Genomic DNA, 55,954 nt, shown 5'->3' with positions numbered 1-55,954 from the left:
GGCCGATGATCGTGGTGATCACTCCGGTCGGGATGGCCACGTCGAGGCCGTCGATGACGGTCCTGTTGCCGTATCCGACCGTGACACCCTTGGCCGCCAGCCGTGAGACGCCGTCGACCGCCGCCCCGATCCCGGTGATGTCCTGAGCGACCACGAGGCCCCCCTTGAAGTGAGGCTTGCCCAAGCTTTGCATCATCTACCTCAGGTTCGCCCGTACCAGCAGATACACGAGGAAGGGTCCGCCGATCGCGGCGGTCACCACACCGACCGGAAGAGAGATCGGCAGGGCCGTGCGCGCGACCAGGTCGGCGCCGATCAGCAGCAGCGCGCCGACCACACCGGACGCCACCATCGGCGGTGTCGGGGACCGCACCAGACGCATCGCCACCTGAGGCGCCACCAGCGCGACGAAGGGGACCGGGCCCGCCGCGCTCACCGCCACACCGGCCAGCAGCACCGCGCACAGCAGCAGCACCGCCCGCACCCTCGAGTACCGGACACCCAGACCCGCGGCGACGTCGTCGCCGAAGTGCAGCGGTTTGAACTGGAAGGAGGCACTCGACACGACGACCAGGAGGGCGAGCATGCACCAGAGCGCCACCCGCACCTCGTCCCAGGAACGGCCGTCCAGCGAGCCGACCAGCCAGGTCTGCGCCCTGGCCACGTCCCGGATGTCGGCCTTGACCAGCAGCCAGGTCGTGATCGACTCCATCACGGCGCTCACCGAGATGCCGATGAGGATCAGCCGGAAGCCGTCGATGCCGCGCCGCCACGCCAGGAAGTACACCAGCAGCCCGGTGCCGAGACCGCCCGCGAGCGCCGCCGCGGACAGGCCCACGGCGTCGACGATCGCCGCGGCGGCCCCGCCCGACACCGTCACCAGGAACACCGCGACCGCGCTCGCACCCGTGGTGATCCCCAGAATGTCGGGGCTGGCCAGCGGATTGCGCGCGATGGACTGCGTGATCGCCCCGGACACGCCGAGCGCGATCCCCACGACGAGCCCGGCCAGGGCGCGGGGCATCCGCAGATCCATGATCACGAACTCGTCGACCGGTTCGCCCCGCCCGAGGATCGTGGCGACCACCTGGGGCAGGCCGATGGGGAAGTCCCCGACGCCGATGGACAGACAGAACAGCAGGAAGGTCACCGCCGCCAGCAGCAGCGTGACGCACACCATCCAGGGCCGCCAGACGAACGACACCCGTCCGAGCCTCATGCCGGGCGGCACCGCCGGCTTCACATCCGTGCCGTTCATGCCTTCTTGAACTTTCCGCGCCAGACCAGCGCCGCGAAGAACGGGGCGCCGAGGAGAGCGACGAGCACCCCCGCGTCCAGCTCGCCCGGCCGCACCACCAGACGCCCCACGATGTCGCAGACCAGCAGGATCACGGCGCCGAGGAGACCCGCGCAGGGCACCAGCCAGCGATAGTCCGGCCCGGTGAGACAGCGGGCCACATGGGCCACCATCAGTCCGAGGAACGCGATGGGACCGCAGGCCGCCGTGGCCGCGCCCGCCAGCAGGGTGATCGCGGCGATGCCGATCGTCCGGCTCAGCGCGATGTTCACCCCCAGTGCCCGGGCCACGTCGTCGCCCAGGTTGAGCAGGTTGATGGCGGGCAGGGTGATCGCCGCCAGCACCAGCCCGGCCGCGACGAACGCGGTCACCGGCCAGATGACGTCGAATCCGGTACCGGCCACGGAGCCCGCGTTCCAGAACCGCAGCGCGTTCAGCGCCGTCTGGTCCGACAGCGCCACGGCGGTGGTCATCGCCGCCAGGAACACCGTGACGCCCTGTCCGGCGAGGGCGAGCGTCAGCGGGTTGCCGGCTCCCCGGCCGATACTGGCCAGCCCGAACACCACGACACCGGCGGCCCCCGCCCCGAGGAACGCGAACCAGACGTACTGGAACGGGTTGCTGAACCCGAACACGGCGATCACCGTCACCACGGCGAACGAGGCGCCGGCGTTCACCCCCAACAGGCCCGTGTCGGCGATGGGGTTGCGGGTGTAGCCCTGGATCAGCGCCCCGCCGACCCCCAGGGCGATGCCCGCCACGACCGCTAGTACCGTCCGGGGCACGCGTACGGTCTGCACGATGAGCCGGATCTCGGTGCGCCGCTGGTCCGGGTCCGGCGGTGCGAACAGCCCGTGCCACACCTCGGCGGGACTGAGCGCACGCGCACCGACCGTCAGGGACACCGCGGCCACGGCCACGAGGACCACCACCAGGGCGCCCAGACCCACAACCCGCCGTCTGCGGGCCTGAGTTGTGCCCCTGGTCGCGGGGCGCTCGACTGCAGTCGCGCTCATGTGGACGTACGGTATCCCTAGCTTCAGCGAGCGGTGCTGACGACGCCGTCGGAGGCCGGCTCGCGGCTTCGGTCGAGGACGGAGTCCAGGATCTCGCCGACTCTGATCGCGGTGTTGGACAGCAGGGCCGAGGTGATGCCGTGCGTGTGCTCGGTGCCGCCCTGGAGGTAGATGCCGCAACGCAGTCCGGGGTCGGTGGCGAGGCGGTAGTCGCGTCCGACGCGCACGCGACCCTCGTCGTCGCGCAGGCAGCGGTCCGCGACCTCGCCGAGCAGCCCCAGCGGGTCGACCGGGCTGTAGCCGGTGGCGAAGACCACGACGTCGGCGTCCAGGGTGGTCGACTCGCCGGTGACCAGGGAGGTGACGGTGGCCCGCGCCGCGTCGGGCGTCTCGACGACGTCGGTCAGCCGGGAGACGTTGAGGAACCTCAGCCGCTCGGTGCCCAGGACCTTCTCCTGGTACATCTGCCGGTACAGGTCGTCGATCAGGTCGATGTCCACCACGGAGTAGTTGGTGTTGCCGTGGTAGTCCATCAGCCTGCGTTTGACGTCCTCCGGCGCGGCGAAGAACTCGTCGACCGCCGCCGGGTCGAAGATCCGGTTGGCGAAGCTGCTGTCGTCGGCGGGGCTGTAGCCGTAGCGGGAGAAGACGGCGCAGACCTCCGCGCGGGGGAAGCGCCGGTGCAGGTAGGCGACGTTCTCGGCGGCGCTCTGCCCGGCGCCCACGACGATGAACCGGGAGGGCGAGGTGCCGTCCAACTCGTCGATCCTGGCGAGCAGTTCGGAGTTGTGCCAGACCCGGTCGGTGCGGCGCACGCCCTCCGGCATCAGGGGCCGCAGTCCGGTGCCGATGACGAGGTTGCGGGCCCGGTGAAGGGCGAGCCCCTCCGCCGAACGCACCGTCACATCCAGGTACTCCACGACCCCGTCGCGGACGACCGGGGTGACGGCGACGACCTCGTGGCCGTAGGAGACCGTGTCGTCGACCTTGGCCGCGGCCCACTCGAAGTAGTCGTGGAACTCCACCCGCAGCGGGAAGAGGTTCTTGTGGTTGATGAAGTCGATCAGCCGCCCCTTGCTCTGCAGGTAGCACAGGAAGCTGAACTCACTGGCCGGGTTCCGAAGCGTCACCAGGTCCTTCAGGAAGGACACCTGCATGGTCGCGTCGTCGATCAGCATGCCGCGGTGCCAACCGAACTGCGGCTGCTGCTCGAAGAAGTGGGCGGTGATCGCCTCGTGCCGGCCGGCGCGGGCGTTGTGCTCCCTGAGTGCGATCGCCATGGCCACATTGGACGGCCCGAAGCCGACGCCTATGAGGTCGTGGATCAGTGGTGCGTCGCCAGGAAGAGCCTGTGCCATGTCACTCCCATCGTGCGGGTCGGCCGCCCTTCGGGGCAGCCGTGTGTCAAGCGTTGGGAAGTACGGGATGAGGGCACACCGAAGGAGCGGCAGCCCGAACTTAGGTAAGGCTAAGCTGATCCCGCGGAACTGTCGATAGGGCAAATCGGGCACGCTCGGAACGCGGCACCCTCAACAGCCCCTTGAACAGGGGTCGTTGCACACTTAGGTAAGCCTTGCTTTACTGACGCCGGACAGTCCCTGCCCTGAGGAGGAACCGTATGCGGGTCGTCATGTTCGGCTATCAGACCTGGGGGCACCGCACCCTTCGCGCCCTCCTCGATTCCGAGCACGACGTGGTGCTGGTGGTGACGCACCCCAAGAGCGAGCACGCGTACGAGAAGATCTGGAGCGACTCCGTCGCCGACCTCGCCGAGGAGCACGGCGTCCCGGTGCTGATCCGCAACCGCCCCGACGACGAGGAGCTGTTCGAGCGCCTCAAGGAGGCCGACCCGGACATCATCGTGGCCAACAACTGGCGTACCTGGATTCCCCCGCGCATCTTCGGTCTCCCCCGCCACGGCACCCTGAACGTGCACGACTCGCTGCTGCCGAAGTACGCCGGCTTCTCCCCGCTGATCTGGGCGCTGATCAACGGCGAGCCAGAAGTGGGCGTCACCGCCCACATGATGAACGACGAGCTCGACGCCGGCGACATCGTGCGCCAGGACGCGGTGCCGGTCGGGCCGACGGACACCGCCACCGACCTCTTCCACAAGACGGTCGATCTGATCGCCCCGGTCACCATCGGCGCACTCGACCTCATCGCCTCCGGGCAGACGGAGTTCACCCGACAGGACCGCTCTCGGGCGAGCTTCTTCCACAAGCGGTCCATCGAGGACAGCCGCATCGACTGGACCTGGCCCGCCGCGGACCTCGAACGCCTGATCCGCGCCCAGTCCGAGCCGTACCCGAGCGCGTTCACCTTCCACAGGGGCAAGCGGCTGGAGGTCCTCGCCGCGGTCGTCTCCGAAGGCCGCTACGGCGGCACCCCCGGCCGGATCTTCTACCGCGAGGGCGACGGCGTGGTGATCGTCGCCGGCGCCGACGCCCGAACCGGCCGCAACCACGGCCTGGCCGTCACCCGGGTCCGCACCGAGGACGGCCGCGAACTGCCCGCGGCCGAGTACTTCACGGCCATGGGCGGCTACCTGACCACCCATCCCTGACCCTGACCACCCTCCCCCCTGACCCTGACCACCCACCCCTGGCCCTGAAGCGCACTCGAACACCTGAAGCACACTCCATCAGGCAGACTCCCCCGCATGGAGACTGCAGAATTCCTTCGCATACTCGACCGGGAAGGGCGGCTGCTGGCGGATGCCGCAGAGCGGGCGGGGGTCGACGCCAAGGTGCCGACCTGTCCCGACTGGCAGGTCCGTGACCTGCTGCGGCACACGGGCCTGGTGCACCGCTGGGCCACCTCGTTCGTCGCCGAGCGCCGTACCGCGTACCGCCCCGCCGGCGCCCTGCCCGACCTCGACGGCGACCCGCTGCTCGACTGGTTCCGGGAGGGTCACCGCGCCCTGGTCGACACCCTTCGTGCCGCGCCGCCCGACATCGAGTGCTTCTCCTTCCTGCCCGCTCCCGCCCCGCTGGCGTTCTGGGCGCGGCGGCAGGCGCACGAGACGGCCGTGCACCGCGTCGACGCGGAGTCGGCCCTCGGTGAACTCAGCGACACCGAAGCCGAGTTCGGGGCGGACGGCATCGACGAACTGCTGGCCGGATTCCACGCCCGGCCCAAGAGCCGCGTCCGTACGGAAGCGACGCGCGTGCTGCGAGTGCGGGCGACGGACGTCGACGGCGCCGTGTGGACCGTACGGCTGTCGGCCGAGCCGCCCGTGACGGAGCGGAGCGAGGAGGGGGCCGCGGACTGTGAAGTGAGCGGCCCGGCCGCGCAGTTGTACCTGTCGCTGTGGAACCGGCTGCCGTTCCCGGCGGTCAGCGGTGACGCGTCCCTGGCCGAGCTGTGGCGGGAGCGGTCCGCGATCGTCATGGGGTGAGGCTCAGTCGGCGGGTGTCGCCAGCATCCGCCCCAACACCGCGCGCTGCACCGGCAGTACCTCGCCGTGCAGCGCGCGCCCCTTCCCGGTGAGCGCCACCCGCACGCCCCGCCGGTCCTCCGCGCACATCCGCCGCTCGACGAGGCCGTCCTTCTCCAGCCGGGCGACCAGACGGGACAGGGCGCTCTGGCTCAGATGGATGTGCTCGGCGATCTCCTGGACGCGGTAGCCGGCACAGTCACCGCCGCCCTCGGCGAGCACGTCCAGCACCTCGAAGTCGCTGCCGCAGAGGCCGTGTTGATGCAGGGCACGGTCGAGCTCGCACTGGGTGCGCGCATGCAGCGCCAGCATGTCCCGCCACTGCCGCACGAGCGCCTGCTGATCGCCCCTCGTCGCCGCCATGCCGGGCACCGTAGCAGAGACCGGCATTCATTGCACGCGAATTAAATGCGCTTGCATTCGATGCATGCGCATGGAAGTCTCCTCGGCATGACCTCTCCGCTCCCCTCCCCCGTGCCCTCCTCCACGGCGGTCCAGTGGACCCCGCGGCTGTGGGGCACCCTGCTGGTGCTGTGCGCCGCGATGTTCCTCGACGCACTGGACGTGTCGATGGTCGGCGTCGCCCTGCCTTCCATCGGCGCCGACCTCGGTCTGTCCACCTCGGCCCTGCAGTGGATCGTCAGCGGCTACATCCTCGGCTACGGCGGTCTGCTCCTGCTCGGCGGCCGCACCGCCGACCTGCTGGGCCGGCGCCAGGTCTTCCTGGTCGCCCTGGGCGTGTTCGCGCTCGCCTCGCTGCTCGGCGGTCTGGTCGACTCCGGTCCGCTGCTGATCGCAAGCCGCTTCATCAAGGGCCTGAGCGCGGCCTTCACCGCCCCGGCCGGCCTGTCGATCATCACCACGACGTTCCCGGAGGGCCCCCTGCGCAACCGCGCCCTCTCCATCTACACCACCTGCGCCGCCACCGGCTTCTCCATGGGCCTGGTGCTCTCCGGCCTGCTCACCGAGGCCAGCTGGCGCCTCACCATGCTGCTGCCCGCGCCCATCGCGCTGATCGCCCTGCTGGCCGGCCTGAAGCTGCTCCCGCACAGCGAGCGCGAGCGGAACCACAAGGGCTACGACATCCCCGGCGCCGTCCTCGGCACCGCGTCGATGCTGCTGCTGGTCTTCACCGTGGTCCAGGCACCGGAGGCCGGCTGGACGTCCGCCCGGACCCTGCTGTCCTTCCTCGCGGTCGCCGCCCTGCTGACCGTGTTCGTCCTGGTCGAGCGGCGCTCGCCGGGCCCGCTGATCCGGCTCGGCGTGCTGCGCTCGGGCAGCCAGATCCGCGCACAGCTCGGCGCCATGGCCTTCTTCGGCAGTTACGTCGGCTTCCAGTTCCTGGCCACGCTGTACATGCAGTCGCTGCTGAACTGGTCCGCCCTGCACACCGCGCTGGCCTTCCTGCCGGCGGGCGCGCTCGTCGCGGTGTCCTCCACCAAGGTCGGCGCGATCGTCGACCGCTTCGGCACGCCCCGTCTGCTCGTGGTCGGCTTCGCGCTCATGGTCGCCGGGTACGCGCTGTTCCTGCGGGTGGACCTCGACCCGGTGTACGCGGCGGTGATCCTGCCGTCGATGCTGCTGATCGGCGCGGCCTGCGCGCTGGTCTTCCCCTCGCTCAACATCCAGGCCACCAACGGGGTCGACGACCACGAGCAGGGCATGGTCTCCGGGCTGCTCAACACCTCGGTGCAGGTGGGCGGCGCGATCTTCCTCGCCGTGGTGACGGCGGTGGTGACCGCCCAGGCCCCCGCCGACCCGACGCCACAGGCCGTCCTGGACAGTTACCGCCCCGGCCTGACGGTGGTCACCTTCATCGCCACCGCCGGCCTGCTGATCTCCCTGACCGGCCTGCGCACCCGGCGCGCACAGCGGTCCGTCGTGGTCGCCCAGTCCGCGGTGAAGGAGACGCACACGGACCGGGTGCCGGTCCGCGACTGACGCTCCGCCGGTGGTGCCGCGCATGCCGTGTTGCGTCTGCGGGCGCCACCGTGGCTGGTCGCGCAGTTCCCCGCGCCCCCGCTGCCCGGCGGCCGTTTGCCCGTCGGGCACTCGCCTGTGACACTGCGTCATATGACTGCATACGGGGGACGCCGCACCCAGGCCGAGCGGGACGCGATCACCGTCGAGATCGGCTACGCGCTGTGCAGCGCGGCCTTCGCGGCGGCCGTGGTCTTCGGCGCGGTCGCGGGGCCGGCGCTGCTGTTCGCCCTCCCGGGCACCGTCGAGTGGCTGCTGCCGCGGGCGGGCGGTGTCCTCGCGGCCGCCCTGTTCCTGGCCCGCGTGATCGCCGTACTGGTGCGCTTCCGGCCGGGCGCTCAACCCAGTCGGCCCGACCGCACCGGCCCCGACTCGTAGGCCGACACCACCAGTTGGGCCCGGTCCCGCACCCCCGGCTTCACCATGGTGCGGCTGAGCTGGGTCTTGGCCGTGAGCGGGCCGACGACCAGAAGCCGGGCGATCTCACCGCCAAGTCCTCCGACGCGGAGATCCTCGCGGGCGCGCCGGACCACCGTCCGGAACCGACGCGTCGGCTCACTCCGTCTCGTCGGCCGCCGCCGCCCGCCGGTCCAGCACGGTCAGCGCACGCTGGGCCAGCGGGTGGGTGCGGACCAGCTCCCCGAGGGAGGTGGCGCCCCGGGTGATGTCCGTGAACGCCCGCCAGGCCGGACGGAAGCCGGTCAGGACGGCGTGGAAGATCCCGGGGCGCTGCTCGAAGAGGGCCAGCATCCGCCTGCCCACGGCCATCTCCACGCCGAGCCCCGCCTTGATCGCGAACGCGTAGTTCAGGGCCTGGCGCCGGGTGTCCACCGCGTCGTGCGCCTCCGCGATGCGCACCGCCCACTCGCCGGCGAGGCGGCCCGAGCGCAGCGCGAAGGAGATGCCCTCACGGGTCCAGGGCTCCAACAGGCCGGCCGCGTCACCGCAGACCAGCACGCGACCCCGGGAGAGCGGTGAGTCGTCGGCGCGGCAGCGGGTCAAGTGCCCGGAGGAGATGCTCGGTTCGAAGCCGGCCAGGCCGAGCCGGCCGATGAAGTCCTCCAAGTACCGCTTGGTCGCGGCTCCTTCACCGCGCGCCGAGATCACCCCGACGGTGAGGGTGTCGCCCTTGGGGAAGACCCAGCCGTAACTGCCGGGCATCGGGCCCCAGTCGATGAGCACCCGCCCCTTCCAGTCCTCGGCGACGGTCTCCGGCACCGGAATCTCCGCCTCCAGGCCGAGGTCCACCTGGTCCAGCTTGACGCCGACGTGTGCTCCTATGCGGCTGGCGCTGCCGTCGGCGCCGACGACCGCGCGGGCCAGCACCGTCTCACCGCCCTGGAGGACCACCGCGACCGTACGCCGGTCCGGCACCGCCGACCCGTGCTGCTCGACCCGCGTGACGGTGACGCCCGTACGCAGCTCGGCGCCCGCCTTCTGCGCGTGCTCGACCAGCTGCTGGTCGAACTCGGGCCGGTTGATCAGCCCGAACAGCATCTGCCGGGAGCGGCGGGTGCGGGTGAAGCGCCCGTTGTTCGAGAAGGTCACCGCGTGCACCCGGTCACGGAAGGGCAGTTCGAAGCCGGGTGGCAGGGAGTCACGGGAGGGGCCGATGATCCCGCCGCCGCAGGTCTTGTAGCGCGGCAGCTCCGCCTTCTCCAGCAACAGCACGCTCCGCCCCGCGACCGCCGCCGCGTACGCGGCGGAGGCCCCCGCGGGTCCCGCGCCCACCACGACGACGTCCCACACCTGCCGCACGTCGTCCGCCGAAGAGTTCTCGCTGCTCACGATGGTCTACTGCTCCCGATCCAGCCGCCTGCCGCTTCCGTCCCCCGCATCCTACGGCGGAGATCGCCGAGGTCCGCGGTGGGAGGACGACCGTGAGATGCCCCGCGCTCCACCGGGCGCGTACGCTCGCACGGTCGCCGCACACCTGTGCGCACACGAAGGACAACGTCGCACCCACAAGGAGCGTGCCCATGCCGTCGAATCCGATCGCCGAGAGCGTCGCCTCGCTGATGCCCCGGGCGAAGGCGGAGCTCACCGAACTGGTGGCCTTCAAGTCGGTGGCGGACTTCGACCAGTTCCCGAAGAGCGAGAGCGAGGCGGCCGCGCGGTGGATCACCGACGCGCTGACCGCCGAGGGCTTCCAGGACGTGACCCTGCTCGACACGCCGGACGGCACTCAGTCGGTGTACGGCTACCTGCCCGGCCCGGCGGGCGCCCGCACCGTCCTGCTCTACGCGCACTACGACGTGCAGCCCCCGCTGGACGAGTCCGCGTGGGCCACCCCGCCGTTCGAGCTGACCGAGCGCGCCGGCCGCTGGTACGGGCGCGGCACCGCCGACTGCAAGGGCGGCCTGATCATGCATCTGCTCGCGCTGCGCGCCCTCAAGGCGAACGGCGGGGTCCCGGTGCATGTCAAGGTGATCGTGGAGGGCTCGGAGGAGCAGGGCACGGGCGGTCTGGAGCGGTACGCCGAAGAACACCCGGAGCTGCTGACCGCCGACACCCTCGTGATCGGCGACGCGGGCAACTTCCGCGTGGGCCTGCCGACGGTGACGGCGACGCTGCGCGGCATGACCCTGGTCCGCGTCCAGGTCGACACGCTGGCGGGCAATCTGCACTCGGGCCAGTTCGGCGGGGCCGCGCCCGACGCGCTGGCCGCGCTGATCCGCGTACTGGACTCACTGCGCGCCGAGGACGGCTCGACGACGGTCGACGGCCTGGCCCCCGACACGTCCTGGGACGGGCTGCAGTACGACGAGGAGCAGTTCCGCGAGGACGCCAAGGTGCTCGACGGCGTCGACCTGATCGGCTCCGGCACGGTCGCCGACCGCATCTGGGCACGCCCGGCCGTGACGGTCCTCGGCATCGACTGCCCGCCGGTCGTGGGCGCCACCCCGTCCGTGCAGGCGAGCGCCCGCGCGCTGGTCAGCCTGCGGGTGCCGCCGGGCGTGGACGCGGCGGAGGCCACCAAGCTGCTGCAGGCCCACATCGAGGCCCACACCCCGTGGCACGCGCGCGTGCGCGTCGACCAGGTCGGCCAGGGCCAGGCGTTCAGCGCCGACACCACCAGCCCCGCGTACGCCGCCATGGCCGACGCCATGGCGGTCGCCTACCCCGGCCAGGAGATGCAGTACGCCGGCCAGGGCGGCTCCATCCCCCTGTGCAACACCCTGGCCGCGCTCTACCCCCGGGCGGAGATCCTCCTGATCGGCCTCAGCGAGCCGGAGGCCCAGATCCACGCGGCCAACGAAAGCGTCTCCCCCGAGGAACTGGAGCGCCTGTCGGTGGCGGAGGCCCTGTTCCTGCGCAATTACGCGGGGAGCTGACCCGGCGACGGAAGCGCGTCCGGTGCCGGCACGGGGCGGCTCAGCCCAGCGGTACGCCCGCCTCCAGGTACAGGGCCGTGCCGCGTTCGCGGGCTCGTAGGGCCCAGCGCAGGCGTTCGTAGCGGACCGGGGGGAGGAGGTCGGCTGCTTCCTCCTCGGTGACGAAGCGCCAGGCGCGCAGTTCGGGGCCGGGCAGGACGAGGCCCTCGACGGTGGCGGAGTCGAGGCGGCCGCCGTCGAAGAGAAGGCGCAGGCCGCCGTAGCCCGGCGGTCTGGGGGGTTCCCAGTCGGCGACGAGCAGGCGGGGGACGTCGTCCAGCCGGATGCCGGTCTCCTCCTCGACCTCCCGCATCCCCGCCCGCGCGGGCGCCTCCCCCGGCTCGACGACACCGCCGGGGAACTCCCAGCCGGGCTTGTAGGTGGGGTCGACGAGCAGCACTCTGCCCTGCTCGTCGAAGAGCAGCACCCCGGCCGCCAGCGTCTCCGCCGTGGGCTCGGGCGTCTGCACGATCTCGCAGGCGGGCGCCGCGCCGGTGCGCACGGCCTCCGCGATGCGCACGGCCGTCTCGTACGGGGTGAGCGCGCTGGTGTCGACGGGGTGCGCGTCGGCGGTGAGCCAGGCGGCGAGCGCGGCCTGGTAGGGCTCGATGTGGTCGTAGGACCACTGCCGGATCCGTATCTCGCCGTCGGGCAGGTCCGGCGGCACCTCACGCCCGGCTATCCGGGCGCGCAGTATCGTTTCCGCCGGGGCCAGGAGCACATGCCGCACCGGTATCCGGCGGGCCGCGAGACCGCCGAAGATCTCGTCGCGGTACTCCTGGCGCAGCAGGGTCATCGGGACGACGAGGGTGCCGCCCACCTCGGCGAGGAGCGCGGCCGCCGTGTCGATCACGAGGCGGCGCCAGATCGGCAGGTCCTGGAAGTCGCCGACCTCGGCGAGGTGTTTGGGCGGCAGCAGATGCGTGAGCCCCGCGCCGATGACCTCGGGGTCGAAGAGCGTGCTGTTCGGGATCAGGTCGATCAGTTCCCGTGCGGTGGTGGTCTTCCCCGCACCGAACGCGCCGTTGATCCAGACGACGGTCACTTTTCCCCCTCTTCTGTTGGCCCCCTGAGGCTTGCCCGCTCCACCCTGCCACGGAAACCAGTTCCAGTTGAGGACGCGCGCGTAAACACCGAGGCGCCGGGGACCCTTCCGGGGATCCGCCGGCGCCTCGCCCTTCGTCCGTCCGCCTCAGTCGGTCTGCGCCTGCCCGCCCTCGTCCATGGTCAGACTCTCGCCGGCGAGGGTCTGGTTGACGGTGTTGAGGGTGTCGTCCACGTTCAGATCGCCGAGCGCCGTCTCATGTCCCAGCCCGTGGCTGGGGGTGACGGCCGCGACGACGAACCCGGTGGCGAGGGAGGCGATGGCGAGCATGCTGCGCTTCTTCATGACGACATCAACTGCGCACCGCGGCAGAGGTCACGGTGACCCGCTCCGCCGCGGACGGCCCGCGCCCGCGAACAGGACCTACGACACCACCGCCTGAACGTTCCTGCGCGCCAGCGCCACAGCCGCCGCCCCCACCAGCCCCGCGTCCGTCCCCATCTGCGCCGGCACCACGGTCAGCCCCCGCACGAACGACAGCGTCGCGTAGTCCCCCAACGCCCGCCGCAGCGGAGCGAACAGCACATCGCCCGCCTTGCCCACGCCGCCACCGATCACAGCGACGTCGATCTCGACCAGGCTGGCCGTCGCCGCGATCCCCGCGGCCAGTGCCTGCGCGGCCCGCTCGAAGGAGGCCACCGCCACCGGATCCCCGGCCCGCGCCGCGGCGGCCACGGCGGCCGCGGACGTGTCCCCGTCGGCCCCCGGCCGCCAACCACCCTCCACCGCCCGCCGGGCGATGTTGGGCCCGCTGGCGATGCGCTCCAGACAGCCGCGCCCCCCACAGGGGCATGCGTCGCCGTCGAGGTCGACGCTGATGTGGCCGATGTGGCCGGCGTTGCCGGTGGGCCCGGGGTGCAGCCGGCCGTTCAGCACCAGCCCGCCGCCGACCCCGGTCGACACCACCATGCACAGCGCGTTGTCGTGCCCGCGCGCGGCGCCCTGCCAGTGCTCGGCCGCCGTGACGGCGACGCCGTCGCCGATCAGCTCCACGGGCAGGTCCCCGGTGGCCGCCCGCACTCGCTGGACCAGCGGATAGTCCCGCCAGCCGGGGACGTTCACGGGGCTGACCGTGCCCGCGGAGGCGTCCACTGGGCCGGCGCTGCCGATGCCGAGGCTGTGCGCGCGGCTCCACAGCGGGGACGCGGTCAGCTCGCCGAGCACCGCCTCGACGGCGCGCATCACGGTCTCACCGTCCTCCCGCGCGGGGGTCGGGCGCTGCGCGCGGACCAGGATCGTGCCGTCGCCGTCCACCAGCGCTCCGGCGATCTTGGTGCCGCCGATGTCGAGCGCGGCCACGAGGTCGGTGTGCATCAGTCTGGGATCTCCCCGTCAACGTCAACCAGGAAAAAGGGCTGGCCGGTCCAGCGGTGGGGGACGTGGGCCGGAGATTGCGGTGGACAGTGTCCCCCGCATCTGACAACGTTGTCCAGGGCCTATGCTCGACACCACATCCTCATACAAACCAAGGGACTCACGCATCCCCGTGGCCGGCCGGAGCCACGAGTCCCCGTGGACGACAGGACAGGACACCGCATCGTGCCCGAGACGCCCCGCCGCGCAGACCGTGTCACCGACCGTGTCTCCGCGAGCCGTTACGGCAACCGTCCCACCATGAAGGACGTGGCCGCCCGTGCCGGAGTCGGCCTGAAGACCGTCTCCCGCGTGGTCAACGGCGAGCCCGGGGTCACGCCCGAGACGGAGCGGCGCGTCCAGGAGGCCATCGACGCGCTGGGCTTCCGCCGCAACGACAGCGCGCGGGTGCTGCGCAAGGGCCGTACGGCGAGCATAGGGCTGGTCCTGGAGGACCTCGCCGACCCGTTCTACGGTCCGCTCAGCCGCGCGGTCGAGGAGGTGGCCCGCGCCCATGGCGCGCTGCTCATCAACGGCTCCAGCGCGGAGGACCCGGACCGCGAGCAGGAGTTGGCGCTGGCGTTGTGCGCCCGCCGGGTGGACGGGCTGGTGGTGATCCCGGCCGGCGACGACCACCGCTATCTCGAGCCGGAGATCAGGGCGGGCGTCGCGACCGTCTTCGTGGACCGCCCGGCCGGGAAGATCGACGCCGACTGTGTCCTGTCGGACAACTACGGCGGTGCCCGGGAGGGCGTCGCCCATCTGATCGCGCACGGGCACCGGCGGATCGGCTTCATCGGTGACATGCCCCGCATCCACACCGCCGCCGAGCGGCTGCGCGGCTACCGGGCCGCCCTGGAGGACGCGGGCATAGCCGTCGAGGACTCCTGGACGTCCCTCGGCGCTACCGACCCCGCGCGGGTGCGGCGGGCGGCCGAGGAGATGCTGTCCGGGCCCGCTCCGGTCACCGCCATCTTCGCGGGCAACAACCGGGTGACGGTCACCGTGATCCGGGTGCTCGCCGAACAGGCCCGCCGGGTCGCGCTCGTCGGCTTCGACGACCTCGAACTCGCCGACCTGCTGCAGCCGGGCGTCACCGTCGTCGCCCAGGACGCGGCGACGCTCGGCCGCACCGCCGCCGAGCGGCTGTTCCAGCAGCTGGAGGGCGCACTGGTGGTGCCGGAGCGGATCGAGCTGCCGACCCGTCTGATCACCCGCGGCTCGGGCGAACTGCCGCCGGCCGACTGAGAAGCCCCGAGGAGCACCCTGGAATCCGGACCCGCCCTGGCGTCCCTCGGCTGGCCCTGGCGCCCCGTGACCATCCCCTGACCTGCCCCGGCGCCTGGCCGGCGGCGTCCGGTCTTCTCGCGGATCGAGCTGCCGACCCGTCTGATCACCCACGGCTCGGGCGAACTGCCGCCGGACGACTGAGAAGCCCCGAGGAGCACCCTGGAATCCGGACCCGCCCTGGCGTCCCTCGGCTGGCCTGGCGCCCCGTGACCATCCGTTGACCTGTCCCGGCGCCTGGCCGGCGGCGTCCGGTCTTCTCGCGGATCGAGCTGCCGACCCGTCTGATCACCCACGGCTCGGGCGAACTGCCGCCGGCCGACTGAGAAGCCCCGAGGAGCACCCTGGAATCCGGACCCGCCCTGGCGCCCCGTGACCATCCGCTGACCTGTCCCGGCGCCGGGCCGGCGGCGTCCGGTCTTCTCTTCGGGGACCGGATGCTGCCGCTGGACCGCCTCACCCATCCCGGCCGGGTCCGGTCCTCGCCGTCGGCTCCAACGCCTGCCCCGGCAACTGGGCTCGCCCGTCCCGATGGTGACGTGCCTGGTCATCGGCCTCGACATCGGCGTCTCCGCGTCACCGGACCACTCCCCACCTCCTCCCGGGAGCCATTCCTGATCTGACCGGACGCCGAACAGCTGCGGTCGTCGACGCGAGCGAGGGCGTGCCACGTCCGGTCGGCCGCGCCGCAGGTGCGGAACGAGCTGGAGGACGGCCGGTCGCTTGCCGGGGCGTATGTGTACGTCAACCGCCACGGCGTCCTGCACAACGGCTCCTCGGGGACCCCGGAGCAGCAGATCGGCGGCCCCAGGGCTGGGGGTGACAGCGGAAGCCGCCGTCGGCGGCCGTGACGCGTCCGCTACGTCGCCGAGGCGGTCAGATCGCCGCGCCGGGGCGCCGCGAAGCCCTCCAGGGCGGCCCGGGTCAGGCCGGTCGCCTCGGTGACCTCGGTCGTGTCGAGGGCGCCGCAGTCCAGGCCACGCAGCAGGTAGCCGCTGAGCGCCTTGGCGGTGGCGGGCTCGTCCATGACGTCCCCGCCGGCCCGGTTGGCGTAGCGGGCGAGGCGGGTGGCGGCGGCCGTGAAGCCCTCGCGGTAGAAGGCGAAGACGGCGGCGTAGCGGGTGGGGATGTGCCCGGGGTGCATGTCCCAGCCCTGGTAGTAGGCGCGGGCGAGGGCACGCCGGGTGAGGCCGTAGTGCAGCCGCCAGGCGTCGTGCACCTTCTCCGTCGTACCGACCGGGAGGACGTTCGTGGAGCCGTCCGAGACGCGGACGCCGGTGCCCGCGGCGGCGACCTGCATGACCGCCTTGGCGTGGTCGGCGGCCGGATGGTCGCTTGCCTGGTGGGCGGCGGAGACACCGAGGCAGGCGCTGTAGTCGAAGGTGCCGTAGTGCAGGCCGGTCGCCCGGCCCTCGGCGGCCTGGATCATGCGGGCGACGGTGGCGGTGCCGTCGGCGGCGAGGATGGCCTGGCTGGTCTCGATCTGGATCTCGAAGCCGATCCGGCCCGGCGTGAGTCCGCGTGCCTTCTCGAAGGCGTCCAGCAGCCTGACCATGGCGGTGACCTGCTCGGGGTAGGTCACCTTGGGCAGGGTGAGGACCAGCCCGTCCGGCAGGCCGCCGGCCTCCATCAGACCGGTGAGGAAGATGTCGAGGGTGCGGATGCCCCGGTCGCGGACGGCCGCCTCCATGCACTTCATGCGGATGCCCATGTAGGGCGCGGCCGTGCCGTTGGCGTACGCCTCGGCGATCAGCCGGGCCGCGCGGGCGGCGGTCTCGTCCTCCTCGGCGTCCGGGCGCGGCCCGTAGCCGTCCTCGAAGTCGACCCGCAGGTCCTCGATCGGTTCGCGCTCCAGCTTGGCTCGCACGCGCGCGTACACGGGCTCGGCGAGGTCGTCGGGCAGGCCGAGGACGGCGGCGAGGGAGGCGGCGTCCGGGGCGTGCTCGTCGAGGGCGGCGAGTGCCTGGTCGCCCCAGTCGCGGATGGTGTCGGCGGTGAAGGTGTCGCCGGGGACGTAGACGGTGTGGACGGGCTGGCGGGTGCCGGGGTCGCCCGGGTAGCGGCGCTCCAGTTCGGCGTCGACCGGGGCGAGGGAGGCGCTGATCTCTTCACTGACGGCGCCCGCGAGGCTCGTCGCCACCGTCTCCTGATGGCCCTGGCTCATCCCACACCCTCCAGTTTTCCGCTCTACGGAATCAACAATCCGTAGAATGAAGCTAACGGTCGATCTTCCCGCAGGTCAACACCTGGTCCACGGGCTGGTCCCTTCACAGCACTGCGGCCCTCTTTCGCACAGTGGTTCGCTCCCCTCATCCTGACTCGCATGGGGAGGGGGCACACATGACGGGCAGCGGGAGAGTGACGCGCCGCACGGGACTGCGCGGTGCGCTGGCGGCCACCGTCGCCGTCCCCCTGCTCACGACGTTCCGGCCGTCCGACGGGCCGCTCGCACGCCGCACCCCTCAGGAGCCGCCGGACGCCCCACCCCTGGAGGTCATGTCCTTCAACGTCCGCTACGCCGGCACCCAGGAACCCAACAGCTGGGCCGTGCGCCGCCCGGTGATGCGCGCGCTGCTGCGCCGCGCCGCGCCGCACGTCATCGGCACCCAGGAGGGCCAGTACCCGCAACTGAACGACGTGGAGGCCGACCTCGGGCCTCACTACGACTGGATCGGCACCGGCCGCCACGTCGGCGGCGGCGAGATCATGGCGGTCTTCTACGACACCCGGCGGCTCACCCCGGTGGACCACGCGCACTTCTGGCTCTCCGACACCCCCGAGGTACCCGGCTCCAGGAGCTGGGGCGCGGCCCTGCCCCGGACGGTCACCTGGGTCCGCTTCCGTGACCGGCTCGACGGCGGGCGTCAGTTCTGCGTCCTCAACACGCACCTGGACCACGCGTCCGCCGCCGCACGCGCGCGTGCCGCCGACCTGATCGCACGCCGCGTCCCGCGCATCGCCCGCTCCCAGCCCCTGCTGGTGACCGGCGACTTCAACGCCGCGGCGCACACGAGCGAGGTCCACGGCGCACTCCTCGGCGCCGGTCTCGTCGACACCTGGGACACCGCCGAGCGGCGCGGCCCGTCGTACGGCACCTTCCACGGGTACCGGCCGCTGAGGCCGGACGGCGAGCGCATCGACTGGATCCTGGCGACCCCGGACGTGACCGCGTTACGTACGTCGGTGGACACCTACGCGCACGGCGGACAGTGGCCCAGCGACCATCTGCCGGTGCGGGCCACCCTGCGCCTGGGATGAGTGAGGCCCCCGTGACCGGAGCGGTCACGGGGGCCTCATACAGCCGGACGGCGGTGATCAGCCCTTGCGGGCCTTGATCTCCTCGGTGAGCTGCGGGACGACGTCGAACAGGTCGCCGACGACGCCGTAGTCGACCAGGTCGAAGATCGGGGCCTCGGGGTCCTTGTTGACGGCCACGATCGTCTTGGAGGTCTGCATGCCGGCGCGGTGCTGGATGGCACCGGAGATGCCGTTGGCGATGTAGAGCTGCGGCGAGACCGACTTGCCGGTCTGGCCGACCTGGTTGGTGTGCGGGTACCAGCCGGCGTCGACGGCGGCACGCGAGGCGCCGACGGCCGCGCCGAGGGAGTCGGCGAGCGCCTCGATGATCGCGAAGTTCTCCGCGCCGTTGACGCCACGGCCGCCGGAGACCACGATCGCGGCCTCGGTCAGCTCCGGGCGGCCCGTCGACTCACGCGGCGTACGGCCGGTGACCTTGGTGCCGGTGGCCTTCTCGGAGAAGGTCACGGCCAGGGCCTCGACCGCGCCGGCGGCCGGGGCGGCCTCGACGGCCGCGCTGTTCGGCTTGACCGTGATGACCGCGGTGCCCTTGGTGACGCGGGACTTGGTGGTGAAGGACGCGGCGAACACCGACTGGGTGGCCACCGGGCCCTCGTCGCCGGCCTCCAGGTCGACGGCGTCGGTGATGATGCCGGAGCCGATGCGCAGCGCCAGACGGGCGGCGATCTCCTTGCCCTCGGCGGAGGAGGAGACCAGCACGGCGGCCGGGGAAACGGCCTCGACGGCGGCCTGCAGCGCGTCCACCTTCGGTACGACCAGGTAGTCGGCGTACTCGGCGGCGTCGTGGGTGAGGACCTTCACCGCGCCGTGCTCGGCGAGCGTGGCGGCGGTGTCCGCGGCGCCGTTGCCGAGCGCCACGGCGACCGGCTCGCCGAGGCGGCGGGCGAGGGTCAGCAGCTCCAGGGTGGGCTTGCGGACGGCACCGTCCACGTGGTCGACGTAGACGAGGACTTCAGCCATGGGACTTCTTCTCTCCTGCTTGCGAAGTGTGCGGGGCGGTCAGCGGTTGCGGGCCTCAGATGAACTTCTGGCTCGCGAGGAACTCAGCCAGCTGCTTGCCGCCCTCGCCCTCGTCCTTGACGATCGTGCCGGCCGTGCGGGCCGGGCGCTCGGCCGCGGAGTCGACCTTGGTCCAGGCGCCCTCCAGGCCGACCTCCTCCGCCTCGATGTCGAGGTCGGACAGGTCCCAGGACTGAACCGGCTTCTTCTTGGCGGCCATGATGCCCTTGAAGGAGGGGTAACGTGCCTCGCCGGACTGGTCGGTGACCGAGACGACGGCCGGCAGGGAAGCCTCCAGCTGCTCCGAGGCGGCGTCGCCGTCACGGCGGCCCTTGACCGTGCCGTCCTCGACGGAGACCTCGGACAGCAGGGTGACCTGCGGGACGCCCAGACGCTCGGCGAGCAGGGCCGGGACGATACCGCCGGTGCCGTCGGTGGAGGCCATGCCGGAGATCACCAGGTCGTAGCCGGCCTTCTCGATCGCCTTGGCCAGGACCAGGGAGGTGCCGATGGCGTCGGTGCCGTGCAGGTCGTCGTCCTCGACGTGGATCGCCTTGTCGGCGCCCATGGACAGCGCCTTGCGCAGGGCGTCCTTGGCGTCCTCGGGGCCGACCGTCAGGACGGTGACCTCGACGTCGTCGTCGGAGTTCTCGGAGATCTGCAGCGCCTGCTCGACCGCGTACTCGTCCAGCTCGGAGAGCAGACCGTCCACGTCGTCCCGGTCGACGGTCAGGTCATCGGCGAAGTGCCGGTCGCCAGTGGCGTCGGGCACGTACTTCACAGTGACAACGATCCTCAAGCTCACGCCGGCTCTCCTACTGCATCGTCAGTTCTCGGCTGCCTACTTACAGGCAGCATAGGCGCCTGAAGCGGCCGTTCCCGGTCCGGGGCGACCCACGCTCCGACCGAAATATTACTCGTCAGTACACCCAGTTCGTTCCCGCTAAGCAAGCGCTTTGAACTGTGACCTTTGCAACGCAGCGTAACCGGAACCGGACGGCTTCGCAGGCCGGGGCTCCAGTGATCAATCACGCAGCGCGGTGAAGCGGCCCTGGTGGTAGAGCAGGGGCCGGCCGGCACCCGTGGGGTCTCCGAGGACCACCTCGGCCAGCACGATCCGGTGGTCGCCCGCGGGCACCCGGGTGACGACCCGGCACACCAGCCAGGCCAGCACGTCGTCGAGGACGGGGACCCCCTCGGGCCCCTCACGCCAGGAGGTCGGCGCGGCGAAGCGGTCGGCACCGCTGCGGGCGAAGGTGGCGGCCAGGTCCCGCTGGTGCTCGCCGAGTATGTGGACGCCCACATGCTCGGCCCGGGAGAGGGCGGGCCAGCTGGAGGCGCCGGTGCCGATGCCGAAGGAGAGCATCGGCGGGTCGGCGGAGACGGAGGTCAGGGAGGTGGCGGTGAAGCCGACCGGGCCGGCGGCGCCGGGCGCGGTGATCACGGCGACCCCCGCCGCGTGCCGCCGGAAGACGGAGCGCAGCAGATCGGGGGAGGCGAGCCGGGTGGTGCCGAGGAGGTCGGGCAGGGCCGTCATGCAGTTGTCCTTCTGCGGGGAGTGGCGTGGGTGTCCGGGGGCGCTCAACGGCCCGGACAGCGCGCGCTCGCGTTACGGGCGAGGTCGACGTGGACCCGTCCGTGGAGAAGGAGTTCCTGAGGCATACGGTCAGGCTGACGAGGGGTGACGTGTCCAGTCAAGTACGTCCCGCGATGTGGGAGCCGGCTCACTGTGCCGTCGTACGGCGTCACAGGGCCTCGCCGAGCGCCGCGATGACGTCGGCCTTGCGGGGCTGCCCGGCGGCCCGGCGGACGACCCGGCCGCCGGCGTCGAGGACCAGCACGGTCGGTGTCCTGACGATGTCGAGCTCGCGTACGAGGTCGAGGTGGGCCTCGGCGTCGATCTCGATGTGGGTGATGCCGGGGACCAGGCCGGCCACCTCGTCCAGGACGCGTCGGGTGGCCCGGCAGGGCGCGCAGAAGGCGCTGGAGAACTGCACGAGCGTCGCCCGCTCGCCGAGTTCGCCGCCCAGCCGGTCGGCCCCGAGCCGCCTGTCCTCGTCGCGCCCGCGCACCCGCGTCCTCCCGCTCCGTCGCCGTCCGGCCGCCGCCCTGGGCCGGTGCTCCCACCAGCAGCGTACGAGGTGGTCGGCGACCGACGTGACGAGGATCTCGCCGCCCAGGGGCACCAGGACTGGCTGTCCGGCCGTTGATGGGGCACCATCTGGCGAAAGCCGTAAACCTACGGCTGCGTAACTTTCCCGCCGGGAGACCTCTCTTCCAGGCAGAGAGCAAGGAAGGGTCCGCCCCGCCCATGGCAGAGCTTGTCTACCGTCCCGCCGTCGGTCTCGCGAAGACGCTGTTCAAGGTCTGGGACCTCAAGATCGACTGCAAGGGGTCGGAGAACATTCCGCGCACGGGCGGTGCGGTGCTGGTCAGCAACCACATCAGCTACCTCGACTTCATCTTCAACGGCCTCGCGGCGCTGCCGCAGAAGCGCCTCGTCCGCTTCATGGCGAAGGAGTCGGTCTTCCGGCACCGGATCTCCGGGCCGCTGATGCGCGGGATGAAGCACATCCCCGTGGACCGCGACCGGGGCGACGCCGCCTACGCGCACGCGCTTGACTCGCTGCGCTCCGGCGAGGTGATCGGGGTCTTCCCGGAGGCCACGATCTCCCAGTCCTTCTGCCTGAAGAGCTTCAAGTCGGGTGCCGCACGCCTCGCCCAGGAGGCGGGCGTTCCGCTGATCCCGATGGCCGTGTGGGGCACCCAGCGGCTGTGGACCAAGGGCCACCCCCGCAACTTCAGGCGCAGCCACACCCCGATCACCATCCGGGTCGGCGAGGCGATCGAGGCGTCCAAGGACAAGTACGCGGGCGCCATCACCCGCCAGCTGCGCGAGCGGGTCCAGGAACTCCTGGAGGCCGCCCAGCGCGCCTACCCGGTACGCCCCAAGGGCCCCGAGGACACCTGGTGGATGCCGGCCCACCTCGGCGGCACGGCCCCGACCCCGGAACAGGTCCGCGAGGCCGAAACCCGCCGCACCAGCGCCGAGGACCAGGCGGGCTGACCCGGGCGGCACCCGGTTGTCACCGGGTCGCCGCAGCGGCGGGCAGCTCGGTCGGGAGGGTCTGCCAGAGGTGGGGGCGGTCGTGGGCGGCCCGGAGGGCGTTCAGGACGTCCGGGTGGGGGGCGGCGTACAGCTCCGGGTGGTCCAGCTCTCCCGCGGCGGGGTCCGGCAGGAAGGCCAGTCGTTCTCCCTCCAGGGAGAACTGGGCGTTCACTCCGGGTTTGTTGCCGCGGGGGTCCTGGCGGTGCCAGGCGCCGTGGAAGCGGACGGCGACGAGGCCGTGCACCACGTCGAGCTTCTGGTAGCAGAGCGCCGTCGGAATGTCCTCGGCCCGTAGCAGGGCGGCCAGTGCGTGGGCCTTGGCGTAGCAGATCCCGGTGCCCTGGGCGAGGACGTCGGAGGCCCGCCAGGTGACGCGGAGGTCGCCCGAGTCCTGGGAGTGCGGGATCGTGTCGCGGACGAACGCGAAAGCGGCCCGCGCATAGTCATACGAGTCCGCCGACTCCTCGGCGAGATGTGCGGCCGTCTCCCGGACCACTGGGTGGTCGTGGTCGATCACCTCGTCGGCGGCCAAGTACGCGGACAGATCAGGGTCGTTCTGGATCAGCTCCATGCCCGCAGAGCATAGGAAAGCGATCACCCGAGCGTCAATGACTTTTCAGGCGATCGCATACCTATGCATCAGCGGGGACTACCGCGCCATCTCCTCCTTCAGCGCCGCCACGAAGGCGTCCACGTCCTCCTCGGTCGTGTCGAACGCGCACATCCAGCGCACGACCCCCGCCGCCTCGTCCCAGAAGTAGAAGCGGAAGCGCTTCTGCAGCCGCTCGCTCACGTCGTGCGGCAGCTGGGCGAAGACACCGTTGGCCTGCACCGGGTAGAGGATCTCCACCCCGTGCACCGCGCGGACACCCTCGGCCAGGCGCTGGGCCATCTCGTTGGCGTGCCGGGCGTTGCGCAGCCAGAGATCCTTGGCGAGCAGCGCCTCCAACTGCACCGAGACGAAGCGCATCTTGGACGCGAGCTGCATGGACATCTTGCGCAGGTGCTTCATCCGGCGCACGGCGTCCTGGTTGATGACGACCACGGCCTCCCCGAGCAGGGCGCCGTTCTTGGTGCCGCCCAGCGAGAGGATGTCGACGCCGACCGCGTTGGTGAAGGTCCGCATGGGGACGTTCAGCGAGGCGGCCGCGTTGGCTATCCGGGAGCCGTCCAGGTGCACCTTCATGCCGTGCGCGTGGGCGTGCTCGCAGATCGCGCGGATCTCGTCGGGCGTGTAGAGGGTGCCCAGCTCGGTGCTCTGGGTGATCGAGACGACCTGCGGCATCGCGCGGTGCTCGTCCTCCCACCCCCATGCCTGCCGGTCGATCAGCTCGGGGGTGAGCTTGCCGTCCGGCGTGGGCACGGTGAGCAGCTTCAGGCCGCCCATGCGCTCGGGCGCCCCGCCCTCGTCCACGTTGATGTGGGCACTCTCGGCGCAGATCACCGCACCCCAGCGGTCGGTGACCGCCTGGAGCGCGACGACGTTGGCGCCGGTGCCGTTGAACACCGGGAACGCCTGGGCCGTGGGGCCGAAGTGGCTGCGGATGATCCGCTGCAGGTTCTCGGTGTAGTCGTCCTCGCCGTACGCCACCTGGTGGCCGCCGTTGGCCAGGGCCAGGGCGGCCATCACCTCCGGGTGCACTCCGGCGTAGTTGTCGCTGGCGAAACCGCGGACCTGCGGGTCGTGGTGGCGACGTGCGTCGGTCTTGGGAGGGTTCACGGCTTCTCGGTGAGCCACAGGCGCTGTCCGTTCACTTCAGCGGCGGGCTTGTCCCAGACGCCCACGACGGCCTCGGCGAGGTCCTTGACGTCCGTGAAGCCCGCGAACTTCGCGTTGGGGCGCTCGGCGCGCATCGCGTCGTGCACCAACGCCTTCACCACCAGGATCGCAGCCGCCGACGACGGACCTTGTGCGCCCCCTGCCTTGCGGAAGGCGTCGGCCAGCGCCAGCGTCCACGCCTCGGATGCGGCCTTGGCGGCGGCGTACGACGCGTTGCCCGCCGTCGGCTTCGAGGCGCCGGCGGCGCTGATCAGGACGTACCGGCCGCGCTCGCTGCGCTGGAGCGCCTCGAAGAAGGCCAGCGAGGTGTGCTGGACGGTGCGGATGAGCAGCAGCTCCAGGAAGTCCCAGTCGTCGAGGCTGGTCTTGACGAAGGTCTCGCTGCCGCGCCAGCCGCCGACGAGGTGGACCAGGCCGTCGACGTGCCCGAACTCCTTCTCGGTGCGGGCGGCCCAGTCGCGGGTGGAGTCCAGGTCGAGGAGGTCGACCGTCTCGCCGGTGACCGCCGCACCGCCGTGTGCGTAGCGCGCCGCGTCCACGGCCTCGGCGAGCCGCTCCGGGTCGTTGTCGGCGGCGACGACCGTCGCGCCCGCCTCGGCCAGCCTGAGCAGCGCGGCCCGCCCCGCGGGCCCGCCCGCTCCGGCGACCGCGACCACCGCACCGCTGAGAGCCCCGTTCCCCATGGTCTTCGCCTCCGTAGCAGTGTTCTGGACGGGGTCGCTCACGCGGCGGCCCGCTCGGCGCCGTCCGCCACGATGCCCCGGGTCGAGGCGATCACGTGCTTCAGCTTCTTGGACAGCGCCTCATAGAACATGCTCAGCGGAAACTCGTCCGGGAGCACCTCATCGACGAGCCTGCGCGGCGGCTGGGTCAGGTCGAGGGCGTCGGGGCCCTTGGCCCACTTGGAACCCGGGTGCGGGGCGAGATAGGTGGAGACCAGGTCGTAGGCGGCGAACCAGTGGACCAGCTTGGGGCGGTCGATGCCGTCGCGGTAGAGCTTCTCGATCTCGGCGCAGAGCTGGTTGGTGATCCGCGGGGCGCGCTGCCAGTCGATGGAGAGCTTGTTGTCGGTCCAGCGGACCACGTCGTGCTTGTGCAGGTAGGCGAAGAGGAGCTGGCCGCCGAGGCCGTCGTAGTTGCGCACGCGCTCGCCCGTCACCGGGAAGCGGAACATACGGTCGAACAGCACCGCGTACTGCACGTCACGGGCCTGCGGGACGCCGTCGGCCTCCAGCTTCACGGCCTCCTTGAAGGCGGTGAGGTCACAGCGCAGCTCCTCCAGGCCGTACATCCAGAACGGCTGGCGCTGCTTGATCATGAACGGGTCGAACGGCAGGTCACCGTGGCTGTGGGTGCGGTCGTGGACCATATCCCACAGGACGAACGCCTCCTCGCAGCGCTTCTGGTCGTGGACCATCGCGGCGATGTCCTCGGGCAGCTCAAGACCCAGGATGTCGACGGCGGCCTCGGTGACGCGGCGGAAGCGGGCGGCCTCGCGGTCGCAGAAGATCCCGCCCCAGGTGAACTGCGCCGGCGCCTCGCGGACGGCGATGGTCTCCGGGAAGAGGACCGCGGAGTTGGTGTCGTAGCCGGCCGTGAAGTCCTCGAAGGTGATGCCGCAGAACAGCGGGTTGTCGTAGCGGGTGGCCTCCAGCTCGGCCAGCCACTGAGGCCACACCATGCGCAGCACGACCGCCTCCAGGTTGCGGTCCGGGTTGCCGTTCTGCGTGTACATCGGGAAGACGACCAGGTGCTGCAGCCCGTCGCGGCGGTCCGCGGCGGGCTGGAAGGCCAGCAGCGAGTCCAGGAAGTCCGGCTCCTCGAAGCCGCCCTCGGCCCAGGAGCGCAGGTCCTTGACCAGGGCCTGGTGGTAGGCGGCGTCATGCGGGAGCAGCGGGGAGAGCTCCTCGACGGCCTCGGTCACCTCTCGTACGACGGCCTCGACGTCGGCGCGCTCCGGGGCGCCCTCGGCGGTGAGGTCGATCGAGCCGTCCTTGGACTGCCAGGGCCGGATCCGCTCCACGGCATCCTTGAGCCGGGGCCAGGCCGGGTGCTCCACCACCCTGCTCGCCGGAGGAACCTGCTCCCCCGCACCCACCTGCACAAGAATTTCCGTCATGTCCCATCCTCCACGGGAGAAGCTCACGTAAGGACACCGTATGCACAGGAGGATCCCTTCAGCAAGGGGACCCTCAGGAAATCCTCCTGCTCAGCGGCATGGTCACCGCAGTTTTTCCTGTCACCTGGCGACTCGACGGTCGCTTCCCCGCCAAGGTGACGCGGACACCAACTCTGGCGTACCAACGGGTACATGACGGGCGAAGAGCACTAGGCTGCGGCTGCGGTGCCGTCGTCCTACCGGAAGCGAGGCGACCTTGAACTTCCTCACCATCGGCCATCGCGGGGTCATGGGCGTCGAGCCCGAGAACACCGTCCGTTCCTTCGTCGCCGCCGAGCAGGCCGGCCTCGACGTCATCGAACTCGATCTGCACCTGAGCAAGGACGGCGCGCTCGTCGTGATGCACGACGCGGACGTGGACCGCACGACCGACGGCACCGGCCCGATCGCCGAGCAGACCCTCGCGGAGCTGCGCACCCTGGACGCCGGGCGCGGGGAGCGCGTCCCGGTGTTCGAGGAGGTCCTGGACGCGGTGCGGGCGCCGCTGCAGGCGGAGATCAAGGACGTCCGGGCGGCCCAGGCGCTGGCCGAGGTCATGCACGCGCGGGACCTGGTGGACCGGGTGGAGGTGCTGTCCTTCCACGACGAGGCGATCGCCGAGATCGCCCGGCTGGTGCCCGGGGTGCGCACGGCGCTGGTCGGCAGCCGCTACGGCACCGATGTCGTGGAGCGGGCCGTGGCGGTCGGCGCGGGGTCGCTCTGTCTGAACATCCGGCGGCTCACCCTGGAGATCGTCGAGCTGGCCAGGAAGCGGGATCTGCGGGTCTTCGCCTGGGTGGTCAACACCCAGGACCAACTGCGGCTGGTGCGCGCGCTGGGGCTGGACGGCGCGACCACCGACTACCCCGAGATCAAGCGCACCGGCCGCTTCACGGCGTGACCGTCATGCGAGCGGCTTGACCGTCACACGACGGACTTGACCGTCACACGAGGGGCTTGACCAGCAGCTCGAACTGCAGGTCGTCCCGCTGCGGGATACCGAAGCGCTCGTCGCCGTACGGGAAGGGGGTCATCCGTCCCGTACGGCGGTAACCGCGCCGCTCGTACCAGGCGATGAGGTCGTCGCGCACGGAGATCACGGTCATGTGCATCGCGGTGACGCCCCAGGTCGCGCGGGCCTGCCGCTCCGCCTCCGCCAGAACGGTCTTGCCGAGGCCCTCGCCCTGCAGTGCCGGGCTGACCGCGAACATGCCGAAGTAGGCGTGCTCGCCGCGGTGTTCCAGCTGGCAGCAGGCGACGATCCGGCCGTCGCGCTCCACGGTCAGCAGCCGGCTGTCCGGCGACTTGACGACGTCCAGCACACCCTCGGCATCGGTGCGCTGCCCCTGAAGGATGTCCGCCTCCGTGGTCCAGCCGACCCGGCTGGAGTCCCCGCGGTACGCCGACTCGATCAACGCGACCAAGGCGTCCACATCGGCGTCGGTGGCGTCGCGGAAGGTCGGTCCGGCGGTGGCGGTGTCCATACGGTGGATCTCCGATCTCGGGTCGCGGTTCGGGCACCGACGAGGGTAACTCCGCCACCAGGGCCTGTCCGGCGGATCAGGCCGCAGGAAATCGGCGGTGCCTCATCAGCGCGGATGTACGTGCCGACCCCCGCGTCTGCGGCCTGATCCGCAGGACAGGCCCTAGCATCCGCTGCATGGTGCATGTACTGAGCAGCCGCATCCTGCTGCGGCCCACCGATCCCGAGCGGTCCCGGGTCTTCTACGGGGAGCAGCTGGGCCTCGCCGTCTACCGCGAGTTCGGTGCGGGGCCGGAGCGCGGCACCGTCTACTTCCTCGGCGGTGGCTTCCTGGAGCTGTCGGGCCGGGCCGAAGGGCCGCCGGACGGGTCGGTACGGCTGTGGATGCAGGTGGCGGACGCGGCGGCGGCACATGAGGAGCTGCGGGAGCAGGGGGTCGGGATCGTGCGGCCTCCGGTGAAGGAGCCGTGGGGGCTGGTGGAGATGTGGATCGAGGATCCCGACGGCACGCCCATCGTGCTGGTGGAGGTCCCGGCGGACCATCCGATCCGGTACCGGCCCGGGATCTGAGGCCGGTCCGGCCCGGATTTGCCCTGGAGCGCGCTCCAGCTCGTAGCGTCGTCACCGCGTCGTGCCTCACGACCTGCCAGACAACCTGCCTCACACCTGCCTGACGACCTGCCTGACGACCTGCCTCAAGGGGGACGAACGACCGTGCGTTACACACTGTTCGGGAAGACCGGTCTGCGTGTCAGCGAGCTGAGCCTCGGCGCCATGACCTTCGGCGAGGCCGAGGGCTGGGGCATCGACCAGGAGACCAGCGGCCGCATCCTCGACACCTATGCGGACGCGGGCGGCAACTTCGTCGACACCGCGGACATCTACACCGGCGGCAACTCCGAGCGCGTGCTGGGCGCCCTGCTCGACGGGCGGCGCGACGCGTTCGTCCTGGCGAGCAAGTTCACCTGCGCGCCCGGCGAGAAGGACGTCAACGCGGCCGGCAACCACCGCCTCAACCTGGTCCGTTCGGTCGAGGCGAGCCTGAGGCGGCTGCGCACCGACCGGCTCGACGTCCTGTGGGTGCACGCACGCGACAACTTCACGCCGGTCGAGGAGGTCATGCGGGCCCTCGACGACCTGGTCCGCACCGGCAAGGTGCTGTACGTCGGCGTCTCGGACTGGCCCGCGTGGGAGATCGCCCAGGCCAACACCCTTGCCGAGCTGCGGGGCTGGACCGCGTTCGCCGGTTCGCAGCTGCGCTACAGCCTGCTGGAGCGCACCCCGGAGCGGGAACTGCTGCCGCAGGCGCGGGCGTTCGACCTGGCCGTGCTGGCCTGGGCGCCGCTCGCGGCCGGGAAGCTCACCGGGAAGTACCGGCGCGGTGAGACGGGCCGGCTGGGCGAGGACGCCACGGCCGACCCGCGCGAGGAGGCGGTGGTGACGGCCGTGCTGGAGGTCGCCGAGCAGGGCGGCTGGAGCCCCGCCCAGGTGGCGCTTGCCTGGCTGCTCCAGCGGCCCGGCAACATCGTGCCGATCATCGGCGCGACCCGGGAGGCGCAGCTCGCCGACAACCTTGGCTGTCTCGGCGTCCGCCTCGACGCGGACGCCGTGGCCCGGCTGGACGAGGCGAGCGCGGTGCCGCTGGGCTTCCCGCACGAGTTCGTCCGCAACACGGACGTCCTGCGGACCATCTACGGCGACCGCTGGGCGGAGATCGACGACCGGCGCTCCACCTACCGGCGCACGGCGCGGGACGTGCTCTGACGACCTGGCCTCGGACGGGCCGCGCGAAGGCACGTGCCGTGCTCCCGCGGGTGCTCCCCGTGTACCCCCTTGCGCTCGCGTGCGCACCGCGTGACCCGGGCATCGCATTCTGCGACGGAACGCGTACCGCTGCGGGAGGTGCCCGTGCACGGACCGGCTTCGCCCGGCTGGCTGCTGGTGGCGCTGTGCGCGCTCACCGGGGTCTCCTGCCTGCTGCGGATGCACGGCAGCGCCGGGGAGCGGCGCCGGGTCGCGGGCGACGAGGCGCTGATGGGCTTCGGGATGGCGGTGATGGCCGTACCGGCGACGGTGTTCACCCCGCCGGAGTGGGCCTGGCCGGTGTACGCGGCCGTCTTCGGCGCGGCGGCACTGCGCGCGCTGTGGTCGGCCCGTACCGGCGTCCACCACCTGCACCATCTGGTCGGCGCCGCGGCCATGGTCTACATGGCGCTCGCGATGGCCACCACGCCGCGGCAGACCCACGCCCATGGCACTGGAGTGCCCCTGCTCACGGGCGCGCTGCTGCTCTACTTCGCGGCATACGTACTGATCTCCGGGGCCCGACTGGTACCCGCGACGGCGAGCGGCAACGGCGGCCGCACCGCCCTCCGCTGGGGCGAGCGCCCCGAACTGGCCCGGGTCTGCCGACTCTCCATGGGCATCGGAATGCTGGCCATGCTGCTGACGATGTGACACGGCTGCTCAGGGCGGGCCGGCGGCACGGGTGTGGTCGTACGGTGGCCTCGTACCCCATGAGTCGGCGAGGATCACACTATGCACACCGCGACCGTCGACGCCCCGCCCCGACCGACCGGCCACCGCACCGCCGTCCGCGCCGCGACGCTCCTCGGCGTGTGCTCCGTGCTGCTGCTCGCCCTGGTGGCGGTGGCCTGGCACCCGCTGGTCTCGGTCGACGGCGACATCAGCCGCACCACCCACCGGTGGGCCGTCGACGCGCCCGGTCTCACCCATGCCTGCCGGATCCTCACGGACTGGGTCTGGGACCCGGTCACCATGCGACTGCTCAGCGCGGCGGTGGCGGTGTGGCTGGTGTGGCGGCGGGCGGCATGGTGGACGGCGGGCTGGCTGACGGCGGTCACCTGGTCGGGGACCCTGCTGGGGCAGGGCCTGAAGGCCGCGGTCGACCGCGCCCGCCCGGTGTGGCCCGACCCCGTCGACTCCGCCCACTACGCCGCCTTCCCCTCCGGCCACGCCATGACCGCCATGGTGGTCTGCGGCCTGCTGCTGTGGCTCCTGCACCGCCACGGCGCGGGCCGCACCCTGTGGCGTACGGCGGTGACGGTGGCGGCGGTCTCGGTGGTGGGCGTCGGCCTGACCCGGATCTGGCTGGGCGTCCACTGGCCCACGGACGTCCTCGGCGGCTGGATCCTCGGCGGGGCCCTGGTCGCCCTGGCGGTGGCCGCACACCAGCGGTGGCGGCCCTGAACGGGCGGCGCTACCGCTCTGTGGGCCCGTCGGACCTCCTGCGGTCCTCACCTAGGTCGTCGACCCGGACGGGCTGCTCCGCTCGCCGCCCGGCGCAGCGCGCATGTGGCCTGTGCGGGCGGCGGTGACGTCCTGGCGGCCGGGCAGGTCTCCTTCTGCCGTACGACCGGCGGCTGGGCCGTGGCCGAGGTGAGCAACCAGTCCACCGGCCACGCCCGGACCCCGAGTGCTGGCCGGCGCTCGCGGACGCTCCGGACCGGCCGGCCCGGCGGCTTCACGCACGCGCTGGTGTTCCGGCGGTGCGAGGGGTGCGAGAAGCGCAACGTGGCGCGTGAGGGCGTCTTCGTGTGCGTGCTGTGCGACCGCGCTCTACCGAGCGGGCTCTGGTGCGTGCAGATGCAAGGCGGAGGAGGGCGTCGACGCGATGGTGGTCCCCCCACCCGCGTGAAGCCGAGCGTGGGGAGTGGGCAGCCGACGACCACGCGGCAGCTGCACGTGCCAGAGCCCGCGACGCCGACATGATCCGCCGGACAGGCCCTAGCATCGGGCCCATGGTGAGCGTCCTGTTCGACTTCTCCGGCACCCTCTTCCGTATCGAGTCCAGCGAGTCCTGGCTGCGCACGGCCCTGGCCGACACCGGCCGTACGCTCCCGGAGGCCGAGGTCGCCGCCACGGCGCGGGCCCTGGAGGAGGCCGGGGCGCTGCCCGGCGGCGCCGCACCGGTGCGCGTGCCGGATGAGCTGGCCGAGCTGTGGCGCACCCGGGACCGGAGCGCCGAGCTGCATCGGGCTGCCTACACCGGGCTCGCCCGCCGTGTGCCGCTGCCGGATCCGTCCCTGTACGACGCGCTGTACGACCGGCACATGGCGCCGGCCGCCTGGACCGCGTACCCCGACGCCCTGGACGTACTGGGCGCGCTGCGGGAGCGCGGGATCGGCGTGGGCGTGGTCAGCAACATCGGCTGGGATCTGCGCCCGGTGTTCCGCGCGCACGGCCTCGACCGGTACGTCGACGCCTATGTGCTGTCGTACGAGCACGGCGTCCAGAAGCCGCACCCGCGGCTGTTCGCGGCGGCCTGCGAGGCGCTCGGCAGCGACCCGCGGCAGACGCTGATGGTGGGCGACGACCGGCGCGCGGACGGTGGCGCGGCGGCGCTGGGCTGCGCGGTGCACTTCGTGGACCATCTGCCGGCGGCGGACCGCCCTGACGGCCTGCGGCCGGTGCTGGATCTGGTGGACTGAACGGCGATCCGGTTCGGCGGCGCGCCCCGTTGAGGGGCTTTCTTGGCGGACCTCTGGGACGAACATGCGTCCGTCTCGGACGATCCCCCGCGTCGCCCGAGACGGACGGAAGCCCGGCCGGGCCCGCAAGGGGTCGGCCGGAACGCGTTGAGTATAGTTGGCTGGCAGCCAGTCAACGCAGGAGTCCAGGATGTCCCCGCGCAGCGCTTCGGTCAATGAGGAATTGCGGCGCCGTTCCCGGGAGCGGCTCCTGCAGGCGGCGCTTGAACTGGTCGGCGAGCGTGGCTACGAGGCCACGACCTTGGGTGACATCGCGGACCGGGCGGGCTCGGCGCGCGGACTGGTGTCGTACTACTTCCCCGGCAAACGCCAGCTCGTGCAGTCGGCCGTGCACCGTCTGATGCACCGCACGCTGGAGGAGGCGCTGGAGCGGGAGCCGCGCACCGAGGACGGCGGCGAGCGGATGGCGCGGGCCATCGACGCGGTGCTGGGGCTGGCCCGGGACCACCCGGTGCTGATGCGCCAGCACATGGCGGGGCTGCTGGACACCGAGGGCTTCGTGCGGTGCCCGGAACAGCAGCGGCTGGCCGAACTGCTGCGCGACACCGTGGCGCGGCACGGCTCACGCGACGTGGACGCCGACTATCCGATGCTGCGCTCCCTGCTCATGGGCTCGGTCTACGCGATGGTCCTGCCCAATGTGCCGATGCCGATCACGACACTGCGCGCGGAGCTGTTCCGGCGCTACCGGCTGGACTGGGCGCAGGGGGTCCCGCCGGACACCGAGGCGCCCGGCGGGACGTACGGGACCGATCCGTCACGGTTCTTCGCGACGGACGGGCCGCGGGGTCAGCGGAAGTAGTTCGGCTGCGTCTGGACGTTGAGCTCGGACAGGCGTACGCGCTGCGCCGGGTCCGTGCGGCGGTCGGTCAGCTTCAGGACGTCGAAGCCCTTGGCCATGTCGTTGGAGTAGATGTAGCCGTTGTAGTAGTACGCCGACCAGGAGCCGCCGCTGCTGAGCCGCTCGGTGTTGAGCGGGCCACGCTCGAAGTAGGCGATCTCCTTCGGGCGGGCGGAGTCGGTGAACTCCCAGACGGAGACGCCGCCCTGGTACCAGCCCTGGACCATGATGTCGCGGCCCTTGACCGGGATCAGCGAGCCGTTGTGGGCGACGCAGTTCTCGGTGTCGGCCTGGTGGCGCGGGATCTTGTAGTAGCTGCGGAAGACCAGCTTGCGGTGGTCGCCCTTGCCGACGATGTCGTAGATGCCGTCGGCGCCGCGGTTCGGGCCGATGGCCGCGTTGCAGGTGGCGGCGCCGCCACCGCCCAACTCATCGGTGAACACGACCTTGTTGGCCTTCTGGTTGAAGGTCGCCGAGTGCCAGAAGGCGAAGTTGACGTTGTCCTGGACCTGGTCGATGACCTTCGGGCGCTCGGGGTCCTTGATGGAGAACAGGATGCCGTCGCCCATGCAGGCGCCCGCGGCGAGGTTCTGCTCCGGGAGCACCGTGATGTCGTGGCAGCCGGTGGTCTTGGACACGCCCGGATTGGTGGGCGCGCCGGGGTTGCCGCCGCCGTCCGGGCCCTCACCGGGGAAGAGCACGGGGAAGCCCACCACGGCCGCCTTCTGCGGGGCCTTGCGCGGCACCTTGATGACGGAGATGCCGTCGTGCGGCGGCTGGCAGTCGGGGTACGCGGCGTTGGGCGAGTACGAGGAGACGTAGATGTAGACGTTGTCGCGCTTCGGCAGCAGCGTGTGGGTGTGCGAGCCGCAGGCGGTCTCGACGGCGGCGACGTACCTGGGGTTCGCCTTGTCGCTGATGTCGAAGATCTTCATGCCCTCCCAGGAGGACTTGTCGGTCGCGGGCTGGGTGGTGCTGTTGCAACTGCTGTCGCTGCGTGAGGAGTCGGTGGAGAGGAAGAGCAGGTTGCCGGAGACGGAGATGTCGTTCTGCGCGCCGGGGCACAGCACCTGGGCGACCGTCTTGGGCGCGCGGGGGTTGCTGATGTCGAAGATGCGGAAGCCGTCGTAGTTGCCGGCGAAGGCGTACCTGCCCTGGAAGGCGAGGTCCGAGTTGGTGCCGCCGAGGGCGTCCTTGGGGATGTTGACGAGGTGTTCGACGTTGGCGGAGTGGACGATCTCGTCCTGGCCGGGGATCTCGCCCGCAGCGATCGCCTCGGCGGTGCGGGCCTGTGCGCTGGTCGACACGTCCTGCTCGGCGGCCGGCGCGTCGCCGGGGTCCGGGGTGGCGGTCGCGGGGGCCGCGGTCAGCAGGGCGGCCAGGAGACCGACGGCGGTCGCCGCGACTCCCAGTCGTCTGTGCCGTGTGCGGAGATCGTTCAACAGGGTCACTGTGTCCTCCCTCGTTGCCGTTCGCTCGGGAACGGTGCACGGTCCTCCGAAGTATTGTCTTAGTCATGCTCAGATCAACAGGGGGCAACAGCTTCGTCACACAACTTTTCGATCAGTCATGTCCCCGATCGGGCAGGGTTGTTGGGAGTCACTCAGTTCGCCTGCCGTAGGAGGTCGTTGTGCTCTTCCGCCGTGCGCCCCTCGTCACCACCGCCGCCGCACTGGGCGTACTCGCCCTGGTGGGCTGCGACACGGACGCCGATGCCGGACCGAAGGGCACGACCGGGCCCTCGGTGATCGTGCCGGGCGCGCCGGGCGAGGCCAACCGGACCCTGTCCGCCGAGGAGGCGGAGCAGCAGCGGGCGGACGACGACACACCCAACGGGGCGGACGTGACATACGCCCGGATGATGATCACGCACCACCGGCAGGCCCTGGAGATGACCGAACTCGCCCCGGCTCAGGCCGGGTCGGGCGACGTCAAACGCCTCGCGGCGCGGATCAGCGCCGCCCAGGGACCCGAGATCGAGGCCATGCGCAGCTGGCTGACGACACATGGCGAACCCGAGACGGGCGGGGGGCACGAGCAGCACGCCACGATGCCCGGCATGGCGACCGAGGCACAGCTCGCCAAGTTGCGCGCGGCGCGTGGTGCGGCCTTCGACGAGCTGTTCCTGAGCTTGATGATCACCCATCACCAGGGGGCGATCACCATGGCCACGGACGTCAAGGGCCAGGGCAACAACACGCTGATCGAGGAGATGGCCGACGACGTGGTCGCCCAGCAGACCAGCGAGATCGAGCGGATGCGGCAGTTGCGGTGAGCGGGTGAGGGTGGCGTGGCGCGCGACGGCTGTACCCGGTGGCGTAGATCACCGCGAGAACGGGGTCCACGCCCTCTTCCTGCCCCGCGCGGTACTCCTGCGCGACCAGGCACTCGAAGGGGCAGGGGCGCTCAGCCGTCCCCGAGCCGGACGGCCTGGTGGTCGGCGGCGGACAGGACGCCGTCGAGAAGTCCGGGGAAGAGGGCGTCCAGGTCGTCCTTGCGCAGGCCGTTCATCTTGGCGGTGCCCCGGTAGATCTGGCGGATCACCCCGGCCTCACGCAGCACCCGGAAGTGGTGCGTGGTGGTCGACTTGGTGACCGGGAGGGCGAACTGCGAACAGCTCAGCTCGTCGCCGCCGACGGCGAGCTCTCGTACGATCCGCAGCCGCATCGGGTCGGAGAGCGCGTGCAGCACGGACTCCAGCCGGATCTCCTCACGCTGCGGATGCGGAAGGTCACGGCTGCTGACGGCGGGGGCGGTCACGGTGACTCCAGTTCCTCGGGGCCTCCATTGTACGAGCACCCTCGTAGTTTGACATTCAGCGTACTACGTTGCCTATCGTACGAGCCGACACCGGCACCGTGACGAATGGAGTCCGCCGTGAGTGCGCTCTTCGAGCCCTGGACCCTGCGCGATCTGACGATCCCGAACCGGGTGTGGATGCCGCCCATGTGCCAGTACTCGGCCGCCCCCGACGGGCCGCTGGCCGGCACCCCGACCGACTGGCACTTCGCGCACTACGCGGCCCGGGCGACCGGCGGCACCGGCCTCATCGTCGTCGAGGCCACCGCCGTCACCCCCGAGGGGCGGATCTCGCCCTACGACCTGGGTCTGTGGAACGACACCCAGACCGAGGCGTTCCGCCGCATCACCGGCTTCCTCGCGGCGCAGGGCACCACTCCGGTACTCCAACTCGCCCACGCGGGGCGCAAGGCATCGACCGACCGGCCCTGGAAGGGCGGCGCACCCCTCGGCGCCGAGGCGGGCGGCTGGCAGCCCGTCGCACCGAGCCCGGTCGCCTTCGACGAGCGGCACGCGACGCCGGACGAGCTGACCATCGATCAGATCGCCGAGGTCGTCGGACGGTTCACGGACGGCGCCCGGCGTGCGCTCGCCGCCGGCTTCGAGGCGGTCGAGATCCACGGCGCCCACGGCTATCTGATCCACGAGTTCCTCTCCCCGCACTCCAACCACCGCACGGACGCGTACGGCGGCTCGTACGAGAACCGCACACGTCTCGCCCTGGAGGTCGTGGACGCGGTGCGGGCGGTGTGGCCCGAGGACAAGCCGCTGTTCTTCCGGGTGTCCGCCACCGACTGGCTGCCGGAGGGCGGCTGGACGCCCGACGACACCGTCCGCCTCGCCGCCGACCTGCACGCGCACGGCGTCGACCTCCTGGACGTGTCGACCGGCGGCAACGCCTCCGGGGTACGCATCCCGACCGTTCCCGGCTACCAGGTGCCCTTCGCCGCGCGGGTCAGGGCGGAGAGCCCGCTGCCTGTCGCCGCGGTCGGGCTCATCACCGAGGTCGAGCAGGCCGAGAAGATCGTCGCCAACGGCGAGGCGGACGCGGTACTGCTCGGCCGCGAGCTGCTGCGCAACCCGTCCTGGGCCCGCCAGGCGGCCCGTGCACTGGGCGCGGACACGCGCGTGCCCGAGCAGTACCTGCGGGCCGTCTGAGTCCGCCCTGTGGGCCGCCTGACGGCAACACGGCCACCGCCACGGGACGGTCGTACGACGCCGCCGTCCCCGGGTGGGGCCCAGGACCGCCTTGCCGCCCCGGCCCCACGGCCGTCCGGTCGCCGGTCGCCGGTCGCCAGTCGCCAGTCGCCAGTCGCCAGTCGCCAGTCGCCAGTCGCCAGTCGGGCGTACGGTCGTCCGCGGTGCCCGTCACCGGGCCAGTCGTACGATCGTCTGCTCCAGGCGGGGCAGGGCGCGCTGGCCCGTCACGGCCAGGGCGATCGCCGCCGCCACGCCGGCCCAGGCGAGCGGGCCGAGCGGGGTGCAGCCGAACGCCTGGCTCGCTCCCGGGGTCTGCACCAGCAGGGCGAGCACGGCGGCGGAGCCGAGCGCGGTGGCGCGGACCAGAGGGCTGTCCCGGCGGTCGGTCAGCGTCTGCGCGAGCTGGGTGCCGACCAGCGCGCACAGTGCCATCGTGGTGGACCGGCGGGCGGTACCCGGGGTGAAGCGGCCGATCAGCCAGGCCGTCACCGCGCCCAGGCAGGTGGTCAAGGCCCGGTGCCGGATCCGTTCGATCAGCGGTGCGCCCAGCAGTGAGGTGCCGAGCGGGCCGGACGCCGCCTCGCCGGGCTCCGGCTGCTTCGGGGTGACCGTGACGGCCATCGCCGGGAACAGGTCCGTGAACAGGTTCACCAGCAGCATCTGCCGGGTGGACAGCGGCGCGGCCCGCCCCAGCAGAGTGCCGACCATGCCGAAGCCGACCTCGCCCGCGTTGCCGCCGATTAGGATGACGATGGCGTCGGCGACGCTGCGCCACAGGGCGCGGCCCTCGTCGATCGCCTCGATCAGCACCCTGAGGTCGTCGCCGGTGAGCACGACGTCCGCGGCGTTGCGGGCGGCCGCCGAGCCCCGGGTGCTCAGGCCGACGCCGATGTCCGCGGCCCGGATCGCCGCCGCGTCGTTGGCGCCGTCCCCGACCATGCCGACCACCCGGCCCGCGTCCCGCAGCGCCTCCACGACCTGGAGCTTCTGCTCGGGCGCGACCCGGGCGACCACACCGGCGTCGCGCAGCAGCCGGGCCCGCTCGGACCGGTCGGCGGCGGCCAGTTCGTCGCCGGTGACCACGGAAGTGTCCTCGGGCCAGCCCAGTTCGACGGCGATCGAGCGTGCCGTCTGCGGGTGGTCGCCGGTCAGCATCACCGGTCGTACGCCGTCCTCGCGCAGGCCGCGCACCAGTTCGGTGGACGTCCCGCGCGGTACGTCGGCCAGCGCCAGCAGGCCCGTGAACTCCAGCTCCTCCAGCGGCTGTTCGAGCACCTCCGTCTCGCCCTCCGCCTCCGGCAGCCGACGCCGGGCGACGGCCAGGACGCGCAGCCCGTCGCGGGCCAGCGAGGAAGCGGCGTCGGCGGCGGAGCCGGGCAGTCCGGCGCAGGCGGGCAGGATCGTCTCGGGCGCGCCCTTGACGACGAGCCAGCGGCCGGCGTCGCTGTCGCTGTCGCCGGACACCCGCCCCACCGCGGCCGCGTAACCGCGCGCCGCCTCGAAGGGCAGGCCCTCGGCCTGGGTCCAGTGCGGGTCCTCCCCCGCCGCGTCCAGCACCGCCTCGTCCGTGGCGTGCGCGGGGCGTTCGGGGCCGCCGTTCAGGCGGGGGCAGGCTCGGGCCGCGGTCCGTACGACGGCCGCGCCCGCCGTGTCGTCCGGCCGGTGCCCGGTGCCGGCGGCGTCGGCCACCCGGACCAGGCGCAGCCGGTTCTCGGTCAGGGTCCCCGTCTTGTCGAAGCAGACGGTGTCCATCCGGCCGAGCGCCTCCAGCGTGCGCGGCGCGCGCACCAGCACTCCGCTGCGGCTCAGTCTGCGGGCGGCGGCCAGCTGCGCCACCGTGGCCACCAGCGGCAGCCCCTCGGGGACAGCGGCCACGGCCACCGCCACGCCGCCGCTCACGGCCTGCCGTATAGGGGTGCCGCGCAGCAGCGCGAGTCCCGTGACCGCGGCGCCGCCGGCCAGGGTCAACGGCAGGGCTTTCTGGGTGAGTTCACGCAGCCGGGCCTGGACACCGGCGGACGGGGGCGTGCGGGCGGCGAGGGAGACCGCACGGGCCGCCTCGGTGCGGTCGCCGGTCTCCACGACGACGGCGCGGGCGTGTCCGGCGACCACCGTCGTGCCCTCGAAGACCATGCAGCGGCGGTCGGCCACCGGGGCGTGCGGGGTCGGGCGCACCTCCTTGTCGACGGGCAGCGACTCGCCGGTCAGCGCGGACTCGTCCACCTCCAGACCGTCCTGCCACAGCAGCCGGGCGTCGGCCGGTACGACGTCGTCGGCCTGGAGCGTGATCACGTCGCCGGGCGAGAGCTCGGCGGCGTCCACGGTGTGCGGTCCGTCCGGGGAGTCCTCGGTGCCGATGCGCGCCTTCTGCTGGTGCCGCTCACGCAGTCCGGCCAGCGCGCGCTCGGCCCGCAGCCGCTGGACGCCGCCGACCAGCGCGTTGAGGTCCAGGGCGCCGACCACGAGCAGGGCGTCCACGACCGAGCCGAGGATCGCCGAGGCGGCCGAGCCGACCACCAGGACCGGGGTGAGCGGATCGTCCAGTTCGCTGCGCACGGCCCGGGCCAGCCGTACACCCCAGCGGGCGGGGGCCAGCGCCGGGACCCTGGCGGCCGTGTCCATCGCCGCGTGCGCACGGGCGGCCGCCTCGTCCAGGGTGCCCGGATGCTCCTCCTGCTCCAAGTGGGCGAGCCGGTGCTGGACCTCCTTCGGCCGCAGGGCGTGCCAGGCGACCCGGGCCCGCGGATGCGGCGTCCGGGCCAGCGCCACCCCGAGGGCCGCACGGCCTCCGCTGAGCAGGGCGGCCGCGGCGGCGGCGTCGACCGGCGCGTGCCGCAGTCCGGGCAGCGCGCCCCGCCTGCCGCCCTGCCGCGACTCACCGACGGCCACCAGGAGCCCGGACAGCGCGGCACCGGACCGGGCCAGCGTCTGCGATCGCCGCCCCACGGTCCGCCCAGCGGGCACCGCCACGAGCAGCCGCCACAGATCGGCCAGCCCATGCGGCGCGACGACATCCGCCGCCCACACGACGGGCCCACCCCCGTCAGCGAGCGCGACGGCCAGATCGGCGGCGGCGAGCCCGGCCCGCAGATCCTCATCGGAGCCGACACCGATCGTGCCGCCCGGGAGCGGTGCGGACCCCTCACCCGGGAGTTCGGGTGCGTCGGTGGGGGCCGGTGCGGACCCCACGCCCGAGGGCTCGGACGTCTCGGCCGGGGCCGAGCGGGCATCGGTGCCATGAACCACCCGCGAACCGAACCCGTCGTCTGCCGGGTCGACCGGGGCCGGTGCGGGCCGCGCGCCCGAGGGCTCAGGTGTCTCGGCCAGGGCCGAGCCGACGTCGGTGCCATGAACCACCCGCGAACCGAACCCCTCATCCGCCGGGCCGCCCAGGGCCGGTGCGGATCCCGCGTCGGAGGACTCGGGCCTGCCCGACGGGGCCGGGGCGGAACGGGCATCGGCACCATCGGCAGGGCCGGCCGGGGAACCTCCGGCGTCCGTGGTATCGGCCGAGGCCGGGCCGGGCCGGGCATCGGCACCGGTGTCGGGCTGGGAGTCGTTCGCCGCGTCGGCGGCGCCGGACATGGGCTGTGCGGAAGCCGGAGCGGTCCCGGCAGCGGAGCCCGGCCGGGCCACCGCGATGACGCCGCCGGTCCGTTCGCGCATCGTGGTGACCACCTCGGCGAGCGGGCGGTCGGCCGGCAGGACGTGGTCGGCGAGGGAGACGAAGTCCTCCAGTGCCGGGTCGTCCATCACCACGACCCGCAGCCGGGCCCGCCGCGCGGCGTCCAGGACGGCCTCGATCCAGGGGTCGGCTCCCCCGCCCGGCGCCCGCAGCGCGCTCGGATGCAGGACGAGCGTGTCCGCGGTCTCCAGCCGGCGCAGCCGGTCCGTGTCGCGCACCAGCACCCCCGACCGTGCCAGCGCACAGCCCAGGACGGCGTTGAAGGCGGCGGGCCCATAGCGCGCGGCCTTCGGCGACCCCGCGAGCACCGCCTCGGCCGCCTCCCGCGTGTCGTGTTTGACCAGCAGCGCGGCGGCCGCCCCCAACACCCCGCCGGCCTCGGCCGAGTTGGCGTACCCCTCGGCCGGGGTCGTACGCAGCGGCGGCCGTGCGCGCCCGGCGGCCGTCGGGCAGGCGCGGTCGGGCGCGCACAGCCGGTCGTGGAGCGTGTCGAAGGCGGCGCCGCGGGCCAGCGCCTCCGCCAGCTCGCAGGCGCGCAGCGTCCCGTCGAGCACCAGGCCGGTCGGTGTCTGCCCGGCGCCGTGCGCGGCGGCGTTGGCGGCGGTCAGCAGCAGGTCACGGCGGGAGCGGCCGAGGCGGGCCCGTAGCCAGGCCCGGAAGCGTGGGTTCTCCCGCAGCATCGTCACGCCCGCGGTCACGAACCGGGGCGACGGCGGCAGTCGTAGCGCCGAACCGGTGACCGCGGCCGCGGTGCCCGCCACATCGGCCAGCAGGGCGCCCGCCGCCGTCCGTACGTCGCGAGGGTCGCCGGGGTGTGTGGGCTCGTCGGGGGTCTCCTCGGCGCGCCCGTCGAACGGTCCGAGGCCATGACGTTCGGCGGCTTCGGCGGCCTTGCCGAGCACCCGTTCGGTCACCGCGTCCTCGGTCGCGGACACCACCAGCCGGGCCAGCCCGCCGTCCCAGTAGGCGTACAGCACCTCGGGATGCCGGGCCAGCGCGGCGGCCACCCGGCGGGCGGCCGCCTCCCTGCCGCCCGCCCGCCGCACCCGGTCCGGCTCGATGGGCCGCAGCGCCAGGTGAGCGCGCGGGCCGGAGCGCCAGTCGTGTCCGCCACCCGGCAGGGCGGCGCGGGCGACACGGCCGACTCGGGCCGCGGCGTCGACGGTGCGCACCGCGCCCCGGGCGCCGCCGGCCACCGCGCCGGCGGCCAGTCCGACGGCGGGTGCGGCTCCGCGCGCCAGCAGCCGCGGCCCGGCGAGCACGAAGCCCGCCGCGGCCGCTGAGACAGCGGACAGCGGTCCCGTTGCCATGGCCGACCTCACCGCGATGCCGAGGACCGGCCGCCCGTGGCGGACTTGCCGCTGGTGGACTTACTGGTGGCCGCCTTACGGGTGGCCGACTTGGCGGCGCCCGACGCCTTGCCGGCACTGGGCGACTTCCTGCCGCCGGACGGCTTACTCGTGCCGGACGACTTACCGGCCCCTGAGGGCCTCTTCGTACCGGACGACTTCGCGCTGGACGCCTTCGTACCGGACGACTTGGTAGCGGACCTCTTCGTACCGGACGCCTTCGCACCGGACGACCGGTCCGCCGGCCGTGAGGTGGCCGTCGTGTCCGACTTCCGGGTGCCGGAGGTCGCCGTCCCGTCGGTCTTCTCGTGGCCGTCGCGCTCGCCCGGCCGTGGCTGGGTCAGCCAGGCCACGGCCGCTCCGGTGACCGCGACCGGCCACTCGACGACGCCCGCGACGCCGAGCAGGCCGGCGCCCGTGTAGACCGCCAGCCGCCGCCCTCGCGGCGACACACTTCCGACCGTGTCCAGCGTTCCCTCGGCCACCCTGCCCACGACGCCCGCGCCGGGAATCCGGCGCAGGGCGGAGACCGTGCCGCGCACGGGGTTGGGCAGGGTGGGGGACGACGCTTGCCGTGCCATGACTCTTCTCGCCTCCCGAGCAGTCCCCGTCTTCAGAACTGCCGGGTTCCCGGGATCGCGCCGCCGAAAAGGCCCGATCAGCCCACCGCGCAGGCGACCCCGTCGAGGGTGAAGCCCGAGGGCGCCGCGCTGTTGCCCGTATGGCTCGCCTGGTAGCCGATCGACACCCCGGCGCCGGGCGCGATCGTCGCGTTGTACGACACGTTCGCCGCGGTCACCGCCCCGGTGGCCGGTGTGTAGGTGGCGCCCCAGCCGTTGGTGATCGTCTGGCCGGCGGGCAGGGTGAAGCCCAACTGCCAGCCGTTGATCGGGGTGGTGCCGGTGTTGGTGACGGTCACGGATGCGGTGAGGCCCGTGTTCCAGGCGTTGGTGGTGACCCTCACCCGGCAGCCGCCCGGCTGGGGCTGGGGCGCGGGTCCGTCGCCGTCGAGGCCGAAGAAGGTGAGGACGCGGGCCGCCATGCCCTGGCCGTAGAGGTTGTGGCCGACGCCCTGGAGGCTGATCGCCTCCACGGGGGCCCGGTCACCGGTGCCGCCGTAGCGGGTGCGGGTCCAGCCGGACTGGGGCGAGTCGGTGGCGGCCGGGGTCTGGCCGAGGCCGTGGACGTTCGTCCACTGCTTGATCTGCTCCCCGAAGTTGGGGTAGCGCAGGGCGTCGTCCTCGGTGCCGTGCCACACCTGCATACGGGGCCGGGGGCCGGTGTAACCGGGGTACGCGGCGCGGACCGTGTCGCCCCACTGCTGCGCGGTGCGGATCATGTTGCCGCTGGAGCAGGTGCTGTTCCATTCGGAGCCGTCGATGGTGGCGAAGCAGCCGAAGGGGACCCCGGCGAAGGCGGCGCCCGCCGCGAAGACGTCGGGGTAGTCGCCCAGCAGTACGTTGGTCATCATCGCGCCGGAGGAGATGCCGGTGGCGTAGACGCGGCTGGTGTCGGCGGAGTAGGTGCGGGTCACCCAGTCGATCATCGACTTGATGCCCACGGGGTCGCTGCCGCCGTCGCGCCTGAGTGCCTGCGGCGAGGAGACGTCGAAGCACTTGCTGCTGCGGGTGACGGACGGGTAGATCACGATGTAGCCGTACCGGTCGGCCAGCGTGTCGTACTCCGTGCCGTTGTACATGTCCGGGCCGGAGCCGGTGCACCAGTGCACGGCGACCAGAACGGCCGGGCGGGCGGTGACGCTCGCCGGGACGTACACGTACATCCGCAGGCTGCTGGGGTTGGCGCCGAAGTCGGTGACCTCGGTGAGGGTCGCGGTGGGGACCGCGTCGGCCGCGTCTGCCGCCTCGGTGCGGGCGGAGGCGGCGGGTGCGGTCAGGACAGTGGCCGCGAGCAGGGGTACGAGCGCGGCGAAGAGCGCCAGGAGCACCGAACGCAGCGGTCTCCTCGCGGGGTGCGTGGGGGGCATGGGCTGCCACCTTCCGGGTCGGCGGTGCGGGTGGATGCGTGCGCTGGAAGGAGTGCGTCCGTCGTCGATGGTGGCATGCACATGCCCCGCATGGAAGCGCTCCCACGCTCTCCGGACAGCAAGCACTTACCGCTGCTGCGCGAAGGAAACACGTTCTGCGCAAAGCGTTGACTAGAAAGCGCTTGCCCCCTACGTTCCGTTCAGCAGTGTGACCGAGCCGCCTCACACTTCCCCAGAAGGTCACACTGACACGGCGCATTTCGGTTGGATTCATGGACGCTGTTCAGATATCTGTCCGACATGCGTACGCGTGCACACCCCTCACAACAGAAGGACACGGGACATGACCTCTGCGACGCGACCGCGCGCCCGCAGGCGCGCACTGACCGGGGCGCTGACCACCCTCGGGCTCTCGGTTGGCATGATCATGACCACCGGGGCGGGTCCGGCGGGCGCCGCCACCTGGCCGTCCGCCTCCGGCAGCCAGCCGGTCACCTCGACCATCCACCTGACCAGCTCCAGGGACTACGGGATGCTGCGCCTGTACGGCAGCGGCGCCCTGGGCACCGGGGACCAGGCCGAGAACCAGCAGCCGATCCTGACGCTCGCCAACGGCGTGACGCTGAAGAACGTCATCATCGGGGCGCCCGGCGCCGACGGCATCCACTGCCTGGGCAGCTGCACCCTGCAGAACGTCTGGTGGGAAGACGTCGGCGAGGACGCGGCCACCTTCAAGGGCGGCAGCGGCGCGACGTACCACGTCGTCGGCGGCGGCGCCAAGAAGGCCGCCGACAAGGTCTTCCAGCACAACGGCGGCGGCACGGTGAACATCTCCAACTTCGCCGTCCAGGAGTTCAAGACGCTGTACCGCTCCTGCGGCGACTGCTCCACGCAGTACACCCGCAAGGTCAACCTCAACACCATCGAGGTGACCGGTACGGGCTCCACCGCCCGACTCGTCGGCATCAACGTCAACCGCAACGACGTGGCGACGCTGCGGAACATCACGATCCGCAACGACGCGAGCCGCAAGGTCATCCCCTGCCAGAAGTACAACAACAACACGGCGGCGGGGGTCGGCCCCGACAGCACCAACTGCCTGTACTCCAGCTCGGACATCACCTACCGCTGAGCGGCTCCAGCGAGCCGATCGGCTCCCGATGAGCGCGGCCGTCCGAAGCGTCCCCGCACGGCGCTTCGTACGGCCGCTCCGTCATGCCCGGACCTCCGGCGACCGCACGGCCCGCATCACCTCCGCCTGGTACGCCGTGTAGGCGGCCCGCAGGCCGGGGCCGGGCCAGTCGGCGGGCAGCAGGTCGGGCGGGAGCACCGGGTCGGCGAGCAGATGGCGTACGACGGCGGCGAAGGCGGTGAAGCGGTCGGCGGGGGTGGCCGCGCGGGCGGTGTGGTCGAGCAGGGCGCGGGCGGTGGCAGCCCACTCGTCCAACGGCCAGAGCGCGGCGGCGAGTTCCCGGGCGGGCCCCTCGGGGCGGGCGGTGAGGCAACGGGCCACCTCGGCGAGACTCCCGGTCGGGAGCGGACGGGCGAGGTTGGCCGGCCGCAGCCAGACGCCCTCGCGGAGTTCGGCGAGGCGCAGGCTGGTGAGTCGGGCGCGCAGGTCGGCGCGTTCGGTGGGGCCGCGCCCCGTCGCCGTGACGACGACGGTCTCCCAGTCGCCGCTCCACGCGCGCGTGTGGGGGTGCACGGCGTCGTCCTGCCGCCGCCGGCGCTCCAGCAGCCGGTCGCTGAGGCCATGGACGCCGTCCGTGCGCCGCAGATCGCCGACCGCCACCATTCGGCTGAGCGCGGCCCGGAGCGTGGACCCGCCGATGCCGAACGGCTCCACCAGCCGCACGAGGTCCTTCACCGGCAGCTCCGGTGGATCCGCGCCGAGCAGCAGGCTCAACACGACCGACCGCGCGGACAGCGGCCGCAGCCGCACGTCTACGGCGCCTCCCGGCAGGTTCCTCCGCATGAGCAGGTACCCTACGCGCACCTCCCCTTGTTGCACTATTGCTGCGGTCGCAGCTCAGATGCAACATTGCGGCCATGGATCCGACATCCGTGTCACCGCAGCCGCACGCCACCCATGACCTCACCCATGACGTCACCAACCAGCCCCCGCCGCTCGCTCCCTACGACGCCGCCGAGGACGCCGCCCTGCTGGAGGGGCTGCGCCGGGAGGGGGCCGGCTGGGCCGAGGAGGGGATCCGCCGGCTCGGCCTGCGGGCGGGGAGCGCCGAGGCGCAGGAGTGGGGCGAGCTGGCCAACCGGCACGCGCCCGTGCTGCGCACCCACGACCGTTACGGCCACCGGGTCGACGAGGTGGACTTCGACCCCAGCTGGCACGCGCTGATGCGGGTCGCCGTCGAGGAGGGCCTCGCGGGGGCGCCCTGGGCGGACGACCGGCCCGGCGCCCATGTCGCCCGGACCGCGGGCGGCCTGGTCTGGGGGCACACCGATGCGGGTCACGGCTGCCCCACGTCGATGACGTACGCGGCGGTGCCCGCGCTGCGCCGCCAGCCGGATCTCGCCAAGGCGTACGAGCCGCTGCTCACCGCACGCGTGTACGAGCCGGGGCTGCGTGTGCCCACCGAGAAGCGCGGGCTGCTGGCCGGCATGGGGATGACCGAGAAGCAGGGCGGCTCGGACGTCCGGACGAACACCACCGCGGCCACTCCGACCGCCGAGCCCGGTGTGTACACCCTGCGCGGGCACAAGTGGTTCACCTCGGCGCCGATGTGCGACCTGTTCCTGGTCCTGGCCCAGGCGCCCGGGGGCCTGTCGTGCTTCCTGGTGCCGCGGGTGCTGCCCGACGGCACCCGCAACGCCTTCCGGATCCAGCGGCTGAAGGACAAGCTCGGCAACCGCTCCAACGCCTCCTCCGAGCCCGAGTTCGACGGCACGGTGGCCTGGCTGGTCGGCCCCGAGGGCCAGGGGGTGAAGACCATCATCGAGATGGTCAACTGCACCCGCCTGGACTGTGTGATGTCCTCGGCGACCCTGATGCGCAGGACGCTCGTCGAGGCCGGTCACCACGCCCGGCACCGCGGCGCGTTCGGCGCACGGCTGCTGCACCAGCCTCTGATGCGCAACGTCCTGGCCGACCTGGCCGTCGAATCCGAGGCCGCCACGACCCTCACCCTGAGGCTGGCCGGGGCGGCCGACCGCGCGGTGCGCGGGGACGAGGGAGAGCGGGCGTTCCGGCGCCTCGCGACCGCCGTCGGCAAGTACTGGGTGACCAAGCGGGGCCCGGCGTTCACCGCGGAGGCCCTGGAATGCCTGGGCGGCAACGGGTACGTCGAGGACTCCGGCATGCCCCGGCACTACCGCGAGGCCCCGCTGCTGTCGATCTGGGAGGGCTCGGGCAACGTCAACGCCCTCGACGTACTGCGGGCGCTGACCCGCGAACCCGCCACGGCCGACGCCCTCTTCGCCGAACTCGCCCTGGCACGCGGGGCGGACGCCCGCCTGGACGCGGCGGTCACCCGGCTGAAGGACGCCCTGTCCTCGGCGACCGAGACCGGCGCCCGGCGCCTGGTGGAACTCATGGCGCTCACGCTCCAGGGGTCCCTGCTGGTCCGCCATGCCCCGCCGGCCGTCGCCGACGCCTTCTGCGTGAGCCGCCTCGGCGGCGACTGGGGGCACGCCTTCGGCACGCTCCCCGACGGCGCCGGTCTCGACGCGGTCCTGGACAGGGCGCTGCCCGGCTCGCACTGACCGGCGTCGCGCGGCGGCCGGGAGCGCCCTGACCCCTGGCAAGGCCGCTGTGACCTGCGATGACACCGCGCCGAGGGGTGACTGTCAGTGGCTGGGTGCAGACTGGCCGGTGTCTGGGACAAGGACGTCGCGGAGGTGATCGGACATGACCGAGGTACTGCTCGCCGTGGGCACACGCAAGGGCCTGTTCATCGGGCGTCGGCGCGATGGGGTGTGGGAGTTCGACGACAAACCGGCTTTCAACGCACAGGCGATCTACTCGGTCGCCATCGACACCCGGGGCGAGCGCCCCCGGCTGCTGGCCGGCGGCGACAGCGCGCACTGGGGGCCGTCGGTGTTCCACTCCGACGACCTGGGCCGCAGCTGGACCGAGCCGCCGAAGCCGGCCGTCAAGTTCCCGCAGGACACGGGGGCTTCGCTGGAGAGGGTGTGGCAGCTGCACCCGTCGGCCGCCGAGCCCGACGTGGTCTACGCGGGCACGGAGCCGGCCGCACTGTACCGCTCGGAGGACCGCGGCGAGAGCTTCGAACTCGTCCGCCCACTGTGGGAGCATCCGACGCGCTCGCAGTGGATGCCGGGCGGCGGCGGAGAGGGCCTGCACACCATCCTCACCGACGCCCGCGACCCGCGGGCGGTGACGGTGGCGGTGTCCACGGCGGGGGTGTTCCGCACCCTGGACGGCGGGGCGAGCTGGACACCGTCCAACTCCGGTGTCTCGGCGGTGTTCCTGCCGGATCCGAATCCGGAGTTCGGCCAATGCGTGCACAAGGTGGCCCGGGACGCGGCCAACCCCGACCGGCTGTATCTGCAGAACCACTGGGGGGTGTACCGCAGCGACGACGGGGGCGTCCAGTGGACGGACATCGGCGACGGTCTGCCCTCGACCTTCGGCTTCGCGGTCGCCACCCACCCCCGCCGCGGGGACACCGCCTATCTCTTCCCGATCAACGCCGACGCCGACCGGGTCCCCGCCGAGCACCGCTGCCGGGTCTTCCGCACGGCCGACGCGGGCAAGAACTGGGAGCCGCTGTCGGCGGGCCTGCCGCAAGGAGACCACTACGGCACGGTGCTGCGCGACGCCCTGTGCACGGACAACGCGGACCCGGCGGGCGTCTACTTCGGCAATCGCAACGGCGAGTTGTACGCCTCGGCCGACGACGGCGACAGCTGGCGGCAGTTGGCGTCCCATCTGCCGGACGTGCTGTGCGTACGCGCGGCGGTCGTGGGCTGAGACTGGGACAGAAGTCAGGAAGCACGAAGTACGAAGCACAAAGCACAAGGAATGAGGAATGAGGAGGAATCAGGGGGGACATGGAAGTGAGTGAAGCGTCAGGGGCAGACCTTGGCCACCGGTTGATCGTCACCCTGCGTACGGCAGTAGGGTGACGGCCGTGGCACCACGACCCTTGCATGAAATCGTCGAACCGGGCTGGGCACAGGCCCTCGAACCCGTCGCCGGGCGGATCGCGGAGATGGGCGACTTCCTGCGCGCGGAGATCGCCGCGGGACGCACCTACCTCCCGGCCGGCCCGAATGTCCTGCGGGCCTTCCAGCAGCCCTTCGACGAGGTCCGCGTCCTCATCGTCGGGCAGGACCCCTACCCCACCCCTGGTCACGCGGTCGGGCTGTCGTTCTCGGTCGCACCCGAGGTGCGGCCGCTGCCCGGCAGCCTCATCAACATCTTCCGCGAGCTCAACACCGACCTGGGGCTGCCCCAGCCGTCGAACGGGGACCTGACGCCGTGGACGCGGCAGGGCGTGCTCCTGCTCAACAGAGCGCTCACCACGGCCCCGCGCAAGCCGGGCGCGCACCGCGGCCAGGGCTGGGAGGAGGTCACCGAGCAGGCGATTCGGGCGCTGGCCGCGCGCGGCAAGCCGCTGGTTGCCATCCTGTGGGGCCGGGACGCCCGCAATCTGCGTCCGCTGCTGGGCCGGCTGCCGTCGGTGGAGTCGGCGCACCCCTCCCCCATGTCGGCCGATCGCGGTTTCTTCGGCTCGCGTCCGTTCAGCCGGGCCAACGACCTGCTGATGCAGCAGGGCGGGCAGCCCGTGGACTGGCGCCTGCCGTGACCGACCCCGCCGGGCCGGGGCGCGGCGGCGGCATCCTGGCCGTGGACTCGGGCGGCTCCGGGCTGCGGGTCGCCGTCGGCACGGCGGAGCGGGGCGCGGTCGCCCACCGGTCGTCCGACGTGCCGGTCCGCACCGGTGCACGGGGGATCGACCCCGGGCACCTGATGGAGCAACTGCGCTCCCTGCTGCGGGGGTTGGCGGCCGAGGCCGGTGTGCCGGAGCCGGTCACCGCGGTGGTGGGCGCGGCCGGGTTCGCCTCTCTGGGCGGCGCCCTGCGCGCCGAGCTGCCGGGGGCACTGGCGCGGGAGTTCGGCATCCGCCGGGTCGCGCTCGCCGCCGACGCCGTCACCGCGTATCTGGGCGCCCTCGGTCCTCGCCCGGGCGCGGTGATCGCCGCGGGCACGGGGCTGATCGCGGTCGGCACGGACCTCGCCGAGTGGCGGCGCGCCGACGGGTGGGGTCATCTGCTGGGCGACTGCGGCGGCGGCGCCTGGATCGGCCGGGCCGGTCTGGAGGCCGCCGTACGCGCGCATGACGGACGGCCGGGCGGTTCCGCCGCGCTGCTGGCCGGCGCCGAGGAGCAGTTCGGGCCGGTCTGCGGGTTGCCCGGGCGGCTGTATCCGCTTCCCGACCGGCCCGCGGTACTGGCGTCGTTCACGCCCCGGGTGGCCGCCTGTGCGGCGGACGATCCGGTCGCCGCGGACATCCTGCGCTCGGCCGCCCGGCACATGACCGACTCCGCGGCCGCCGTCTGCCCCGCTGAGGGCGAGCCGCGCCTCGCCCTCACCGGCGGGCTGTTCCAGCTGGGCGAGCCTCTTCTCGTCCCGCTGGCGGAGGAGCTGGCCCATCGGCTGCCGCACGCGCGGCGGGTGACGGCCGAGGGGGATCCGCTGCTCGGCGCGGTGCGCATGGCCACCGCGCTCGCGACGGGCGCGCTCGATCTGCCGGAGGACGCGTGCCTGCTGCACGTGGTGGCCGACGCGGGAGTTGGGGCCGCCGATTGAGGCAACCGGTTGCGGCGTTCCATGGGGTTCGGGGGCTCGGAGGGACAAGTCGCCCGGAACACACGCCGATCACTTCTGATCCGTACGTAACTCATCAGACAAAAGCGGACGGATACCGCTCACCTGCACCCTCCCCGAACAGCAGAGCCACGGAAACAAGTAACATGCGGCGCCATGAGCTCCCCCACTGGGCCCGCGTCCGGCCTGCCAGTACGAATGCCGCGCCCCCGCCAGCCCGGGCGGCACCGCCGACCCGAGCCCGTGGCGGCTCCCGAGGGCGCCCCCGCGCTCGTCCTCGCGGTGCCGGGCACGCCGAGTGAGGCCACCCGCGGCCTCGCCGAGGAGATCGTGAGCATCGCCCGCTCCGAGCTCCCCGGTCTCGACGCGCGCATCGGTTACCTGGACGGGGACGACACCGACTACCCCACGCTGCGGTCCGTCCTCGCCCACGCCGCCGAGGAGCGCACCGCCCGTTACGAGCAGGCCGTGGCCGCCGGACTGGACGTCAAGGAGCCCGAGGGCCCCGTCGCCGTCGTCGTGCCGCTGCTCGCCGGCCCCGACAGCGCCCTGCTGCGCCAGGTCCGCCAGGCCGTCATGGACAGCAAGGTGGCCGCCGAGCTCACCGATGTGCTCGGCCCCCACCCGCTGCTCGCCGAGGCGCTGCACGTGCGGCTCTCCGAGGCCGGTCTCGCCCGCGCGGACCGCGCCCGCCTGTTCACCGTGGCGACGGCCGCCGACGGCATCATCCTCGCCTCCGTGGGCGGCGACGAGGCCGTGCAGGCCGCCGGTATCACCGGCATGCTGCTCGCCGCGCGCCTGGCCGTGCCGGTGATGGCCGCGGCCCTCGACCAGGAGGGCTCGATCGCCTCCGTGGCCGAGCAGCTGCGCTCCTCCGGCTCCCAGCAGCTGGCGCTGGCGCCGTATCTGATCGGCCCGGAGATCGACGCGTCCCTGCTGGAGGAGGCGGCCAAGGAGGCCGGCTGCTCGGCGGCCGAGGCGCTCGGCCCCTACCCCGCGATCGGCAAGCTCGCGCTCGCCAAGTACACGACGGCGCTGGGCATCGCGCCGCAGCCGCAGGGCGCGCCGGTGCGCTGACGCGCCCGCGCTGCCGTATGCCGGTACGCCCGTACGACGGAAAGGGCCCGCTCCTTCGGGGAGCGGGCCCTTCGTACGTCTGGAGACGGTGGCGGCGGGCGTCTAACCGAGGACCACCCAGGTCGCCGCCGGTACGGGGATCGAGCCGTCCCGGACGGGCAGTCCGGTGGCCGGGTCGAGGCGGAACCAGGTGACGTCGCCGGAGCGTTCGTTCGCGACGTACAGCCGGCCGCCGGACTCGGCGAGGGCGCGCGGCCAGTGGCCGCCGCACGGCACCGTGCCGACCAGCCGCAGCACCTCGCCGCCGCTCGCGACCACGAACACCGACAGCACGTCCTCGCCCCGGGTCGCGACCCACACGAACCGTCCGTCCGGCGCCACGGCGATCCCCGAGGGGTAGGCGTCCCCGGCCGGAGCACCGGGCAGCACCGGCGTCTCGGCCAGCGGCTTCAGGGCGCCGTCCACCGTGTCCCAGCGGCAGACGGTGACGGTCGGCGCGAGTTCGTTGACCACGTAGGCGTACGTGCCCTCCGGGTGGAAGGCGAGGTGGCGGGGGCCGGAGCCCGGGCGCAGCGCGATCTCGCGGTGCACGGAGATCCTGCCCTCGCGCAGGGTGCACACCCGTACCGAGTCCGTGCCGAGGTCCACGCTGACCAGCCAGCGCCCGGCGGGGTCGGACAGCACGTGGTGGGCGTGCGGGCCCTGCTGGCGTGGGGTGTACGGGCCGGAGCCGGTGTGGGTGAGCACGGCGGACGCGGCCCGGGCGAGCGTGCCGTCCGCGCGGATCGGGACGGCGGTGACGCTGCCGGAGCCGTAGTTGGCGGTCAGGACGTGGCCGTCGTGCACGGTGAGGTGGGTGGGGCCGCTGCCGCCGACCGGGACCGGCGGGCCGGTCCGCTCGGGTACGTCGCCGTCCACACGGTAGGCGGTGACCGTGCCGTCGGCCGTCTCGCTGACCGCGTAGAGCATGCCTCCGTCGGGCGAGAGGGCCAGGCAGGATGGGTCGGGCACGGTGTCCGCCATGCTCAGCACGGTCAGGCCGCCGCTGTCCGGATCCACCGTCGCCGTCACGATCCCGGGACCGCCGGCCGCCGTGAACGACCCGATGAACGCCCGCCGCCTGCCGTCGCCGTCCGCCACCGCTGACCCCTCTCGCGTCACCGTCGTCGTGGTGGTGACGGTAGCAGTTGATCAAGGAAGGTCTAGACCAAGACGCCGTCGAAACGCGGCGCGACGCGAGAACGGCCGGACCCACTCGCCCGCCGAACGGCGGACCCGGTACCGAGGCGCGCACGCGCGCGCCTCGCACGCGCGCGCGTCTGGCGCCGAGTCCGGGTGCCGCAGCGGAGGCTCCCACCAGCACCACCGGACGGCACGCCCCACGCAAGGGCCGGCAACCACCCCGCACGCGCCGCCAGGCGGCCGGTCCACATGCGGAGCGCGGGTCACCACCTCGGGCACCAGCGCCGCCGGCATCAGGCCGCGCCGAACATCAGGCCCCACACCAGAGCACGGGCCGGCAGCTACCCCGCACGCGCCGTCAGGTGGGGGGTCCGCATGCGGAAGGGTCGGCGCGTCGCACGCGCGTGCCGCCAGGCGGCGAAGCCGCATGCCGGAGGGCAGGTTGCCACCTCGGGAAGCGACGCCGCTGGGGCGGCAGGCCCGGCACCCAGGCATGGGCTGGCGCGCTTGGCACCCGTGAGCGGTGGGCCGGGGAGCGGTCAGGCCCCGACGAGCGGTGAGCCGGAGGGGGCCCGCAGCGGCTGGGCGAGCTCTGTGAGGGCGCGCTCCAGGCCGTGCAGGTGAGCGAGAGGGCCGTGCAGGTGGGCAGAGGCCGGATCGGCGGCGGACCCGGAGGCCGGCAACACGGACGCCACATCCAGCCCAGCCCCGGTCTGCGGCCCAACCTCGGCCCCCGTCCCAGTCTGTGACCCAACCGCAGTCTCCGTGCCGACCTCGGCCCCAGCCCCAGCCTCGGCCGCGACCCCGGCCTGCCCCGCAACCCCCACCTGCGTCGCAGCCCCGATTCCCGTCCCAGCCTTGGCCGCGACCCCGGCCTGCGCCACAACCCCTACCTGCGTCACAGCCCCGATTCCCGTCCCAGCCTTCGCCTCAGCTCCGGCCTTCGCCGCGGCCTCCGCCAAGGGCTGCGAAGCCCCGGCCTTCAGCACGCCGTGTGCCCCGGTTTCGCTCTCGGCACCAGCCTTCACCAGGCCCCCTGCCCCGGACTCCACGTCAGCACCAGCCCTCGCCACGCCCGCGACCTCGATGTGCACCGCGGCCCCGGCGTCCGCCACTCCCGCCCCAGCCTCAGCCCCGGTGTTTGCGGCCACCCCCGCCCTGGCCTCAGCCCCGGCCTCCCCCTCCACCAGCGCCTCCACAGCCCCGTGCACCCGCCAGCACGCCGCCGCCAGGCGGGCGTCGTGGGATGCCTCGGGGTCGGCGGCGATGGTGACGAGGCCGCGGATCTCGTGGGCGCAGGCGTCGAGGAGGGTGAGGACCTGGGCGGCGCGGCGCTTGCGGCCGCGCATCGGGTTGAGGGGGTGGACGAGGGGGGCCACGGCGAGCCGTACCCGGCCGAGGAGCTGTTCGAGTTCGGCGACCCGGGCGGCGGGGGCGGCACTGTCGTCACCCGCGAGGCGCGCGGCGGCTTCCGCCGTGCACGCGTGGACGCAGCGCAGGGCGCGACGGATCCAGGCGTCGGTGATCGTGTGGGTGGTGACCGGCAGGACGAAGAGCACCGCGAGGACCGCGCCCACCGCCCCGACCCCGGTCTCCGCGAGCCGCAGCGCCAGCAGGCCCGGAGTGAGGACGCCGAGGAGGCCGTAGAGGAGTTCGGCGAGGAGGGTGACCCAGAGCATCATCCAGGTGTAGGAGACGGCGGCCGTATAGAAGATCCCGAAGACGCACACGGCGACGAGCACGGCCGTGGGCACCGCGGAGCCCGCCACGGGGACCGCGAGGAGCAGGCCGAGGCCGATGCCGATCACCGTGCCGAGCACCCGGCGGAAGCCGCGGACCAGCGTCTCGCCCCGCGAGGTCGTGTTGACGAAGATCCACCAGGTGGCGCCGACGGCCCAGTACCAGCGCTCTCCGGACAGCAGCTGGCCCACGACCAGCGCGAAGCCCGCACCCACGGTCGCCTGGACGGCCTGGCGGGTGGTGACCCGGTCGAGTCCGGTGCCGCCCGGCGGGGCGGGTACGGCGGCCGGGGGCAGCCCGCGCTCGTAGCACCACACCCCGAAGCGCACCGCCGCCGCGCTCAGCAGGGACAGCAGGACGGCCGCGTACAGCTCGGGCAGCTGACCGCGGGTCGCCTGCAGGAACTGCGCGACGAAGAACATCATGAACGCGAACACGCCGAGGCTGTGTCCGCGCGGCCCCCAGCGACGGGCGTACACGCCCGCGCCGATGACGGCGAGGAAGGTGAGGTCCCGCAGGACGGGCTGGTCGTGCAGCACGGCCGCCGCCCCGAGCACCGGCAGACCGACGGCGGGCAGCAGCGCGGTGGTGACGGCCTGCCCGCGGACGGTGGCGTCGGTGACGGTGAACAGGGCGAGCAGCGCGGCGAGGCCGCCGGTCACGGCGCCGACGAGGGAGTGACCGGCGAGGCCGCAGACGACGACCGCCAGGCCGATGCCGAGCAAGGCCCGCGCGGCGAAGCGCAGCCGCGCCCGCCCCGGGTCCGGGGCCATGAACACCGTCTTCAGCACTGCTTACCGCCCCCTGATCGACATCGGATGGACACCGGCATGAAAAAGGCGCCGCGGGATCCGCAGCGCCATCGACGACCCCATGACAGCATCCGACCCGCCACCGGCTCAAGTGAGCCCTCGACCACTGGGCCATTGGCCCATCGGTGCGGCCCGAGCGTGCTCCACCGCCGGGCCAACGGACCACGACGCCCGGTTCTTCCGGATCGCACCCCGCTGAGCCATTGGTACAGTCGACGAAGATCATGTACGCAGCAAGGAGGCCGGGCACCATGGCCGTGGA

At 72.6% G+C, this 55,954-nt stretch carries 53 protein-coding genes and 1 pseudogene (2 of these 54 only partly in view); 25 read left to right on the top strand and 29 right to left on the bottom strand.

Going from position 1 to position 55,954, the window contains the following annotated elements; genetic code table 11:
* The 4 genes in view from ACH5AC_RS29280 to ACH5AC_RS29265 are tightly spaced (at most 42 nt apart) and all read right to left on the bottom strand, a layout consistent with a single transcriptional unit that may run on beyond the window.
* On the bottom strand, positions 1-154 hold the beginning of the coding sequence (locus tag ACH5AC_RS29280; RefSeq protein WP_398865196.1) for an ABC transporter ATP-binding protein. 686 nt of this gene lie to the left of the window's left edge; the window shows 154 of its 840 coding nt (coding positions 1-154); its start codon is at positions 152-154; the stop codon falls past the left edge of the window.
* 42 nt (positions 155-196) lie between these two features.
* Entirely contained in the window at positions 197-1,258 is a 1,062-nt protein-coding gene (locus tag ACH5AC_RS29275; protein WP_398865195.1) for a FecCD family ABC transporter permease, read from the bottom strand.
* A complete protein-coding gene (locus ACH5AC_RS29270) occupies positions 1,255-2,313 on the bottom strand; it encodes a FecCD family ABC transporter permease (protein WP_398865194.1) in 1,059 nt (352 codons plus the stop codon). The genes ACH5AC_RS29275 and ACH5AC_RS29270 overlap by 4 nt, the downstream gene beginning before the upstream one ends.
* Positions 2,314-2,336: 23 nt before the next feature.
* A complete protein-coding gene (locus tag ACH5AC_RS29265) occupies positions 2,337-3,671 on the bottom strand; it encodes a lysine N(6)-hydroxylase/L-ornithine N(5)-oxygenase family protein (RefSeq protein ID WP_398865193.1) in 1,335 nt (444 codons plus the stop codon).
* Positions 3,672-3,931: 260 nt separating this feature from the next.
* Here ACH5AC_RS29265 and ACH5AC_RS29260 point away from each other — a divergent pair, with 260 nt between their 5' ends.
* Positions 3,932-4,879 (top strand): methionyl-tRNA formyltransferase, encoded by a 948-nt coding sequence (locus tag ACH5AC_RS29260; protein ID WP_398865192.1) that lies wholly within the window; start codon positions 3,932-3,934, stop codon positions 4,877-4,879.
* Between the two features lie 96 nt (positions 4,880-4,975).
* Complete coding sequence (locus tag ACH5AC_RS29255) at positions 4,976-5,713, top strand: maleylpyruvate isomerase family mycothiol-dependent enzyme (protein ID WP_398865191.1); 738 nt, start codon at positions 4,976-4,978, stop codon at positions 5,711-5,713.
* Between the two features lie 3 nt (positions 5,714-5,716).
* Here ACH5AC_RS29255 and ACH5AC_RS29250 read toward each other — a convergent pair whose 3' ends face one another.
* On the bottom strand, positions 5,717-6,115 hold the full coding sequence (locus tag ACH5AC_RS29250; protein WP_398865190.1) for a MarR family winged helix-turn-helix transcriptional regulator: 399 nt from the start codon (positions 6,113-6,115) through the stop codon (positions 5,717-5,719).
* Positions 6,116-6,202: 87 nt separating this feature from the next.
* On the opposite strand from ACH5AC_RS29250, the gene ACH5AC_RS29245 reads away from it, so the two are divergent.
* Together ACH5AC_RS29245 and ACH5AC_RS29240 are read left to right on the top strand one after the other, a co-directional pair.
* A complete protein-coding gene (locus ACH5AC_RS29245) occupies positions 6,203-7,693 on the top strand; it encodes an MFS transporter (RefSeq protein ID WP_398865189.1) in 1,491 nt (496 codons plus the stop codon).
* Positions 7,694-7,825: 132 nt separating this feature from the next.
* Complete coding sequence (locus ACH5AC_RS29240; RefSeq protein ID WP_398865188.1) at positions 7,826-8,110, top strand: DUF6332 family protein; 285 nt, start codon at positions 7,826-7,828, stop codon at positions 8,108-8,110.
* On the opposite strand, the pseudogene ACH5AC_RS29235 reads toward ACH5AC_RS29240, so the two are convergent.
* A pseudogene (locus ACH5AC_RS29235) lies at positions 8,071-8,265 on the bottom strand (DNA-binding response regulator); the annotation flags it as partial. The gene ACH5AC_RS29240 and the pseudogene ACH5AC_RS29235 overlap by 40 nt on opposite strands.
* A gap of 22 nt (positions 8,266-8,287) precedes the next feature.
* Positions 8,288-9,520: a geranylgeranyl reductase family protein gene (locus ACH5AC_RS29230; RefSeq protein ID WP_398865187.1), complete on the bottom strand. Its 1,233-nt coding sequence runs from the start codon at positions 9,518-9,520 to the stop codon at positions 8,288-8,290.
* A 191-nt stretch (positions 9,521-9,711) separates the two neighbouring features.
* Here ACH5AC_RS29230 and ACH5AC_RS29225 point away from each other — a divergent pair, with 191 nt between their 5' ends.
* Positions 9,712-11,067 carry a dipeptidase gene (locus ACH5AC_RS29225; RefSeq protein WP_398865186.1) on the top strand — a complete coding sequence of 452 codons (1,356 nt, stop codon included), beginning with the start codon at positions 9,712-9,714 and terminating at the stop codon, positions 11,065-11,067.
* A gap of 40 nt (positions 11,068-11,107) precedes the next feature.
* Here ACH5AC_RS29225 and ACH5AC_RS29220 read toward each other — a convergent pair whose 3' ends face one another.
* The 3 genes from ACH5AC_RS29220 to ACH5AC_RS29210 all read right to left on the bottom strand — a co-directional run bounded on the left by ACH5AC_RS29220 (position 11,108) and on the right by ACH5AC_RS29210 (position 13,525).
* A complete protein-coding gene (locus tag ACH5AC_RS29220) occupies positions 11,108-12,151 on the bottom strand; it encodes an NUDIX domain-containing protein (RefSeq protein WP_398865185.1) in 1,044 nt (347 codons plus the stop codon).
* 147 nt (positions 12,152-12,298) lie between these two features.
* Positions 12,299-12,496, bottom strand: coding sequence for a hypothetical protein (locus ACH5AC_RS29215; protein ID WP_398865184.1), 198 nt, complete (start codon positions 12,494-12,496; stop codon positions 12,299-12,301).
* Between the two features lie 78 nt (positions 12,497-12,574).
* Positions 12,575-13,525 carry an ROK family protein gene (locus tag ACH5AC_RS29210; RefSeq protein WP_398865183.1) on the bottom strand — a complete coding sequence of 317 codons (951 nt, stop codon included), beginning with the start codon at positions 13,523-13,525 and terminating at the stop codon, positions 12,575-12,577.
* A 225-nt stretch (positions 13,526-13,750) separates the two neighbouring features.
* Between ACH5AC_RS29210 and ACH5AC_RS29205 the strand changes: the two genes are divergently transcribed.
* Entirely contained in the window at positions 13,751-14,812 is a 1,062-nt protein-coding gene (locus ACH5AC_RS29205; RefSeq protein WP_398865182.1) for a LacI family DNA-binding transcriptional regulator, read from the top strand.
* A 731-nt stretch (positions 14,813-15,543) separates the two neighbouring features.
* Positions 15,544-15,702 (top strand): hypothetical protein, encoded by a 159-nt coding sequence (locus ACH5AC_RS29200; RefSeq protein WP_398865180.1) that lies wholly within the window; start codon positions 15,544-15,546, stop codon positions 15,700-15,702.
* 8 nt (positions 15,703-15,710) lie between these two features.
* Here ACH5AC_RS29200 and ACH5AC_RS29195 read toward each other — a convergent pair whose 3' ends face one another.
* A complete protein-coding gene (locus ACH5AC_RS29195) occupies positions 15,711-17,015 on the bottom strand; it encodes a DUF6986 family protein (protein WP_398865179.1) in 1,305 nt (434 codons plus the stop codon).
* 176 nt (positions 17,016-17,191) lie between these two features.
* Here ACH5AC_RS29195 and ACH5AC_RS29190 point away from each other — a divergent pair, with 176 nt between their 5' ends.
* A complete protein-coding gene (locus tag ACH5AC_RS29190; protein ID WP_398865178.1) occupies positions 17,192-18,109 on the top strand; it encodes an endonuclease/exonuclease/phosphatase family protein in 918 nt (305 codons plus the stop codon).
* A gap of 57 nt (positions 18,110-18,166) precedes the next feature.
* Here the strand turns inward: ACH5AC_RS29190 and ACH5AC_RS29185 are convergent, their stop codons facing one another.
* From ACH5AC_RS29185 to ACH5AC_RS29170, 4 genes are all read right to left on the bottom strand, one after another.
* A complete protein-coding gene (locus ACH5AC_RS29185; RefSeq protein ID WP_398865177.1) occupies positions 18,167-19,129 on the bottom strand; it encodes an electron transfer flavoprotein subunit alpha/FixB family protein in 963 nt (320 codons plus the stop codon).
* 55 nt (positions 19,130-19,184) lie between these two features.
* Positions 19,185-19,973 carry an electron transfer flavoprotein subunit beta/FixA family protein gene (locus tag ACH5AC_RS29180; protein WP_398865176.1) on the bottom strand — a complete coding sequence of 263 codons (789 nt, stop codon included), beginning with the start codon at positions 19,971-19,973 and terminating at the stop codon, positions 19,185-19,187.
* Positions 19,974-20,192: 219 nt separating this feature from the next.
* On the bottom strand, positions 20,193-20,705 hold the full coding sequence (locus tag ACH5AC_RS29175; protein WP_398865175.1) for a flavin reductase family protein: 513 nt from the start codon (positions 20,703-20,705) through the stop codon (positions 20,193-20,195).
* 208 nt (positions 20,706-20,913) lie between these two features.
* Complete coding sequence (locus ACH5AC_RS29170; RefSeq protein WP_398865235.1) at positions 20,914-21,240, bottom strand: thioredoxin family protein; 327 nt, start codon at positions 21,238-21,240, stop codon at positions 20,914-20,916.
* A gap of 239 nt (positions 21,241-21,479) precedes the next feature.
* On the opposite strand from ACH5AC_RS29170, the gene ACH5AC_RS29165 reads away from it, so the two are divergent.
* Complete coding sequence (locus ACH5AC_RS29165) at positions 21,480-22,235, top strand: lysophospholipid acyltransferase family protein (RefSeq protein WP_398865174.1); 756 nt, start codon at positions 21,480-21,482, stop codon at positions 22,233-22,235.
* A 19-nt stretch (positions 22,236-22,254) separates the two neighbouring features.
* Here ACH5AC_RS29165 and ACH5AC_RS29160 read toward each other — a convergent pair whose 3' ends face one another.
* The 4 genes from ACH5AC_RS29160 to ACH5AC_RS29145 form a co-directional block, all read right to left on the bottom strand.
* On the bottom strand, positions 22,255-22,848 hold the full coding sequence (locus ACH5AC_RS29160; RefSeq protein ID WP_398865173.1) for a transglutaminase domain-containing protein: 594 nt from the start codon (positions 22,846-22,848) through the stop codon (positions 22,255-22,257).
* A gap of 78 nt (positions 22,849-22,926) precedes the next feature.
* Positions 22,927-23,997 carry a threonine aldolase family protein gene (locus tag ACH5AC_RS29155; RefSeq protein ID WP_398865172.1) on the bottom strand — a complete coding sequence of 357 codons (1,071 nt, stop codon included), beginning with the start codon at positions 23,995-23,997 and terminating at the stop codon, positions 22,927-22,929.
* Positions 23,994-24,740 carry an SDR family NAD(P)-dependent oxidoreductase gene (locus ACH5AC_RS29150; protein WP_398865171.1) on the bottom strand — a complete coding sequence of 249 codons (747 nt, stop codon included), beginning with the start codon at positions 24,738-24,740 and terminating at the stop codon, positions 23,994-23,996. The genes ACH5AC_RS29155 and ACH5AC_RS29150 overlap by 4 nt, the downstream gene beginning before the upstream one ends.
* A 38-nt stretch (positions 24,741-24,778) precedes the next feature.
* On the bottom strand, positions 24,779-26,176 hold the full coding sequence (locus tag ACH5AC_RS29145) for a DUF6421 family protein (RefSeq protein ID WP_398865170.1): 1,398 nt from the start codon (positions 26,174-26,176) through the stop codon (positions 24,779-24,781).
* A gap of 256 nt (positions 26,177-26,432) precedes the next feature.
* On the opposite strand from ACH5AC_RS29145, the gene ACH5AC_RS29140 reads away from it, so the two are divergent.
* The gene (locus ACH5AC_RS29140; protein ID WP_398865169.1) at positions 26,433-27,116 is read left to right on the top strand and encodes a glycerophosphodiester phosphodiesterase; all 684 of its coding nucleotides are present in this window, start codon (positions 26,433-26,435) and stop codon (positions 27,114-27,116) included.
* Positions 27,117-27,159: 43 nt separating this feature from the next.
* Here the strand turns inward: ACH5AC_RS29140 and ACH5AC_RS29135 are convergent, their stop codons facing one another.
* Positions 27,160-27,699 carry a GNAT family N-acetyltransferase gene (locus tag ACH5AC_RS29135; RefSeq protein WP_398865168.1) on the bottom strand — a complete coding sequence of 180 codons (540 nt, stop codon included), beginning with the start codon at positions 27,697-27,699 and terminating at the stop codon, positions 27,160-27,162.
* Positions 27,700-27,875: 176 nt separating this feature from the next.
* On the opposite strand from ACH5AC_RS29135, the gene ACH5AC_RS29130 reads away from it, so the two are divergent.
* The 6 genes from ACH5AC_RS29130 to ACH5AC_RS29105 all read left to right on the top strand — a co-directional run bounded on the left by ACH5AC_RS29130 (position 27,876) and on the right by ACH5AC_RS29105 (position 33,011).
* A complete protein-coding gene (locus ACH5AC_RS29130; RefSeq protein ID WP_398865167.1) occupies positions 27,876-28,268 on the top strand; it encodes a VOC family protein in 393 nt (130 codons plus the stop codon).
* A gap of 144 nt (positions 28,269-28,412) precedes the next feature.
* A complete protein-coding gene (locus tag ACH5AC_RS29125; RefSeq protein ID WP_398865166.1) occupies positions 28,413-29,462 on the top strand; it encodes an aldo/keto reductase in 1,050 nt (349 codons plus the stop codon).
* Between the two features lie 144 nt (positions 29,463-29,606).
* Positions 29,607-30,155, top strand: coding sequence for a DUF5134 domain-containing protein (locus ACH5AC_RS29120; protein WP_398865165.1), 549 nt, complete (start codon positions 29,607-29,609; stop codon positions 30,153-30,155).
* Between the two features lie 81 nt (positions 30,156-30,236).
* Positions 30,237-30,908, top strand: coding sequence for a phosphatase PAP2 family protein (locus ACH5AC_RS29115; protein ID WP_398865164.1), 672 nt, complete (start codon positions 30,237-30,239; stop codon positions 30,906-30,908).
* A 551-nt stretch (positions 30,909-31,459) separates the two neighbouring features.
* On the top strand, positions 31,460-32,149 hold the full coding sequence (locus ACH5AC_RS29110) for an HAD family hydrolase (protein ID WP_398865163.1): 690 nt from the start codon (positions 31,460-31,462) through the stop codon (positions 32,147-32,149).
* A gap of 190 nt (positions 32,150-32,339) precedes the next feature.
* Positions 32,340-33,011 carry a TetR/AcrR family transcriptional regulator gene (locus tag ACH5AC_RS29105; RefSeq protein ID WP_398865162.1) on the top strand — a complete coding sequence of 224 codons (672 nt, stop codon included), beginning with the start codon at positions 32,340-32,342 and terminating at the stop codon, positions 33,009-33,011.
* Here the strand turns inward: ACH5AC_RS29105 and ACH5AC_RS29100 are convergent.
* The gene (locus ACH5AC_RS29100; RefSeq protein ID WP_398865161.1) at positions 32,999-34,501 is read right to left on the bottom strand and encodes an LVIVD repeat-containing protein; all 1,503 of its coding nucleotides are present in this window, start codon (positions 34,499-34,501) and stop codon (positions 32,999-33,001) included. The two genes, ACH5AC_RS29105 and ACH5AC_RS29100, sit on opposite strands and share 13 nt — an antisense overlap.
* A 179-nt stretch (positions 34,502-34,680) precedes the next feature.
* Here ACH5AC_RS29100 and ACH5AC_RS29095 point away from each other — a divergent pair, with 179 nt between their 5' ends.
* Entirely contained in the window at positions 34,681-35,325 is a 645-nt protein-coding gene (locus ACH5AC_RS29095; RefSeq protein WP_398865160.1) for a DUF305 domain-containing protein, read from the top strand.
* Here ACH5AC_RS29095 and ACH5AC_RS29090 read toward each other — a convergent pair.
* Together ACH5AC_RS29090 and ACH5AC_RS29085 are read right to left on the bottom strand one after the other, a co-directional pair.
* Complete coding sequence (locus ACH5AC_RS29090) at positions 35,228-35,434, bottom strand: DUF6214 family protein (protein ID WP_398865234.1); 207 nt, start codon at positions 35,432-35,434, stop codon at positions 35,228-35,230. The two genes, ACH5AC_RS29095 and ACH5AC_RS29090, sit on opposite strands and share 98 nt — an antisense overlap.
* Before the next feature lie 22 nt (positions 35,435-35,456).
* Positions 35,457-35,810: an ArsR/SmtB family transcription factor gene (locus tag ACH5AC_RS29085; protein ID WP_398865159.1), complete on the bottom strand. Its 354-nt coding sequence runs from the start codon at positions 35,808-35,810 to the stop codon at positions 35,457-35,459.
* Positions 35,811-35,927: 117 nt separating this feature from the next.
* On the opposite strand from ACH5AC_RS29085, the gene ACH5AC_RS29080 reads away from it, so the two are divergent.
* A complete protein-coding gene (locus tag ACH5AC_RS29080; protein WP_398865158.1) occupies positions 35,928-37,007 on the top strand; it encodes an NADH:flavin oxidoreductase/NADH oxidase in 1,080 nt (359 codons plus the stop codon).
* 210 nt (positions 37,008-37,217) lie between these two features.
* Here ACH5AC_RS29080 and ACH5AC_RS29075 read toward each other — a convergent pair whose 3' ends face one another.
* From ACH5AC_RS29075 to ACH5AC_RS29065, 3 genes are all read right to left on the bottom strand, one after another.
* On the bottom strand, positions 37,218-42,044 hold the full coding sequence (locus ACH5AC_RS29075) for an HAD-IC family P-type ATPase (protein ID WP_398865157.1): 4,827 nt from the start codon (positions 42,042-42,044) through the stop codon (positions 37,218-37,220).
* Between the two features lie 8 nt (positions 42,045-42,052).
* Positions 42,053-42,664, bottom strand: a complete 612-nt coding sequence (locus ACH5AC_RS29070; protein WP_398865156.1) for a hypothetical protein — start codon at positions 42,662-42,664, stop codon at positions 42,053-42,055.
* A gap of 77 nt (positions 42,665-42,741) precedes the next feature.
* On the bottom strand, positions 42,742-44,070 hold the full coding sequence (locus ACH5AC_RS29065; protein ID WP_398865155.1) for a PHB depolymerase family esterase: 1,329 nt from the start codon (positions 44,068-44,070) through the stop codon (positions 42,742-42,744).
* A gap of 343 nt (positions 44,071-44,413) precedes the next feature.
* Between ACH5AC_RS29065 and ACH5AC_RS29060 the strand changes: the two genes are divergently transcribed.
* The gene (locus tag ACH5AC_RS29060) at positions 44,414-45,202 is read left to right on the top strand and encodes a pectate lyase (RefSeq protein ID WP_398865154.1); all 789 of its coding nucleotides are present in this window, start codon (positions 44,414-44,416) and stop codon (positions 45,200-45,202) included.
* An 81-nt stretch (positions 45,203-45,283) separates the two neighbouring features.
* Here ACH5AC_RS29060 and ACH5AC_RS29055 read toward each other — a convergent pair whose 3' ends face one another.
* Complete coding sequence (locus ACH5AC_RS29055; protein WP_398865152.1) at positions 45,284-46,045, bottom strand: PaaX family transcriptional regulator C-terminal domain-containing protein; 762 nt, start codon at positions 46,043-46,045, stop codon at positions 45,284-45,286.
* A gap of 74 nt (positions 46,046-46,119) precedes the next feature.
* On the opposite strand from ACH5AC_RS29055, the gene ACH5AC_RS29050 reads away from it, so the two are divergent.
* From ACH5AC_RS29050 to ACH5AC_RS29030, 5 genes are all read left to right on the top strand, one after another.
* The gene (locus ACH5AC_RS29050) at positions 46,120-47,790 is read left to right on the top strand and encodes an acyl-CoA dehydrogenase family protein (protein ID WP_398865151.1); all 1,671 of its coding nucleotides are present in this window, start codon (positions 46,120-46,122) and stop codon (positions 47,788-47,790) included.
* Between the two features lie 145 nt (positions 47,791-47,935).
* A complete protein-coding gene (locus tag ACH5AC_RS29045; protein ID WP_398865150.1) occupies positions 47,936-49,021 on the top strand; it encodes a WD40/YVTN/BNR-like repeat-containing protein in 1,086 nt (361 codons plus the stop codon).
* Positions 49,022-49,181: 160 nt separating this feature from the next.
* Positions 49,182-49,859, top strand: coding sequence for a uracil-DNA glycosylase (locus tag ACH5AC_RS29040; protein ID WP_398865149.1), 678 nt, complete (start codon positions 49,182-49,184; stop codon positions 49,857-49,859).
* Positions 49,856-50,863, top strand: coding sequence for an N-acetylglucosamine kinase (locus ACH5AC_RS29035; RefSeq protein WP_398865148.1), 1,008 nt, complete (start codon positions 49,856-49,858; stop codon positions 50,861-50,863). Before ACH5AC_RS29040 ends, ACH5AC_RS29035 begins: the two co-directional genes overlap by 4 nt.
* A gap of 174 nt (positions 50,864-51,037) precedes the next feature.
* A complete protein-coding gene (locus ACH5AC_RS29030; protein ID WP_398865147.1) occupies positions 51,038-51,958 on the top strand; it encodes a sirohydrochlorin chelatase in 921 nt (306 codons plus the stop codon).
* 102 nt (positions 51,959-52,060) lie between these two features.
* Here ACH5AC_RS29030 and ACH5AC_RS29025 read toward each other — a convergent pair whose 3' ends face one another.
* Both ACH5AC_RS29025 and ACH5AC_RS29020 read right to left on the bottom strand, forming a co-directional pair.
* Positions 52,061-53,098 (bottom strand): lactonase family protein, encoded by a 1,038-nt coding sequence (locus ACH5AC_RS29025; protein ID WP_398865146.1) that lies wholly within the window; start codon positions 53,096-53,098, stop codon positions 52,061-52,063.
* Positions 53,099-53,679: 581 nt separating this feature from the next.
* A complete protein-coding gene (locus ACH5AC_RS29020; protein WP_398865145.1) occupies positions 53,680-55,671 on the bottom strand; it encodes an FUSC family protein in 1,992 nt (663 codons plus the stop codon).
* Between the two features lie 272 nt (positions 55,672-55,943).
* On the opposite strand from ACH5AC_RS29020, the gene ACH5AC_RS29015 reads away from it, so the two are divergent.
* Positions 55,944-55,954, top strand: the start of a protein-coding gene (locus ACH5AC_RS29015) for an Lrp/AsnC family transcriptional regulator (RefSeq protein ID WP_398865144.1). It continues 466 nt past the right edge of the window; 11 of the gene's 477 nt are visible here — the first part of the coding sequence; the start codon lies at positions 55,944-55,946; the stop codon falls past the right edge of the window.

It is taken from the genome of Streptomyces sp. NPDC018693 (genome assembly GCF_044391385.1).
Taxonomy (GTDB): Bacteria; Actinomycetota; Actinomycetes; order Streptomycetales; family Streptomycetaceae; genus Streptomyces.
Note: the sequence above shows the minus strand (reverse complement) of the source record. Positions and strands in the feature narration are given on the sequence as shown.

Excerpts from the sequence above, each read along its gene's own strand:
- ACH5AC_RS29185 (WP_398865177.1), bottom strand. The coding sequence starts at position 19,129 with ATGGCTGAAGTCCTCGTCTACGTCGACCACGTGGACGGTGCCGTCCGC.
- ACH5AC_RS29225 (WP_398865186.1), top strand. The coding sequence starts at position 9,712 with ATGCCGTCGAATCCGATCGCCGAGAGCGTCGCCTCGCTGATGCCCCGG.
- ACH5AC_RS29255 (WP_398865191.1), top strand. The coding sequence starts at position 4,976 with ATGGAGACTGCAGAATTCCTTCGCATACTCGACCGGGAAGGGCGGCTG.
- ACH5AC_RS29105 (WP_398865162.1), top strand. The coding sequence starts at position 32,340 with ATGTCCCCGCGCAGCGCTTCGGTCAATGAGGAATTGCGGCGCCGTTCC.
- ACH5AC_RS29160 (WP_398865173.1), bottom strand. The coding sequence starts at position 22,848 with ATGGAGCTGATCCAGAACGACCCTGATCTGTCCGCGTACTTGGCCGCC.
- ACH5AC_RS29065 (WP_398865155.1), bottom strand. The coding sequence starts at position 44,070 with ATGCCCCCCACGCACCCCGCGAGGAGACCGCTGCGTTCGGTGCTCCTG.
- ACH5AC_RS29190 (WP_398865178.1), top strand. The coding sequence starts at position 17,192 with ATGACGGGCAGCGGGAGAGTGACGCGCCGCACGGGACTGCGCGGTGCG.
- ACH5AC_RS29210 (WP_398865183.1), bottom strand. The coding sequence starts at position 13,525 with ATGCACACCGACCTCGTGGCCGCGCTCGACATCGGCGGCACCAAGATC.
- ACH5AC_RS29045 (WP_398865150.1), top strand. The coding sequence starts at position 47,936 with ATGACCGAGGTACTGCTCGCCGTGGGCACACGCAAGGGCCTGTTCATC.
- ACH5AC_RS29030 (WP_398865147.1), top strand. The coding sequence starts at position 51,038 with ATGAGCTCCCCCACTGGGCCCGCGTCCGGCCTGCCAGTACGAATGCCG.
- ACH5AC_RS29145 (WP_398865170.1), bottom strand. The coding sequence starts at position 26,176 with ATGACGGAAATTCTTGTGCAGGTGGGTGCGGGGGAGCAGGTTCCTCCG.
- ACH5AC_RS29270 (WP_398865194.1), bottom strand. The coding sequence starts at position 2,313 with ATGAGCGCGACTGCAGTCGAGCGCCCCGCGACCAGGGGCACAACTCAG.
- ACH5AC_RS29060 (WP_398865154.1), top strand. The coding sequence starts at position 44,414 with ATGACCTCTGCGACGCGACCGCGCGCCCGCAGGCGCGCACTGACCGGG.
- ACH5AC_RS29240 (WP_398865188.1), top strand. The coding sequence starts at position 7,826 with ATGACTGCATACGGGGGACGCCGCACCCAGGCCGAGCGGGACGCGATC.
- ACH5AC_RS29195 (WP_398865179.1), bottom strand. The coding sequence starts at position 17,015 with ATGAGCCAGGGCCATCAGGAGACGGTGGCGACGAGCCTCGCGGGCGCC.
- ACH5AC_RS29075 (WP_398865157.1), bottom strand. The coding sequence starts at position 42,044 with ATGGCAACGGGACCGCTGTCCGCTGTCTCAGCGGCCGCGGCGGGCTTC.
- ACH5AC_RS29130 (WP_398865167.1), top strand. The coding sequence starts at position 27,876 with ATGGTGCATGTACTGAGCAGCCGCATCCTGCTGCGGCCCACCGATCCC.
- ACH5AC_RS29110 (WP_398865163.1), top strand. The coding sequence starts at position 31,460 with ATGGTGAGCGTCCTGTTCGACTTCTCCGGCACCCTCTTCCGTATCGAG.
- ACH5AC_RS29275 (WP_398865195.1), bottom strand. The coding sequence starts at position 1,258 with ATGAACGGCACGGATGTGAAGCCGGCGGTGCCGCCCGGCATGAGGCTC.
- ACH5AC_RS29150 (WP_398865171.1), bottom strand. The coding sequence starts at position 24,740 with ATGGGGAACGGGGCTCTCAGCGGTGCGGTGGTCGCGGTCGCCGGAGCG.
- ACH5AC_RS29175 (WP_398865175.1), bottom strand. The coding sequence starts at position 20,705 with ATGACGGCCCTGCCCGACCTCCTCGGCACCACCCGGCTCGCCTCCCCC.
- ACH5AC_RS29260 (WP_398865192.1), top strand. The coding sequence starts at position 3,932 with ATGCGGGTCGTCATGTTCGGCTATCAGACCTGGGGGCACCGCACCCTT.
- ACH5AC_RS29070 (WP_398865156.1), bottom strand. The coding sequence starts at position 42,664 with ATGGCACGGCAAGCGTCGTCCCCCACCCTGCCCAACCCCGTGCGCGGC.
- ACH5AC_RS29265 (WP_398865193.1), bottom strand. The coding sequence starts at position 3,671 with ATGGCACAGGCTCTTCCTGGCGACGCACCACTGATCCACGACCTCATA.
- ACH5AC_RS29135 (WP_398865168.1), bottom strand. The coding sequence starts at position 27,699 with ATGGACACCGCCACCGCCGGACCGACCTTCCGCGACGCCACCGACGCC.
- ACH5AC_RS29055 (WP_398865152.1), bottom strand. The coding sequence starts at position 46,045 with ATGCGGAGGAACCTGCCGGGAGGCGCCGTAGACGTGCGGCTGCGGCCG.
- ACH5AC_RS29245 (WP_398865189.1), top strand. The coding sequence starts at position 6,203 with ATGACCTCTCCGCTCCCCTCCCCCGTGCCCTCCTCCACGGCGGTCCAG.
- ACH5AC_RS29165 (WP_398865174.1), top strand. The coding sequence starts at position 21,480 with ATGGCAGAGCTTGTCTACCGTCCCGCCGTCGGTCTCGCGAAGACGCTG.
- ACH5AC_RS29050 (WP_398865151.1), top strand. The coding sequence starts at position 46,120 with ATGGATCCGACATCCGTGTCACCGCAGCCGCACGCCACCCATGACCTC.
- ACH5AC_RS29250 (WP_398865190.1), bottom strand. The coding sequence starts at position 6,115 with ATGGCGGCGACGAGGGGCGATCAGCAGGCGCTCGTGCGGCAGTGGCGG.
- ACH5AC_RS29215 (WP_398865184.1), bottom strand. The coding sequence starts at position 12,496 with ATGAAGAAGCGCAGCATGCTCGCCATCGCCTCCCTCGCCACCGGGTTC.
- ACH5AC_RS29115 (WP_398865164.1), top strand. The coding sequence starts at position 30,237 with ATGCACACCGCGACCGTCGACGCCCCGCCCCGACCGACCGGCCACCGC.